Source organism: Kitasatospora nipponensis (genome assembly GCF_039528135.1).
Classification (GTDB): Bacteria; Actinomycetota; Actinomycetes; order Streptomycetales; family Streptomycetaceae; genus Kitasatospora; species Kitasatospora nipponensis.
In genome coordinates, this window is the sequence record NZ_BAAALF010000002.1 from 104312 (window position 1) to 154422 (window position 50111).

Sequence of the window (50111 nt, forward strand, 5' to 3'; positions counted from 1 at the left end):
GGGTGCTGGCGCCCGATGGTGCGCGGCGAGACGCCGACCGCCACGAACGAGACCAGCACCATCACGCCGAACGCCAGCAGCACCGCCTGCCAGGTCTGCTGGATGTTGCGCACGCAGACCACGGTGACCAGGACCGCCGCCGCCATCTCGCTGGCCACCCGGATCAGGGTGGCCAGGTTGAGGTAGCGGATCGGGTCGGAGGCCAGCGTCAGCAGCCGGTCCGCGCCGCGCCGGCCGTTGCGCACGGCCTCCTCGGCGCGGAACCGCGAGACGCGCGAGATGCCCGCCTCCGCGCAGGCCGCCAGCCAGCCGAGCATGACCAGCAGGAAGGCCCCCACCAGGAGGCTCGTACTGTCACCACTCATCGGGGATCAGTGGGTGGTGGGGGCTGGGGAGATCCCCGACAGCCCACGCCCCGACCGCCAGTCGTCGAGGATCCGCTTCTGGAGGGCGAACATGGTCCGCTCCTCCTCCGGCTCCTCGTGGTCGTAGCCGAGCACGTGCAGCACGCCGTGGACGGTGAGCAGTTGCAGCTCCTCGTCCATCGAGTGCTCGGAGGGGGCGGCCAGGCCCTGGGCCTTGGCCACCTCCGGGCAGAGCACGATGTCGCCGAGCAGGCCCTGCGGGAGCTCCTCGCCCTCCTTGCCGGGACGCAACTCGTCCATCGGGAAGGACATCACGTCGGTGGGGCCCGGCAGGTCCATCCACTGGATGTGCAGCTGCTCCATCCCCTCGCTGTCGATGAGGATCACCGACAGTTCGGAGAGCGGGTGGATCCGCATCTGGTCGAGGGCGTAGCGGGCGACGTCGAGGATGGACTCCTCGTCGACGTCCCAACCGGACTCGTTGGCGATGTCGATGGACATGAAGGGGTCTGTGCTCAGCTTTCGGTGCGATGGGACTGTCGGGGGGTACGGCTGCGCGGACCGCGCGGGGCGGCCTTGCGCGGGGTCGCCGGCGGCGCGTCCTCGGCGTTCTCGGCGTCCCAGCGCTCGTAGGCGTCCACGATCCGGCCGACCAGCTTGTGGCGGACCACGTCGGTGCTGGTCAGGATCGAGAAGTGGATGTCCGGCACGCCCTGGAGGATCTCCTGGACGACCTTGAGGCCGCTGCGGGTGCCGCCGGGCAGGTCGATCTGGCTGGTGTCACCGGTGACCACCACCCGCGAGTTGAAGCCGAGGCGGGTCAGGAACATCTTCATCTGCGCGGGCGAGGTGTTCTGCGCCTCGTCCAGGATGATGAAGGCGTCGTTCAGGGTGCGCCCGCGCATGTAGGCGAGCGGGGCGACCTCGATGGTGCCCGCGGCCATCAGCCGGGGGATGGAGTCGGGGTCCATCATGTCGTGCAGCGCGTCGTAGAGCGGGCGCAGGTAGGGGTCGATCTTCTCGTAGAGCGTGCCGGGCAGGAAGCCCAGCCGCTCGCCGGCCTCGACCGCGGGCCGGGTCAGGATGATCCGGTTGACCTCCTTGGCCTGCAGCGCCTGCACGGCCTTGGCCATCGCCAGGTAGGTCTTGCCGGTGCCGGCCGGGCCGATGCCGAAGGTGATGGTGTGCCGGTCGATCGCGTCGACGTAGTTCTTCTGGTTGACCGTCTTGGGGCGGATGGTGCGGCCCCGGTTGGACAGGATGCTCGCGGTGAAGACCGTCGAGGGGCTCTCGGCGCCGCCCGACGGGTCCAGGGCCGCGCTCCTGAGCATGGCGATCGAGCGCTCCACGGCGTCCTCCGTGAGGGGCTGGCCGGTGCGCAGCACCAGCATCATCTCGCTGAACAGCTGCTGGACCACCGCGATGTCCTCGCGGTCGCCGGTGGCGGTCACCTCGTTGCCCCGGACGTGGATGTCGGTCTCGGGGAAGGAGCGCTCGATCACCCGCAGGAGGGAATCGGTGGCGCCGAGCAGGGTGACCATCGGGTGCTTCTCGGGGATCACGATCCGGGCGCTGAAGCCGTCGCCGCCGTCGGCGCGGGTCTGTGCGGTGTCACTCATCGGTTCGCTCATGGGTCGGCGCTGGGGCCTGCCTCATCCCATCCGTGGTCTCGGGGTGCCACTCGGTCGGTGCCGGGGTCACCAGGGTACGCCGCGCAGGTGTTCGCTGTGGTGCGGCCCGATCGATGGTGGGGCAGCCGGGACGGCGGCGCCACCCGTTTTCGCGGCGCTCAGCGCGGCGGGACCGGGATCCGGGCGAGGTCCTCGGCCACCACCAGCTCGCCGTCGAAGTGCGCCCGGGCCTCGGCGAGGTGGCCGGCCAGGTCCGGGTAGCGCTGCGAGAAGTGGGTCAGCACCAGGGTCCGCACGCCGGCCTCGGCGGCCACCTGCGCGGCCTGGGCGGCGGTGAGGTGGCCGTGCTCCTTCGCCAGGTGGGCGTCGGCCGCCAGGAACGTCGCCTCGATGACCAGCAGGTCCACGCCCTCGGCCAGCGCGTGCACGCCCTCGCAGAGCCGGGTGTCCATCACGAAGGCGAACCGCTGCCCGCGCCGCACCTCGCTGACCTCCGCAAGCGTGACGGTGCGCCCCTCGACCTCGACGGCGCCCTCGCGCTGCAGCCGCCCCACCGCCGGACCGCGCAGGCCCAGCGCGGCCAGCCGCTCGGGCAGCAGGCGCCGCCCGTCCGGCTCGGTGAGCCGGTAGCCGAACGCCTCCACCGGGTGCGAGAGCCGCACCGCCTCCAGCGCGAAGGGCGCACCGGGGGCCGGCAGCGGACCGGGCCCGGCCACCGGGTGCGGGTGCAGCTCGGCGCTCTCGTGGAAGGCGGTGGCGTGCCGCAGCCGCTCGAAGAAGACCTGGCCGGAGGCGGGGTAGTAGGCGTGCACCGGGTGCGGGACCCGGTCCAGGTTGATCCGCTGGACCACCCCGGCCAGCCCCAGGCTGTGGTCGCCGTGGAAGTGCGTGACGCAGATCCGGGTCAGGTCGGTGGCCGAGACGCCGGCGTGCAGCATCTGGCGCTGGGTGCCCTCGCCCGGGTCGAAGAGCAGGCCCTCGCCGTCCCAGCGCAGCAGGTAGCCGTTGTGGTTGCGGTGCCGGGTCGGCACCTGGCTGGCCGTGCCGAGGACGACGAGTTCACGCTGGGACACCGGATCAGACCATGCCCTCGCGCAGCGGCCTGCCGCCCAGCACGTGCACGTGCGCGTGGAAGACGGTCTGCCCGGCACCGGCGCCGGTGTTGAAGATCAGCCGGTAGTCGCTCAGGCCCTCCCCGGCGGCCACCGCGGCGGCCTCGGTGAGCAGCTCGGCGGCGACCAGCGGTTCGGCGGCGGCCAGCGCGGCGGCGTTGGGGTGGTGCGCGTGCGGGACCACCAGGATGTGGGTGGGCGCCTGCGGGTGGATGTCGCGGAAGGCGAGCGTGTGCTCGCCCTTGCGGACCACGGTGGCCGGGATCTCGCCCGCCACGATCTTGCAGAACAGGCAGTCCGCCTGCGGCTCGCCGGCCATCAAGCTCTCCTCGTGCTGGTTCCTGGTGATCTGACGCAGCGGCAGCCTAGCCGAGCCGCACGGCCGCGGCGCGGGGGCGGGGGGGGGGGGCGGGGGGGCGCGCGCGTCGGGGAGCCCCCCCCCGCCGACGCGCCGCTCAGAGCTCCGGCAGCGGCGGAGGGGTGCGGGCCGGGGTGCGGGCCAGGCCCTCCAGCGCGATCCGGACCGCCTCGGCCAGCTGCGGGTCCTGACCGGCCGCCCAGTGGTGCGGGGCGAAGGGCACCTCGACGTCCGGGGTGACGCCGCGGTTCTCCACCCCCCAGCCGTAGCCCTCCAGCCAGATCGCGTACTTGGGCTGGGTGACCGCGGTGCCGTCCACCAGGCTGTAGCGGCTGTCGATGCCGATCACCCCGCCCCAGGTGCGGGTGCCGACCACCGGGCCGATGCCCAGCGCCTGGATCGCGGCGTTGACGATGTCGCCGTCCGAGCCCGCGTGCTCGTCGGCCAGCGCCACCACCGGGCCGCGCGGGGCGTCGCCCGGGTAGGGGTCGGCGGTCGCCAGGTCGCGGGCCCGGCCCCAGCCGACGATCCGGCGGGCCAGCTTCTCGACGATCAGCTGCGAGGTGTGGCCGCCGCGGTTCGCCCGCAGGTCCACCAGCAGGCCCTCGCGGGCCATCTCCACCCGCAGGTCGCGGTGGAGCTGGGCCCAGCCGGCGCTGGCCATGTCGGGGATGTGCAGGTACCCCAGCCGGCCGCCCGAGAGCTCGCGGACGGCGGCGCGCCGGCCGGCCACCCAGTCGTGGTAGCGCAGCGCCTGGTCGTCGGCGAGCGGGACGACCACCGGGTGGCGGGTGCTGCCGTCGGCGTGCCGCACGGTCAGCTCGACGGGCTGCCCGGCGGTGCCGGCCAGCAGCGGCGCCGGACCGGTCACCGGGTCGACCGGGCGGCCGTTGACCGCCAGCAGCACATCGCCCGCGCGCATCGCCACGCCGGGGGCGGCCAGCGGCGAGCGGGCCCGCGGGTCGGAGGACTCGCCGGGCAGGATCCGGGCCACCTGCCACTCCTCGCCGGCGCGGACCAGGTCGGCGCCGAGCAGGCCCTGGCGGCGGGCCGCGTCGGTGCCCACGCCGGGCGGGCTGACGTAGGCGTGCGAGGTACCGAGCTCGCCGACCACCTCCCAGAGCAGGTCGACCAGGTCGTCGTGCGAGCCGAGCCGCTCCACCAGCGGGCGGTAGCGGGCCAGCGCGCCGGACCAGTCGAAGCCGCCGAGGTCGGCGCGCCAGTAGTTGTCGCGCATCAGGCGGCCGTTCTCGTCGAACATCTGCCGCCACTCGGCCGCCGGGTCGACGGTGACCCGCACCCGCTCCAGGCCGACCTGGGTCTCGTCCTCCTCGGCCGCCTTGTGGTCGGCCGGCACGATCCGCAGCTCGCCGCCGTCCAGCACCGCCAGCCGGCTGCCGTCGCCGCTCACCGCGAAGGCCTCCAGGCTGTCCACCAGCTGCTCGACCCGCAGCTTGCGCAGGTCGTAACGCTCCAGCACCGGGCCGGGGCGCTCGTCGTCGGGGGCGGCCGCGTCGTCACCGAGCTCGCCGACCACCGGGTAGCGGGTCCAGAGCACGCCGTCCTTGGCCGCCCGCAGCGCGCCGAACCGGCCGCCCTCCACCGGGAACGGGACGATCCGGTCGGCCAGGCCCGCCAGGTCCACCAGGGTGGCGGGCACCACGGCCTCGTCGGCGCCCGCCTTCTCGTCCTCCTTGTCCTCCGCCGGATCCACCGGGCGCCCGGCGCGCAGCGGGCCGAACGGCGAGGGGGTGGTGGCGGCCAGCGTGATCAGGTACGGCCGGCCGCCGGTCGGGAAGCCCAGGTCGAAGGAGTGGGCGTCGTAGACCGGGTCGAAGTTGCGCATCGAGAGGAAGGCCAGGTGCCGGCCGTCCGCGGTGAAGGCCGGCGAGGTGTCGACGAAGCGCTGCGGGGTGGCCTCGGCGACCGTGCCGCCGGCCAGGTCGGCCAGCATGATCTGGCGCAGCGACCAGGGGCCGAGCGTCGGCTGCGACCAGGCCAGCCAGGCCGAGTCGGGGGCGAAGACCAGACCGTCGACCTCGCCGTCGGCGCTGCGGGCCAGCTCGCGCACCGTGCCGTCGGCGAGGGTGAGCAGCAGCACCCGGCCGTCGTGCGCGGCCAGCGCCACCCGCCGGCCGTCCGGCGAGACCTCCAGCGAGAGCACCCGGCCGAGCAGGCCCTGGGCCAGCCGGCGGCGCTCGGTGCCCAGGGCGTCGGGGGCGTACTCCAGCGCGTCGTCCCCCTCGGCGTCGGTGATCCAGAGCGCGCCCTGCGTGCTGCCCTCGCCGCTCGGCGGGACGACCGCGGCCAGCCGGGCGCGGGCGCCCGGGGTCTCGTCCAGCACCCGGGCCGGGCCCTCGCGGTGGGTCAGCCAGTGCACGGTGCCGCGCACCACCACGGCCAGCGCCCGGGCGGTGGCGTCCGGGGCGGCGCTCTCCACCCGACCGGTCGCGGCCACCGGGTGGCGGCGCCGTCCGGTGCGCGGACCGGCCAACCGGATGTCCAGGCGGCGCGGTTCGGCGCCGGCGTGCAGGCCCTCCAGCAGCCACAGGTCACCGGCACCGTGCCAGACGACCCGGCGGCCGTCGGTGCTCGCGCCGCGGGCGTAGAAGCCGGGCGCCCCGGGGTCGGCGGGGTCCGCGGGGGTGTGGCAGCGCAGCGCGGTGCCGTCCGGGCGGCTGGAGTAGAGCCGGCCGGTGCCGTCGTGGTCGCTGAGGAAGGCCAGGTGGCCGCCCTGCCCGTCGCCCGATGGGCGCGGGTCCTCGGCCAGCCACATCGGGGACTCGATGTTGCCGTCCAGCTCCTCGTGCAGCCGGTGGAACTCGCCGCCCGGCGCGCCGACCCAGAGCTTGCCGGCGGTGCCGCCGCGGTACCGCTTCCAGCGGGCCGGCTCCATGCTGTAGGCGGAGAGCAGCAGGGTGCGCTCGCCGTCCGGCTCGAAGGCCAGCGCGCCGACGGGCCCGTACGGCAGCCGGCGCGCCTCGCCGCCGTCCAGCGGGAGTGCGAAGGCCCAGGCCTGACGGATGGTCGGCTGGCCCGCGCTGGTGATCGCGACCGGTTCGCCCTCGCGGGTCCAGCCGCGCAGCAGGGTCCTGGTGGTGGCTCCCCAGTGGGTGAGCCGGCGGGCCTCGCCGCCGTCGACCGGCGCGGTGTAGATCTCCGCGGAACCGTCGCGGGTGGAGGTCCAGGCGATCTGCCGGCCGTCCGGGGAGAAGCGCGGATGGGAGACCGGGACGCGGTCGGCGGTCAGTCGCCAGGCCCGGCCGCCGGCGACCGGGGCGAGCCAGATGTCGTCCTCGGCCACAAAGGCCACCAGCTCGCCGTGGATGTCCGGGTGGCGCAGATAGGCACCGGCGGGGGTGTTCTCAGGTTCCGTCACCGCGCCAGGTTATGCACCGCGCCGGGCCGGGGAGAAGTGCTTTCCGGCGGCTCGGCGGCGTGGCGGGCCGCGGGCCCCGCGGATCGGGGCCGGGGGCCGGGTCGGGGGCCCGGTCGGGGGCGGGTCAGGACCAGCGGGCGGTGGCGCCCGGGGGGGGGGGGGGGGGGGGCCCCCGGGGGGGGGGGGGGGGGGGCGGGGGGGGGGGCGGGGGCGGGGGCGGGCCAGGACCAGCGGGCGATGCGGCCCAGCAGCAGCGCGCCGGCCGCCACACCGGCGGTGGAGGTGCGCAGCACCGAGGGGCCCAGCCGGTAGGGGCGGGCGCCGGCCTCGGCGAAGGCGGCCAGCTCCTCGGGGCTCACCCCGCCCTCCGGGCCCACGACCAGCACCAGCTCGCCGGTGGCCGGCAGCTCGGCGGTGGCCAGCGGCTCGGCGCCCTCCTCGTGCAGCACGGCCGCGAAGGCGGCGGCGGCCAGCAGCGGCGCCAGCTGGCGGGTCGTCATCGGCTCGTGCACCTCGGGGAAGCGCAGCCGGCGGGACTGCTTGCCCGCCTCGCGCGCGGTGGAGCGCCACTTGGCCAGCGCCTTGGCGCCGCGCTCGCCCTTCCACTGAGTGATGCAGCGCGAGGCGGACCAGGGGATCACCGCGTCGACGCCGACCTCGGTCATCGTCTCCACCGCCAGCTCGCCCCGCTCCCCCTTGGGCAGCGCCTGGACCACGGTGATCCACGGCTGCGGGCGGGGCTCGGCGAGCACCACCTCGAGCCGCACGTCCAGCGCCTCCTTGCCGTGCACGGCGGTCACCACCCCGTGGCCGCCGTGGCCCTGACCGTCGGTCAGGGTGACCGCCTCGCCGACCGCCAGGCGCTTCACGGCGACGGCGTGCCGGCCCTCGGGGCCCTCGAGGCGGACGTCGGCGCCGGGTCCGGCGGCGGTCAGCCGGGCGCTGTCGACGACGAAGACGGGTGCGGTCATGGGGATTCCTCGCGCGCGGTGGTGGGAACGTGTGCAGCCCCGGATCGGGGATCCGGGGCTGCACACGGCAGACGGTGGAGCGGGCGGGCGCCCTGCTCGCGACCGGTGGGCGGTGGCCGCCGGTCGCCTCGGGCCGAGCGGGACCGCCCGGGCCGGTCAGCGACCGTTGAAGGCGTCCTTCAGCCGGGAGAAGAGGCCCTGCTGGCCCGGCGCGAAGTGGCCCGACGGCCGCTCCTCGCCGCGCAGCACCGCCAGGCGGCGCAGCAGGTCCTCCATCTCGGGGTCGAGCTTGGTCGGCGTCTGCACCTCGACATGCACTATCAGGTCGCCCCGGCCACCCCCGCGCAGGTGGGTGACGCCCCGTCCGTGCAGTGGGATCGACTGGCCGGACTGGGTGCCGGGCCGGATGTCGACCTCCTCCAGACCGTCCAGCGTCTGCAGCGGCACCTGGGTGCCGAGCGAGGCGGCGGTCATCGGGATGGTGACCGTGCAGTGCAGGTCGTCGCCGCGGCGCTGGAAGGTCGGGTGACTGGTCTCGGCGATCTCCACGTAGAGGTCGCCGGCCGGGCCGCCGCCGGGGCCGACCTCGCCCTCGCCGGCCAGCTGGATCCGGGTGCCGTTGTCGACACCGGCGGGGATCTTGACCGTGAGGGTGCGCCGGGCGCGGACCCGGCCGTCGCCCGCGCACTCGGGGCACGGGGTGGGGACCACGGTGCCGAAGCCCTGGCACTGCGGGCAGGGGCGGGAGGTCATGACCTGGCCCAGGAAGGACCGGGTGACCTGCGAGACCTCGCCCTTGCCGCGACACATGTCACAGGTCTGCGCGGAGGTACCGGGGGCGGCGCCCTCACCGCTGCACGTGGTGCAGGTGACGGCGGTGTCGACCTGGAGTTCCTTGGTGGTGCCGAAGGCGGCCTCCTCCAGGGTGATCTCCAGGCGGATCATGGCGTCCTGGCCGCGCCGGGTGCGCGAGCGCGGGCCGCGCTGACCGGAGGCGGCGCCGAAGAAGGCGTCCATGATGTCGGAGAAGCCGAAGCCCGCCGCGCCCGCGCCGAAGCCGCCCGCGCCGCCGCCGTTCGGCGACAGCGGGTCGCCGCCCAGGTCGTAGACCTGGCGCTTCTGCGGGTCGGAGAGCACCTCGTAGGCGGCGTTGATCTCCTTGAACCGCTCCTGCGTCTTCGGGTCCGGGTTGACGTCCGGGTGCAGTTCACGGGCAAGGCGCCGGAACGCCTTCTTGATCTCGTCCTGCCCCGCATCCCGTCGGACGCCGAGTACCGCGTAGTAGTCCGTGGCCACCAAATGCTCCGCTTGTTCCGCCTCTAGAAGTGCTGCGACTGGGTCCTACTAAATGTAGTAGGTGGTTCTCTTACGACTCGGCCAGGATCTGACCCACGTACCGTGCCACCGCTCGCACTGCTCCCATCGTGCCGGGGTAGTCCATCCTGGTGGGACCGATCACCCCGAGCTTGGCCACGCTCTCGTCGCCCGAACCGTAACCGACCGAGACGACCGAGGTGGAATTCAGGCCCTCGTACTCGTTCTCCCGGCCGATCCGCACGGTCATGCCGGCCTCGGTGGTCTCGCCCAGCAGGCGCAGCAGCACCACCTGCTCCTCCAGCGCCTCGAGCACGGGCTGGATGGTGAGCGGGAAGTCGTGGCCGAAGCGGGTCAGGTTGGCCGTGCCGGCCAGCATGATCCGCTCCTCGTTCTGCTCCACCAGGGACTCGAAGAGCGTGGACAGGACGGTGGTCACCATCGGGCGCTCGGAGGGCTCGAAGGACGAGGGCAGGTCCTCGACCAGGGCCGGTACGTCGGGGAAGCGTCTGCCGCCGGCCTTGGCGTTCAGCCGGGCGCGCAGGTCCGCCAGGGTGGTCTCCCCCACCGGGCCCGGGCAGTCGACCATCCGCTGCTCGACCCGGCCGGTGTTGGTGATCAGCACCAGCATGACCTTGGTGGGCGCGAGGGCGACCAGCTCGACGTGGCGGACCGTGGAGCGGGTCAGCGAGGGGTACTGGACCACCGCGACCTGCCGGGTCAGCTGGGCGAGCAGGCGCACCGTGCGCGCCACCACGTCGTCGAGGTCGACCGCGCCGTCCAGGAAGTGCCGGATCGCCCGGCGCTCGGGGGCGGTCATCGGCTTGACCTCGGCCAGCCGGTCGACGAAGAGCCGGTAGCCCTTGTCGGTCGGGATCCGGCCGGCGCTGGTGTGCGGCTGGTGGATGTAGCCGTCCTCTTCGAGGGTGGCCATGTCGTTGCGCACGGTGGCGGGCGAGACGCCGAGGTTGTGCCGCTCGACCAGGGCCTTGGAGCCGACCGGCTCCTCGGTGCCCACGTAGTCCTGCACGATCGCGCGGAGCACGGCGAGCTTGCGCTCGTCGAGCTGGCGGACGTCCAGCCGGCTCACCTCGCTGCCACCCGCGCGGGCGACGGCGGGGCGGGCCGCGGCGGACCGGGCGGCAGCGGCGGGAGCCGCGGCACCGGGGCCGGACCGGCCGGACTCCGACCGGCTGGAATCCGACCGGTGGGGGTCGGACGCACGGGAATCGGACTCGGCTTCGTCGAACATGGCACGCACCTCCCTCTTCGCGCGTTGTCCTGGTACCAGGTCTTGCGGTGGCTTTCGGCTGGTTTGGCACTCTGCTCGCCAGAGTGCCAAAACCGTACCTGCCAGTGTAAGGCCCGGGCCCGACAGCAGGAACGCCCCGGCCCGGGATGCCGCGAGGATCACGTTCGCGGCCCCCTCGGCTCGGCCGCACCACGACACACCCGGGTGTGCCGCAGTGCGGCAGGGGTGGTGCCTGGGGCCGGGTGAAGTGGCAGCATCGATAGCGACCGCGACTGACGTACCGAGGAGCAGCCATGTCGGCGTCCGGCCCCCACACCCGCTTCGCTCCCGACCGTGGACTCACCGGGCGGATGGTCACCACGATGTTCCTGATCGGGCTGCTCTACGTGGGCTTCACCGGTGTGCTCATCGTGTTGCTGCGCGGAGCCTGGCCGCTGATCGTCCTGCTCTCGGGCGGGCTGTTCGTCGCCCAGTTCTGGTTCAGCGACAAGATCACCGAACGGGCGATGGGCGCCCACGAGGTCACCCCGGAGCAGTACCCGCAGCTGCACGGCACCATTGACCGGCTCTGCGCCCTGGCCGACATGCCCAAGCCGCGGGTCGCGGTGGCGGACAACGACATGCCCAACGCCTTCGCCACCGGCCGCAACCCGCAGAAGTCGGTCGTCTGCGTGACCACCGGGCTGCTGCGCCGCCTGGAGCCGGAGGAGCTGGAGGGCGTGCTGGCGCACGAGCTCTCGCACGTCGCCCACCGGGACGTCGCGGTGATGACGGTGGCCGGCTTCCTCGGGGTGCTGGCCGGCGCGATCACCCGCATCGCCTTCTACAGCGGGATGATGGGCGGCGGCAACCGGAACAACAACAACGACAGCAACGCCGCGATCGCGATGATCATCATCCCGCTGGTCAGCATGGTGGTGTACGCGATCAGCTTCCTGCTGACCCGGGTGCTCTCGCGCTACCGCGAGCTGGCCGCCGACCGCGCCGCCGCGCAGCTCACCGGCCGGCCCAGCGCGCTGGCCTCCGCGCTGACCAAGGTGACCGGGCAGATCGCCGCGATCCCGACCAAGGACCTGCGCCAGGCCCAGCCCTACAACGCCTTCTACTTCGCGCCCGCGATCAGCGCGCGCGAGGCCGCCACCCAGCTGATGTCCACCCACCCCTCGCTGGAGCAGCGGCTGGCGCAGCTGGCCAAGATCTCCGCCGAACTGGGCCGCTGAGCACCTGCTCCCCGGCGCCCGCCGCGGTGCCCCGCACCACCCACCCGCACTGCTCGCACCACCCGCACTGCTGAGGAAGGAACGACTCGTGGGATTCCTGGACGCGCTGCTCGGCCGGAGCAAGCCGGTCCGACCGGACCTCGACCAGCTCTTCGGGGTGCCGTCGGCCGCCCTGACCCTGGAGGCCGCGGCCGGCTTCACCCCGACCGGACTGGGCTCGGTCTGCTTCGCCGCGGTCGAGGGCGGGGCGTTCGGCGAGGTGGAACGCCAGGTGCGGGCGCTGCTGGACGCCGACACGCCGAACGGCGGGGTCCCCGTGGAGGCCAGCCGCGACGACTACGGCTACTCCTGGCTGCTGGCCCGGCACACCCCGCAGGAGCTGCCGGAGCTGGTCAACGACCTGCACGCGGTCAACAGCGAGCTGGAGGCCAACGGCTTCGGCCCGCAGCTGCTCTGCTCCCTGGTCGCCTTCCGCAACGAGGCCGGCCAGTCGCTGGCCCTGGTCTACCTCTACAAGCGCGGGACGTTCTACCCCTTCGCCCCGATGCCCGGGGGCGGGGAGCGCCGCAACAGCCCGCTCGAACTCCAGGTCAAGGCGATGCTCGGCGACGACCTGCGGGTGGAGTCGGACCTGAGCCGCTGGTTCCCGGTCTGGGGCGCGCCCGGCCTGTGACGGCTGACGGCCCGTCGGACCTTCCTATAGTTCCTCCCATGCGCAGCACTCAGTACGGTCCCGACCTCACCCCGCCGTGGAAGCGGCAGCAGCCCGCGCCCGAGGTGGCGGCCGACCGCGACCTGGTGGTCGAGGAGGCCGTCAGCGGCTTCTGCGGCGCCGTCGTGCGCTGCGAGAAGACGGCCGAGGGCCTGACGGTGACCCTGGAGGACCGGTTCGGCAAGCACCGGGTCTTCCCGATGGTCCCGCGTGGCTTCCTGCTGGAGGGCAAGGTCGTCACCCTGGTCCGCCCGGGCAGGAGCGCCTCGGCCCGGGGCCCCGCGCGGACGGCCTCGGGCTCGGTGGCGGTGCCGGGCGCCCGAGCCAGGGTCGCGCGGGAGTCGCGGATCTACGTGGAGGGCCGCCACGACGCCGAGCTCGTCGAGCGGGTCTGGGGCGACGACCTGCGGATCGAGGGCGTCGTGGTGGAGTACCTGGAGGGAATCGACGATCTGCCGGCGATCGTCGACAAGTTCGCCCCCGGCGGCGGCCGCCGCCTCGGCGTGCTGGTGGACCACCTGCTCCCCGGTACCAAGGAGCATCGGATCGCCGCCCAGGTCACCGGTGACGCCGTCCTGGTGGTGGGTCACCCGTTCATCGACATCTGGCAGGCCGTCAAACCGGCCCGTGTGGGGATCCCCGGCTGGCCCGACGTGCCGTACGGGGAGGTATGGAAGGAGGGCATCTGCCGGCGCCTGGGCTGGCCGGTGGACACGCCCGCCGCCTGGAAGCGGATCCTCGCCTCGGTGAACTCCTTTCGGGACCTGGAGCCGACGCTGCTGGGCCGGGTGGAGGAACTGATCGACTTCGTCACCCAGCCGGGGAGCTGACCAGCGCGGGAGTAGCGGTGTCGACCGGGGTCGGGGACTCCTCGGGCACGGACATCCCCATCAGGGCGGGACCGAAGCAGTCCGGGATCGAGTTGACGATCCGGCCCGTCATGACGGCGGCCGGCGGAGCGCCGGGGCCGGAGAACACCTCGCTGAGCAGCAGGAGCGTGGCCCCCGAGGGAATCCGGGTCGGATCGATCCGCACCGTCCCGGGGGCGTCACCGACCCGGTGCTCCGAACTCCAGTACGCGGCCTGCGGCGGCAGCGGGCTGTGGCAGGCCTCGGCCTGCGCCGGGCTCTCCTGCAGGCCGACCACGGGCACGCCGTCCCTGCGCAACTCCTCGACCAGGTCCGGCAGGGCGCCGGCCTTCCAGAGCGCCACCACGAACGTCCCGTCGCTCTCGCGGGTCACCGCGTAGGCCGCGGCGCCGCCGTCCTCGCCGCCCAGCACGGTGGGCAGGACCACCGCCGCCACGGTGACGGCCGCGACGCCCGCGACGGCCAGCGGCACGCGGTGCCGGTAGACCTGGTCGCGGCTGAAGAGCGGCCGGCGCGGCGGAGGGAGCGCGTCGTAGCGCTGGGCGGCGAGCAGGGCGAGCTCCTCCGCGAGGCGCTGCTCGAACTTGCTGGTGGTGTTGCGTGTGGCGTTCACGGGGCACTCTCCATGAGGGGGTCAGGGGTGGTGCGGGCGGCGGCACGCCGAGGGACCGGAAGGGCCGGGGAGGCGGCGGGCCGGGAGCTGGAGGGCCTGCCCCCGGACGGCAGCGCATCGGACGGCAGGGGCCCGGGCCGCAGGGGCCCGGACGGCAGGGGCCCGGACGGCAGGGGCCCGGAGATTGGGGGCCCGGCGGCATCGGCCCGCAGATCGTCGGCGCGCAGCAGCCGGCGGGCGCGGTGCAGGCGGACCCGCACGGTGGCCCGGCTGATGCCCAGGGCCTGGGCCGTCTCGGCCTGGTTCAGTCCGTCGACGGTCATCAGGTCGAGGACGGCGCGCAGCGGCTCGGAGAGCGCCCTGTGCCGCAGCGCCAGGGCGCGGGCGGCGCGCTCGGCGTCGATCCGCTCCTCCAGCGCGGCGAGGTCCTCCTCGTCCAGCAGGCGGCGGCCGCTCAACCGGCTGAGTGCGCCACGCTCACGCGCGCTGCCCCTCGCGTGGCCGGCCAGGACGTGCCGGGCGATGCCGTAGAGCCAGGCGATCGGCACGCCCTTGTCCGGGCGGTACCCGGGGGCGGCCTCCAGGGCGGCGACGAAGACGTCCGCGGTGAGGTCGGCGGCGAGGTTGGGGTCGGTCACCCGGCGGGTGACGAAGCCGAGGACGGCGTCGACGTGCTCGCGGTAGAAGGCGGTGAAGCCCTCGGTGGTGGTCAGCACGGGCGCGGGCCGGGCACGCTCGGGCGGCGGCGGGAAGGGTGGCGTCGGCGGGCCGGCGCCCGCCCACGCGCCGTCCCCTCGGGCGTTCTGCTGGCGGTGTCGCATGCTGGCCTCCTGGTGGCTGGGACGCTGTGCGGTCCCTCATCCACTACTTGGCCGATCGAGCCGAAAGCGTTTCATCGCCCTCCGCCGAACCCCGCGCGCCCGCCCCACCCCGGCCGCCGCCGACCCGCCGGGCCCCCGCCGTCAGTCCACCAGGTCGCGGACCACCGCGTCCGCGAGCAGCCGCCCGCGCAGCGTCAGCGCGGCGCGCCCCGCCGCGTAGGCCTCCGCCCGCAGCAGGCCGTCCGCCAGCGCCCGCTCGGCGGCGCGCAGCCCGGCCGGCCCGAGCAGGTCCAGCGGGCACCCCTCGACCAGCCGCAGCTCCAGCAGGATCCGCTCCACCCGCTGGTCCTCGGCGGGCAGCACCTCACGGCCCAGGGCGGGGGTGCGCCCCTCGGCCAGCGCCTGCGCGTAGGCGGCCGGGTGCTTGGCGTTCCACCACCGCACGCCCCCGACGTGGCTGTGCGCCCCCGGGCCGGCGCCCCACCAGTCGGCGCCGGTCCAGTAGAGCTCGTTGTGCCGGCAGCGCCCGGCCTCGCTGCTCGCCCAGTTGGAGACCTCGTACCAGTGGTAGCCGGCCGCCGTCAGCGCCTGCTCGGCGATCAGGTAGCGGTCGGCGTGCACGTCGTCGTCGACCATCGGCAGTTCGCCGCGCCGGATCCGGGCGGCCAGCCGGGTGCCGTCCTCGACGATCAGCGAGTAGGCCGAGACGTGGTCCGGTCCGGCGCCGATCGCCGCCTCCAGCGAGGCCCGCCAGTCGTCGTCGGACTCCCCCGGGGTGCCGTAGATCAGGTCCAGGTTGACGTGCTCGAAGCCGGCCGCGCGGGCCTCGGCGACGCACGCCTCGGGGCGGCCCGGGGTGTGGTGGCGGTCCAGCACCCGCAGCACGTGCGGGCGGGCGCTCTGCATGCCGAAGGAGATCCGGTTGAAGCCGCCCTCGCGCAGTTCGGCCAGGTAGTGCGGGTCGACCGACTCGGGGTTCGCCTCGGTGGTGACCTCGGCGTCCGGGGCCAGCCCGAACTCCTCGCGGATCGCGGCGAGCATCGCCACCAGGTCGCGGGCCGGCAGCAGGGTCGGGGTGCCGCCACCCAGGAAGACCGTGCGCACCGGCAGCTCGACGGCGCCCAGCACCGAGCGGGCGAGCCGGACCTCGGCGACCAGGTTCTGCGCGTAGGTCTCCTGCGAGGCCACCGCACCCGAAGAACGCAGCTCGGTGGCGGTGTAGGTGTTGAAGTCGCAGTACCCGCAGCGGGTGGCGCAGTAGGGCACGTGCAGGTAGAACCCGAACGGCCGCTCGCCCAGGCCCTTCAGGGCGTGGGCGGGCAGCGAACCGTCGGACGGCACGGGTTCACCGTCGGGAAGTGCGGAGGGCATGGCTCCATTGTCCGGTACCGGCGCGGTCCCCCGCGCCGGTCCCCGGCCCCCGGGTGCTCAGGCCTCGTTGGCGCCCGTGTACATCTCGGCGACGGCGTCCGCGTAGGTCCGCTCGACCACCGGGCGCTTGATCTTCAGGCTCGGGGTCAGCTCGCCGTGCTCGATGTCCAGGTCGCGCGGCAGGATGGTGAACTTCTTGATCGTCTGCCAGCGCTGCAGCTCGACGTTGAGCTTCTTGACGAAGCCCTCCACCAGCTCCCGCACCTCGGGCGAACCGACCACCTCGGCGTAGCTCTTCTTGCCCAGCGACCGCTCGGCCGCCCACGGCATGATCACCGTCTCGTCCAGCGAGATCAACGCCGTGCAGTAGTTGCGCCCGTTGCCGATCACCAGGATGTTGCTGACGAAGGGGCAGATCGCCTTGAACTTGCCCTCGACCTCGCTGGGGGCGACGTACTTGCCGCCGGAGGTCTTGAACATGTCCTTCTTGCGGTCCGTGATCCGGAGGTAGCCGTCCTTGCCCAGCTCGCCGATGTCGCCCGTGTGGAACCAGCCGTCCGGCTCCAGCACCTCGGCGGTCTGCTCGGGAAGCTGGTGGTAGCCGCGCATCACGCCGGGGCCGCGCAGCAGGATCTCGCCGTCCTCGGCGATCCGGACCTCGGTGCCCGGCAGCGGCATGCCGACGGTGCCGACCCGGACGTCCTCGGCGCGGTTGACGGTCGAGCCGGCGCTGGTCTCGGTCAGGCCGTAGCCCTCCAGGATCGGCACGCCGGCGCCCAGGAAGAAGTAGCCGATCTCGGGGGCCAGTGCGGCGCTGCCGGAGACCGAGCCGCGCAGCCGGCCGCCGAAGGCGGCGCGGATCTTGGCGTACACGAGCTTGTCGGCGATCGCGTGCTGCAGGCTCAGGCCCAGCGGCGCGCTGTCGCGGCCGGTGGCGATCCGGTTGGCCTGGGTGGTCTGGGCGTAGGTGCGGGCCACCTTGGCCGCCCAGAGGAAGATCTTGTACTTGGCGCCGCCCTCGGCCCTGGCCCGGCCCGCGATGCCGTTGTAGACCTTCTCGAAGATCCGCGGCGCGGAGGCCATCAGGGTCGGCCGGATGACCGGCAGGTTGTGGATGATCCGGTCGACCCGACCGTCCACCGCCATCACGTGGCCGGTGGCGATCTGCCCCGAGATCAGGGTCTTGCCGAAGACGTGCGAGAGCGGCAGCCACATGAACTGCACGTCCTCGGCCCGCAGCAGGCCGCTCTCCTGCTGCGCCACGCCCTCGTAGGCCCAGCAGTCGTGGACCAGCCGCACGCCCTTGGGGCGGCCGGTGGTGCCGGAGGTGTAGATCAGGGTGGCGAGCTGTTCGCGGTCCAGGGCGTCGACGGCCTGCTGGACGGCGTCCGGGTGCTGCTTGAGGTACGCGGCGCCGCGCTCCTCGAGCTCGGCCAGCGTGACGACCTCCAGCCCCTCGGCCGCCGGCGGCTCGGCGGGTGCGTCGAAGAGGATCACCTGGCCCAGTGCGGGCAGCTGCTCGCGCTGGGCGACCACCTTGGCCAGCTGGGTGGCGTTCTCCGCGAAGACCGCCTTGCTCTCGGAGTTGGCCAGGATGAAGGCCGTCTCGTCCGCGTTGGTGCTCGGGTAGACCGTCGTGGTGGCCGCGCCGGCGCACATGTTGGCCAGGTCCGCCAGGATCCACTCGACCCGGGTCGAGGAGGCGATCGCGACCCGGTCCTCCGAGCCGATCCCCAGCGCCATCAGGCCGGCGGCGAGGTTCTTGACCCGGACCGCGGTCTGCCCCCAGGTGAGCGAGCGCCACTGCTCCGCACCCGGGGCACCGTCGGCCGCGTGCTCGTCGACCGGAACGGGGAACCGGTAGGCCTCGCCGTCAGGGGTGGCCTCTACCCTGCTGAGGAACAGGTGTGCCACCGAGGTGGGACGACCGGCGATCTTGTCGGAGCCGATGACGGACTGCGCTGAACTCAACGAGACCTCCGGGGGAGCCAGGTGGCCGAGGGTGGGGGGAGCGGAATGGGGGGTGGACCGCCCGAGGGTCTTGTTAACCCGTGGGTAACAAGACTGCCGACAGCCTAGGGGTTCGGGGGCGCCGATGTAAGAGGGCACGGTGCTCTGGCACACCAGCGACGCAATAGTGCAAAAGACAGGGCAAGTCCAGCGGTCGGATCACGATAATCCCGTGCGGCGACCGGCGAAAGACCGAGAATGAGGATGCGAATCCTCCCGTCGGAGGGTGCGAATCCTCCTGTCGACAACGAGAGTGTCCGAGTGCTGATCCGACTTCTCAGGTCCCATCTGGGGCCCTACGCCAAACCCGTCTACCTCCTGATCCTGCTCCAGCTCGTGTCCACGATCGCCACGCTCTACCTGCCGACCCTGAACGCCGACATCATCGACAACGGCGTCATCAAGGGGGACACCGGCTACATCATGCGCATCGGCGGTGTGATGATCGCCGTCACGCTCGCCCAGGTGCTCTGCTCGATCGGCGCGGTGTACTTCGGGGCCCGGACCGCCATGGCCGTCGGTCGCGACCTGCGGGCCTCGGTCTTCGATCGGGTGCAGAGCTTCTCGGCCCGTGAGCTGGGCCACTTCGGCGCACCCTCGCTCATCACCCGCACCACCAACGACGTGCAGCAGGTCCAGATGCTGGTCCTGATGACGTTCACGCTCATGGTCGCCGCACCGATCATGTGCGTGGGCGGCATCGTGATGGCCCTCAACCAGGACGTCCCGCTCTCCAGCCTGCTGGTCGTGGTGGTCCCGGCCCTGGGCGCCATCGTCCTGGTGCTGATCCGCAAGCTGCGGCCGCTCTTCCGCACCATGCAGGTGCGGGTCGACGGCGTCAACCGGATCCTGCGCGAGCAGATCTCCGGCATCCGGGTGATCCGGGCCTTCGTCAAGGACGACCACGAGCAGGCCCGCTTCGGCGGGGCCAACGACGACCTCACCGCCGTCTCGCTGCGCACCGCCCGCCTGATGGCGTTCATGTTCCCCAGCGTGATGCTGGTGGTGAACGTCTCCAGCGTGGCCGTGCTCTGGTTCGGCGCCCACCGGATCGACAGCGGCAGCATGCAGATCGGCGCCCTCACCGCGTTCCTCTCCTACCTGCTGCAGATCCTGATGAGCGTCATGATGGCCACCTTCATGTTCATGATGGTGCCGCGCGCCGAGGTCTGCGCCGAGCGCATCGTCGAGGTGCTCGACACCGAGTCGAGCGTCGTGCCGCCGAGCGCGCCGGTCACCGAGCTGCTCTCGCACGGCCACCTCGAACTGCGCGCGGTGGGCTTCCGCTACCCCGGCGCCGAGGCGCCGGTGCTGCGCGGGATCGACCTCACCGCCCGGCCGGGCGAGACCACCGCGGTGATCGGCAGCACCGGCAGCGGCAAGAGCACGCTCCTCGGGCTGATCCCGCGGCTCTTCGACGCCACCGACGGCGAGGTGTGGGTCAACGGTGTCGACGTGCGCCAGGTCGCACCGGCCCTGCTGGCCGAGAAGGTCGGGCTGGTCCCGCAGAAGCCGTACCTCTTCACCGGGACGGTCGCCAGCAACCTGCGCTACGGCCGCCCGGACGCGACCGACGAGGAGCTCTGGGCGGCCCTGGAGACCGCGCAGGCCAGGGACTTCGTGGAGCGCCTGGACGGCGGCCTGCAGGCGGCGATCGCGCAGGGCGGGAGCAACGTCTCCGGCGGCCAGCGCCAGCGGCTCGCGATCGCCCGGGCCCTGGTGCGCCGGCCGGAGATCTACCTCTTCGACGACTCGTTCTCCGCGCTCGACTACGCCACCGACGCCCGGCTGCGGGCCGCGCTGGCCCAGGAGACCGCCGACGCGACGGTGGTGATCGTCGCCCAGCGCGTGAGCACCATCCGGGACGCCGATCGGATCATCGTCCTGGATGAGGGTGCGGTGGTCGGCAGCGGAACGCACCACGAGCTGATGGCCGACAACCCGACGTACCGGGAGATCGTGCTCTCCCAGCTCACCGAGCAGGAGGCGGCGTGACCACCCCGCAGAAGCCCGCCGGCCCGCAGGCCGACGGCAAGGCTCCGGGCCCGCAGCCCGCAGGCAAGATCGCAGGTTCGCAGGAGGCGGCCGCCCGGCGCGGACCGGGCGGCGTCGGCCGCTTCGCGGGCGCCCAGGGCGCCGAGAAGTCGATGGACTTCAAGGGCTCCAGCCGCCGCCTGCTGGGGCTGCTGCGCCCCGAGCGGGCGGCCCTGACCGGCATGATCGCGCTGGGGGTCCTCAGCGTCGGCTGCGCGGTGATAGGACCGAAGATCCTCGGCCGGGCGACCGACCTGATCTTCGCCGGCGTGGTGGGCCACAACATCACCTCGCAGCAGGTCCTGGACAAGATCCTGGCGGGCGGCGGCAAGCAGGCCGACCTGCTGCGCTCGCTGCACTTCACCCCGGGCCAGAGCATCGACTTCGGGGCGATCGGCAGCGTCCTGCTCTGGGTGCTGGGCATCTACGTGGCCTCGGCCGTCTTCGGCATCATCCAGGGCCGGCTCGCCGCCCGGGTGATCAACCGGACCGTCAACCGGCTGCGCGCCGACGTGGACGCCAAGCTCTCCCGGCTGCCGCTCAGCTACTTCGACAAGCAGGCCCGCGGCGAGGTGCTCAGCCGGGTCACCAACGACATCGACAACGTCGGCCAGTCCATGGGTCAGACCATGGGCCAGGTGGTGAACTCGCTGCTCACCATCGTCGGCGTGCTGGCGATGATGTTCTGGATCTCCTGGCTGCTGGCCCTGATCGCGCTGATCTCGGTGCCGCTGTCGGTGGTGGTCGCCGCCCGGGTCGGCAAGCGCGCCCAACCGCAGTTCGTCGCCCAGTGGAAGACCACCGGCAAGCTCAACGCGCACATCGAGGAGATGTACACCGGGCACAGCCTGGTGAAGGTCTTCGGGCGGCAGAAGGAGTCGGCGCAGACCTTCCGCGAGGAGAACGAGGCGCTCTTCGCCTCCAGCTTCAAGGCCCAGTTCATCTCCGGGATCATCCAGCCCGCGATGATGTTCATCGGCAACCTCAACTACGTGCTGGTCGCGGTGGTCGGCGGTCTGCGGGTGGCCAGCGGCGCGCTCTCGATCGGCGACGTGCAGGCCTTCATCCAGTACTCGCGGCAGTTCAGCCAGCCGCTCACCCAGGTGGCCAGCATGGCCAACCTGGTGCAGTCCGGCGTCGCCTCGGCCGAGCGGGTCTTCGAGCTGCTGGACGCCCCGGAGCAGTCCCCCGAGCCGCAGCACCCCGAGCGCCCCGCCGAGCTGCGCGGGCTGGTCGCCTTCGAGGACGTCGCGTTCCGCTACGACCCCGCCAAGCCGCTGATCTCGGACCTGTCGCTGAAGGTCGAGCCCGGCCAGACGGTCGCCATCGTCGGTCCCACCGGCGCGGGCAAGACCACCCTGGTCAACCTGCTGATGCGGTTCTACGACGTCAGCGGCGGGCGGATCACGCTGGACGACGTCGACATCGCGGCGATGTCGCGCGAGGAGCTGCGCTCCGGCATCGGCATGGTGCTGCAGGACACCTGGCTCTTCGGCGGCACGATCGCCGAGAACATCGCCTACGGCTCCTCCGGCGCCACCCGCGAGCAGGTCGTCGAGGCGGCCAGGGCCGCCCACGTCGACCGCTTCGTGCGCACCCTGCCGGAGGGCTACGACACGGTGATCGACGACGAGGGCACCGGTGTCAGCGCCGGCGAGAAGCAGCTGATCACCATCGCCCGGGCCTTCCTGTCGCAGCCGAGCATCCTGGTGCTGGACGAGGCGACCAGCTCGGTGGACACCCGGACCGAGGTGCTCATCCAGCGCGCCATGGCCCGGCTGCGCACCGGCCGCACCAGCTTCGTCATCGCGCACCGCCTCTCCACCATCCGCGACGCCGACGTGATCCTGGTGATGGAGGACGGCGCGATCGTCGAGCAGGGCTCGCACGACGAGCTGATCGCCGCCGAGGGCGCCTACGCCCGTCTCTACCAGGCCCAGTTCGCCCAGGCCGTCGCCGAGATGGACTGATGACGCGCTGATCCGCCCGAGCGGATCGGGCCGGCCGGGCGGGGCCCGGCACAGCGGGGCGGGATGTGACGCAGGACACTGTCACATCCCGTCCCGCTCTCTTGTCCCCTGGGCGAACGCGAAACACCGCACCGGAGGAGAACGAGATGAACGGGCAGCACATCGTGGTCATCGGCGCGGGCTACGCGGGGATCACCGCGGCCACCGGGGCGGGGCGCCGCTGCCGGGTGACCCTGATCGCCCCCGAGGCCCTCTTCGCCCAGCGGATCCGCCAGCACGAGACCGCCGCGGGCCACCGCGAGCACCGGCCGGCGCTCGCCGCGCTGATCCGCGGGCGCAGCGTGACGCACCGTCAGGCCCGGGTCGGCGAGATCGACCTGGCGGGGCGCAAGGTCCTGCTGGAGGACGGCGAGGCCATCGGCTACGACACGCTGGTCTACGCCCTGGGCAGCTCCACCGCATGGCGCGGGGTCCCCGGCGCCGCCGAGTCGGCGTACGGCGTCGAGCGGGCGGCCGAGCTGCGCGGGCGGGTGCGCGGCGCCGAGCGGCCCGGCACGGTGGCCGTCGTCGGCGGCGGGGCCACCGGGATCGAGCTGGCCGCCGAACTCGCCGAGGCGTACCCCGCCTGGCAGGTGCGGCTGGTGGCGGCCGGCCGGGTCGGCGGCTGGTTCTCGGCCAAGGGGCGCTCGCACGTGCTGCGGGAGCTGCGGCGGCTCGGCGTGCAGATCCAGGAGGAGGCCGAGGTGACCGAGGTGACCCGGCAGGGCCTGCTCACCGCCCGCGGCCCGGTCGAGGCCGAGGTGGTCGTCTGGGCCGCCGCGATGGAGCCCAGCCCGCTGGCGGCGCAGGCCGGGCTGGGGGTCGCCGACGACGGCCGGGCCCTGGTGGACGACCGGCTGCGCTCGCTCTCGCACCCCGAGGTGCACGTGGTCGGCGATGCCGCCTCGGCGACCGTGGCCGGCACCGGGACGCTGCGGATGGGCTGCGCCACCGCGCTGCCGATGGGCCGCTACGTCGGCAAGCTGCTGTCCGGCCGCACCAGCGAGCCGTTCGCCTACCGGTACACCCTGCAGTGCCTGAGCCTGGGGCGGCGCAGCGGGCTGGTGCAGCTGGTGCGCGGGGACGACGCGATGCGTCCCACGGCGTACCGCGGCCTGACCGGCCGGCTGGTGAAGGCCGTGATCCTGCGGGGAGTGGCGGCCTCGCTGCGCTGACGGCCGGCGCGGCCGGGCGCGCGTTCGGGCGCGTTCGGGCGGGGAACGCCGTGGGGCCGGTACCGGACTCCTTCGAGTCCGGCACCGGCCCCACCGTGCGGGCGCGCGCTACTTCTTGGCGTCCTTCGGGGCGTCCGCGTCCGTCGACAGCGCGGCGATGAAGGCCTCCTGCGGGACCTCCACGCGGCCGACCATCTTCATCCGCTTCTTGCCCTCCTTCTGCTTCTCCAGCAGCTTGCGCTTGCGCGAGATGTCACCGCCGTAGCACTTGGCGAGAACGTCCTTGCGGATCGCGCGGACCGTCTCGCGGGCGATGACCCGCGAGCCGATGGCCGCCTGGATCGGCACCTCGAACTGCTGGCGCGGGATCAGCTTCTGCAGCTTGCCGGCCATCATGACGCCGTAGTTGTAGGCCTTGTCCTTGTGCACGATGGCGGAGAACGCGTCCACCGCGTCGCCGTGCAGCAGGATGTCGACCTTCACCAGGTCGGCACTCTGCTCGCCGATCGGCTCGTAGTCGAAGGAGCCGTAGCCACGGGTCTTGGACTTCAGCTGGTCGAAGAAGTCGAAGACGATCTCGGCCAGCGGCAGCGTGTAGCGCAGCTCGACGCGGTCCTCGGAGAGGTAGTCCATGCCCTGCAGGTTGCCGCGGCGGTTCTGGCAGAGCTCCATGATCGCGCCGACGAACTCGTTCGGCGCCAGGATGGTGCCGCGCACCACCGGCTCGAAGACCGCGGAGATCTTGCCGGTCGGGAACTCGCTCGGGTTGGTGACGGTGTGCTCGCTGCCGTCCTCCATCTCCACCCGGTAGATCACGTTCGGCGCGGTGGAGATCAGGTCGAGGTTGAACTCGCGCTCCAGGCGCTCCCGGATGATCTCCAGGTGGAGCAGGCCGAGGAAGCCGCAGCGGTAGCCGAAGCCGAGCGCCACCGAGGTCTCCGGCTCGTAGACCAGCGCGGCGTCGTTGAGCCGCAGCTTGTCCAGCGCGTCGCGCAGCAGCGGGTAGTCGCTGCCGTCGAGCGGGTAGAGGCCGGAGAAGACCATCGGACGCGGGTCCTTGTAGCCGCCCAGCGCCTCGGTCGCACCCTTGTGCATCGAGGTGATGGTGTCACCGACCTTGGACTGCCGGACGTCCTTCACCCCGGTGATGATGTAGCCGACCTCGCCGACGCCGAGGCCGTCCGCGACCTTGGGCTCCGGCGAGATGACGCCGATCTCCAGCAGCTCGTGGGTGGCGCCGGTGGACATCATCGCGATGCGCTCGCGCTTGGTGAGCTGGCCGTCGACCACTCGCACGTAGGTGACCACGCCGCGGTAGGAGTCGTAGACCGAGTCGAAGATCATCGCGCGGGCGGGGGCGTCCTTGACGCCGACCGGGGCGGGGATCTTCTCGACCACGTGGTCGAGCAGGTCCTCCACGCCGAGGCCGGTCTTGGCGCTGACCTTGAGCACGTCCTCCGGCTCGCAGCCGATGATGTGCGCGAGCTCGGCCGCGTACTTCTCCGGCTGGGCGGCGGGCAGGTCGATCTTGTTGAGGACCGGGATGATCGTGAGGTCGTTCTCCAGCGCCAGGTACAGGTTGGCGAGGGTCTGCGCCTCGATGCCCTGGGCCGCGTCCACCACCAGGATCGTCCCCTCGCACGCCGCGAGGGAGCGGGACACCTCGTAGGTGAAGTCGACGTGACCGGGGGTGTCGATCATGTTGAGGATGTGGGTCCGACCCTCGCCCTCACCGGACCGCGGCGCCCACGGGAGGCGGACCGCCTGCGACTTGATGGTGATGCCGCGCTCGCGCTCGATGTCCATCCGGTCGAGGTACTGGGCACGCATCTGCCGGGGGTCGACCACGCCGGTGATCTGCAGCATCCGGTCGGCGAGCGTCGACTTGCCGTGGTCGATGTGGGCGATGATGCAGAAGTTGCGGATCAGCGCCGGGTCGGTACGGCTGGGCTCTGGCACGTTCGTAGGGGTCGCGGGCACCTTGGTCCGATTCTCCGTTGGTCCGGGGGCCGGACGCTGTCGTCCGATCGAGGAGCCCCGACCGTGTCTCACCACGCACCAGGGCTCCTACCATCCTCCCACGAGCCCGCACCGCCGTGCCGTCCCACTCTGCGGTCCTGGGGTTCCGCCCCCGCGGGGCGCTCCGTACGATGCCGCGCATGATCTTGGAAAGCGCCCTGCTCGACGTCCTGCCCGGCCAGGAGGACGCCTTCCTCGCCGCCTTCGCCGAGGCCAGGCCGCTGATCGCGGTGCAACGCGGCTTCCGCTCGCTGGAACTGCGGCGCTGCCTGGACGAGGGACGCGGCTCGCGCTTCCTGCTCCAGGTGGAGTGGGAGCGGCTGACCGACCACACCGAGGGGTTCCGGGGCTCGGAGCAGTACCAGCAGTGGCGCGCGCTGCTGCACCACTTCTACGCGCCCTTCCCCGAGGTCGAGCACTACGGCGAACCGCTGCTCGGCGCCTGAGCACCGCGCGGCCGCGCGGCGGGGGCCCGCGACGGGCGGGGGCCGGCCTCGCGGGCGACGCGCGGTTTGGGCCGCGCCTGGCGGCCCTGGTAGCGTAGGGCGCTGCACCCCGCTTCGGCATGCCCTCTCAGCTGGACCGGCGCGACGGTCGCAAACTCCCCCAGCCTCCGGCCGGGGGCACCCCAAGAAACACATTCCAGACAAGACTGAGGCTCCTTCGTGGCGAACATCAAGTCCCAGATCAAGCGCAACAAGACCAACGAGAAGGCGCGCCTGCGCAACAAGGCCGTCAAGTCCTCGCTGAAGACCGCGCTGCGCAAGGCCCGCGAGGCCTCTGCCGCCGGTGACACCGAGAAGGCCACCGTGCTGGCCCGCGAGGCCTCCAAGGCCCTCGACAAGGCCGTCAGCAAGGGTGTCATCCACAAGAACCAGGCCGCCAACAAGAAGTCGGCGATCACCAAGCAGGTTGCCGCCACCCAGGCCTGAGCTCCACCAGCTCTTCGCACCACCCCGTAGTACCCCGGTACTACCTGGCAGTGCCCGCAGGACCAGCCGGATCCGGCAGGAACACACGCGGCACTCGGCCACCCCTCAGGTGTCCCCGGCCCTCTACCCGGAGCCCTGAGGCGCACGGAACTCGTACCGCACGCGGCCTGCGTTCGCCACGCGGGTGCGGTGCACACAGCGTCACCTGAAGTGCCGGCTCATCGGCCTTCTCCTCCTGCCCGTCCGGTGCACACCGGACGGGCAGTACGCGTTTGTGCCCATGGATCTGCGCCGCGCGGGCTGCGGGCGCGGGCTGGAGCGGGGTGATCGGGTGGCGGCGCAGCGACCGGTGCCGGGCGTGTCGATCTCCAGAGGTTCCCTTGAGGTAGCGGGGAGCGTTGGCGTGTCAGTGTGTGCGCACCGACGACACGGGGGTGCGGGATGGACGGCGGAGGACACGGCGGCGGGGACTTCGGTGGTCACCACGGCGGCGGATCCGGTGGCCACCATCACGGGGGCGATCACCAGGGCGGGGACAACCTCGGCTGGATCGACACCAGTGACAGTGGCCGACAGCCCAGCGGGCGCAGCTCCGCGCAGGGACTCGCCGGCCGCCAGGGGTGGCTGGTGGCGGCCGGCCTGGTGGTGGTGCTCTACGCGCTCGCGCTCTGGGTCCGCTGACACCGCGGCTCGTCCCCTGGCCGGGGCGACCTCGGCGCCTGTCGGCCGCTCGGGGAGGGCGCGGGTGCCGCGGCGGCGGACCGGTCGGATATCGTCCCGGGCGGACGGCGTCCCGGCCGTGCTCCGCCCGGGCCCGTCATGCTCCGCCCGACCCGGTCATGCTCCGCCACCCTCTGGGGGACGCCCATGTCGACACCACCGCAGACCGGCTCCGGGTTCGGCGGCTTCGCGCCGCTGCCACCCCGGCAGGAGGCCGGGCAGGGACCGGCGACGGGAGCGGAGACGGGGATGGGGACAGGTACGGGTGCCGGCACGGGTGCGGTGCAGACCGTGGGCCACCCTGCGCGTCACCCGGGCGGACCGGCCACCGAGCCGGGTTCGGGGCCGGGTGGCGGTGCGGCGGGCGGCCGGGGGCGGCGCGTGCTGCGGCGGGTCGGGTGGGGGGTCGTGGGCGCGGTGCTCGCCTCCGCCGTCTGGACCGCCGCCCTGTGGACCGTGCCCTCGATGGTCGGGACGGCGTCCTCGCCACGTTCCCAGGGCCCCTACCGGCCGGTCGACGACCTGTGCGCCACGGCCCGGGTCTCCGCGTTCGGCCGGCTCTACCCGGTGCTGAGCGGGACGCCGTACCACTACACGACCCGCGACCGGGCGCTGGACGACATGTACTGCAGCCAGTACCTCAAGCACGCGGCGGGCGACACCGGGTACGTCACCCTCTACATGGAGGCCCAGCTGCACCACGCGGTCAACGCCGCACCGGAGTTCGAGGCCCAGCGGACCGGCTTCGAGCAGCGGCGGTTCCAGGTCAGCGATGTGCCCGGACTGGGTGAGCAGGCGTTCGTCGCCTACCTGGACGACCAGAGCGGAAGCGACCACGGGCGGCACTACCTGACGCAGACCCTGTACGTCCGCGACGGCGCCCTGACCTACTACCTGAACTGGTCCGGCTCCTACCAGGAGGGCCAGCAGGGCGCGCCGGACCGCGAGGGCATCCGGCAGGCGCTGCTGGCCGACACCCGGGACGCCCTGCGCGCCCTGGGCGGGCGGGGCTGACACGCCGCCAGGGGGTCGTGCGGGTCGGGTGGGACGGTCCGTCAGTAGGCGCGGGCTCCGGCGCGGGCGGCCCGGGCCACCGTGACCACGGCCCGCTCCAGCGCGTACGCCGGATCGTCGGAGCCGCCCTTGACGGCGGCGTCGGCCTGCGCGATCGCGGTCAGCGCGGTGGCCACCGCGTCACCGGTCCAACCGCGCATCTGCTGGCGGACCCGGTCGATCTTCCACGGTGGCATGCCCAGTTCGCGGGCCAGGTCGGCGGGGCGCAGCGAACGGTCCGCGGTGGCCAACCGGCCGATGCTGCGCACCCCGGCGGCCAGCGCGTAGGTGATGCCGGTCGGTGGCTGGCCGACGGCCAGTGCCCAGCGCAGCCGCTCCAGCGCGTCGGCGGCGCGGCCGGTGGCCGCGAGGTCGGCCACCTCGAAGCCGGTCGCCTCGGCCCGGCCGCTGTAGTAACGGGCCACCACCCGCTCGTCGATGGTGCCCTCGACGTCCGAGGTGAGCTGGCTGCAGGCGGCCGCCAGCTCGCGCAGGTCGCCGCCGAGCGAGTCGAGCAGGGCCTGGCACGCCTCGGGGCTCGCGGAGCGGCCGAGCGCCTTGAACTCCCCGCGGACGAAGGCGATCCGCTCGTTCGCCTTGGTGAGCTTGGGGCAGGCCACCTCCCGGCCGCCGGCCTTGCGCCCCGCGTCCAGCAGGCCCTTGCCCTTGGCTCCACCGGCGTGCACGAGCACCACGATCACCTCCTCGATCGGTGACTCGAGGTAGCGCTTGAGCTCCTTCACCGACTCGGCTCCGAGGTCCTGGGCGGCCCGGACCACGATCACCTTGCGCTCGGCGAAGAGCGAGGGCGTGGTGAGCTCGGCGAGACTGCCGGGCTGCAGGGCGCCGGGGGCGAGGTCGCGCACGTCCGTGTCGGGGTCGGCCGCCCGGGCGGCGGCCACGACCTGGGCGACCGCACGGTCGAGCAGCAGCTCCTCCTGGCCGACCGCGAGGGTCAGCGGGGCGAGCAGGTCATCGGGTGCACTCTTCCTGGCCATCGCGTACCAGCATCCCACGGGCCGCCGACAGCATCCCCCGGCGAGCTGTGCCCCCGGGGAGGGGCGGAGCGGTGGGCCGGCGGGCCGTGGCGAGGTGCCCGGTGACGGGGGGCCACGGACGCACCGGCGGGCGGGGAGAATGGGGCGGTGATCGATGACGTGCAGGAGGAAGCCCCCTTGACCAGTGATCGACAGCTGCTGGTGCTGGCCGACCGGGATGCGGCCGAGGCCGTCGCCGAGGAGCTCGCCGAGCGCCGGCCCGAGCTCGGCCCGTTCGAACTCGTCCGCGACGCCCTGGCCGGGGAGGACGACGCCGAGGACGCCCAGTGGCTGGTGGTCGTCGAGGCACCCGTAGCCGGGTGGAGCCCGGCCGTGCTGGCCGAGATCGACACCTTCCTCGCCGACCACGACGGCTGGCGCGAGGACGGCTGACCGCTGCGCGGGACCGTGGGCGGAGCGCGGCCCGCGGCGGCGGCGAGCCGCTGCCGCGGGGCCCGCGCCGAGGTGGGCCCCGGCGCCGGTGGGGGCGGCCGCTCGGACCGCGCCGGGGAGCCGGTCCCGCCTTGGGGCCCACTCCCGGCCTCGGCCTCCGGATCGGGCTCCGGCTCGGTCCCGGCTGCGGACTCGGGCTCCGTGCCTGCCGCCGGCTCCTCGTCGGTGTCCGGGTGGGGGTGGGTGAGGACGCGCAGGTGCGCCGGGTCGTCGCCGAGGACCGCGATGTCACCGGACCGGTCGGTCCGCAGGACGGTGGCACCCAGCGCCCGCAGGTGCTGGACGGTGCGCCCGGCGGGATGCCCGTACGAGTTGCCCGTGCCCACGGAGACGAGGGCCAGCCTCGGCCGCAGGGCGGCGGCCAGCGCCCAGTCCTGGTTGGCCGAGCCGTGATGGGCCACCTTCAGCACGTCGACCGGTCCCGGGTGGACCGAGTCGAGCAGCTCGGCCTGGGCCGGTGCCTCCAGATCGCCGAGCAGGGCCAGCCGCAGTCCGCCGGTGGTCACCAGGAGGGAGACGCTGGCGTTGTTCGCTCCCACCGGCTCGGCGGCGGAAGCGGCGGGCGGCCAGAGCACGTCCCAGGTCAGCGCCGGCCCCGCGGTGCGGTGCTCGCCCGCCGACGCGCGGAGCAACGGGACCCCGGAGGCCGCCGCCCAGCCGCGGACCCTGGCCTCCTCCCCCGGCGGCGAGCCCACGGTGGTGGTCTCGATCGCGCCCACCGCGCGGTGGCGCAGGACCCCCGGCAGGCCCTCGGCGTGGTCCGCGTGAAAGTGCGTCAGGATCACCAGAGCGATCCGGGTGACGCCCAGGTCGCGCAGGCAGCGGTCGGCCGCCGCCGGATCGGGGCCGGCGTCGACGACCACCGCCGTGTCCGGCGCGGCGCTCGGACCGCCGCCCACCGGGAGGACCAGGAGGTCTCCCTGGCCCACCGAGCACATGACGAACCGCCAGCCGGCCGGCGGCCATCCCGTGGCGATCCGGACCAGCAGCGGCGGGCGGAGCAGCACCACCAGCAGGAGCAGGGCGAGCAGGCCGGGCAGCAGGATCCGGAGCCACCGGCGGGCCACTCGTGGCGGGGAGCCTGCGCCGGGTGGCGCGGGCGCCGGGCGGCCGGCGACCGCGGCCCGCCCGTCAGCGGGGCCGGGGACAGCGGGGGCGTCGTCTCGGGCGCCGCACGAGGCAGCGCCGCACGACGCAGCGCCGCACGAGGCAGCGCCGGAGGAGGCAGCGGTGGGGGCGCAGGCGCAGGCTCGGCCTGCGGCGCCGGCGGGGGGCGCCGCGCAGGCAGCGGTGGCTGACGTGCGCGGGAGCGCCCGTGCCGGCAGCAGCAGCGGCGCCGCGAGGCAGGCCGCCACGACGGCGAGCGCCAGCAGGACGGTCCCCGGCCAGCCCGGTGTCCAGGCGATCTCGGCCCCGGGGAGGGCGGCCCCGTGCCGGGCCACCGAGCCGATCCACTGGGCCGGCAGGTCGCCGAGCCCGGCCAGGACGCGGGCACCGGCAGCCGAGACCGGGGCCGCCGCCAGGGCGGCGAAGCCGAGCAACGTGGCCGGGGTGACCGCGAGTTCGGCCAACAGGTTGCAGGGCACGCCGACCAGGCTCAGCCGCGGGGCCAACAGCACCGTGGCGGGCGCGCAGAGGGCCTGCGCGGCCGCGGCAGCGGCCACCCCCGAGGCCAGGTGGTGCGGCCAGCCCCGCTCGCGCAGGGCGGCGGCCCAGCGCTGTCCGAGGGTGAGCAGGCCGGTGGTGGCCAGCACCGAGAAGAGGAACCCGTAGGAGCGGGCCAAGAGCGGGTCGGCCAGCAACAGCACCAGGACTCCCCCGGCCAGCGCCGGTAGGGCGGCGCGCGGCCGGCCCGTCGCCAGGGCCAGCAGGCCGATCACGCCCGTCGCCGCGGCCCGCAGGACGCTCGGCTCGGGCCGGCAGAGCGTCACGAAGGCCAGCGTCAGCACGGCCCCGAGCAGGGCGGCGAGCCGCAGCGGCACTCCGAGCAGGCCCAGCAGCCCGCCGCGCTCGGCCGTCCCGGCCCGCCCCGGGGCACCGAAGAGCACGACCAGCAGGACGGCGAGGTTGGCTCCGCTGACCGAGGTGAGGTGCAGCAGATCGGTGCTGCGGAAGGCCTCCTCCAACGCGTCGGGCATGGCGGAGACGTCACCGACCACCAGCCCGGGCAGCAGCGCCCGGCCGTCCACCGAGAGCCCGGCACAGGCGGCCCGCAGACCGCTCCGCAGGCGGCCCGCGAGGCGCTGGCCCCAGCTCGCCCCGGCGAGCTCGTGCGGTGGTCCGGCCGCCAGCAGGACCCCGCCGGGCCCGGGCCCGCCCCCGGCGGCCGGCAGGACGCGGACGTCGACGGCGATCCGGGTGGACGGGAGCAGGTCCTCCCAGGGCGCCGCCTCGTGGGCCGGGACCAGCACGGTGACAGGTGTGTGGATCCGGGTACCGACCGGGGGCGGCGGTGGCGACGCGCCGGTGAAGGACTCGGGCGGGGCGGGCACGGTGACCCGGTCCGCGGTGGCCTCGACGGACAGCAGGGAACGCCCGGGACCCGAACCCCGCGAGCGGGCGGTGTGGTGGCGCGGGTCGCCGGTGAGGGTGAGCTCGACGCCGACCGGCGAGGCGGCGGGGGCACGGGCGAGTGCCGGCAGTGGTCCTCGATGAAGGTCCGCGGTGTGCAGGACGGTGCAGACCGCCGAGGCCGCCGCGGTCAGCGCGACGGCCGCCACCGTCGCGCCGAGGCCCAGCGGCCGCCGGCGCCCCGCCACCAGCGACGGGAGGGCGGCCAGGGCGGTCAACAGGGCGACGAACAGGATCGCCGACCGGTGGCGGTCGCCCACGCCGAGCAGCACCGCGGCCACGCACCAGGCGGCCAGGGCCGGCAGCATCAGGCGGGCGCCGGTGCCGGGCCGCCGGCCGGTCGTCGGATACGGCTCCTCGGGTCCACCCCCTGGGGAGGCGTGCTCACCGGCGGGGGTGGAGAGGGCAGGCGGCACGGTGGGAACGGGGAGAGCGGGGCGGGGACGGGACATCCGGGCTCCTCTCTCAGAGCGTGAGCATGGGCTTGAGGTCGGCGAACTTGCGGTCACCGATGCCGGAGACGAGCCGGAGCTGGTCGATGGTGCGGAAGCCGGCGTGGGAGGCCCGGTAGGCGAGGATGTGCTGGGCCAGCACCGGACCGATCCCCGGCAGGGCGTCGAGCTGCTCCAGCGTCGCCCGGTTGAGGCTCACCGGTGTTCTGGGAACCGCCGGGCCGGGCGCCGCCGCGCCCGGCGGAGGCGCAGGGGGTGGAACCGGGCCCGGCGAGGCCGAGCCCACCAGGATCTGCTCGCCGTCGGTGAGCACCCGCGCCAGGTTGAGCGCGTCGGTGTCCACGCCGGGCAGCGGCCCACCGGCGGCCCGCAGCGCGTCGGCCACGCGTGAACCGGTCGGCAGCGTCCGCACGCCCGGAGCCTGGACCCGGCCGGCGATGTCGACGACGACCGGCGACGGAGTCGGTTCGGGCGGCGCGGTCGTCTCCGGCAGGTCGGACGGTACCGCCTCGGTGTCGGCCGGAGCGGCCGACTGACGGGCCGTCGGGACGCTCACCGGGACCGCCCGGCCGACGGGGGACGCCGCCGAGACCGCGGGCACGGCCACGGCCTGGGGGCGGGCGAGCCAGAAGTGCTGGACCGCGTAGCCGACGGCGAGCAGCAGGAGCACGGTGAGCCCCAGGACGGCCTTCCGGTCCGCCCAGAGCAGGGACTGCAGGGCCGGCGGCAGGCGCAACCGGCCACGCGTGCGCAGGACGGCGACCGGATCGCCGGCCGAGACCGCGGCTGCCGTTGCCGTGGCCGCCACGCCGACCGTGGCCGCGACGCCGGCAGCCGTCACCTGGAACGGCGCGGCACCGGACGGACCCGGCATGGGCGATCCACCCGGCGGGGCCGGGCCCGCCGGGCGCCCGACCGCGGGTCCGGCACGCCCCGGGCGCCGGGCGGATCGCCCGTACCCGTGCGGCCAGTCGTCCGGAAGCCGGCGAGCGGACGGAGCCTTGACCCGCCGGAGCCGCCGGGCCGGGGCCGCCGTGCCCGGCGCACCGCCGGGGTCAGGCCCGGGGTCGGCCACCGGCACCGTCGGGACCGGCGACCGGTGCAGGTCCGGCAGGACCGCGGCGGTCGCAGCGGTCGCGGCGGTCGCGGCGGTCGCGGCGGTCGCGGCGGTCGCGAAGAGGGTGGAGGCCCGGTGCCGGCCCGGGTCACCGGTACCGCGACGGCGGGCAAGGACGGGGTCGAGCGGGCTCAGCTCTCTCATGCCCACGACGGTACAAACAGCACGCCCGGGTCAGCGGACCCGCGAATTTCCTGTGGACAACTCGGCGAATGTGGACAACTGAGCACTCGTCAGAGTGACATCGATCGACATCAGCGCGGTGATACGACAACCGCCAGCAGGCCCGGACCCACGTGCGCCCCGATCACGGCCCCCACCTCGCCCACGTACAGCTCCCGCAGCCCCGGCACCCGCTCCCGCAGCCGCTCGGCGAGCGGCTCGGCCCGCTCCGCCGCCGCCAGGTGGTGGACCGTGATGTCCACCGGCCCCTCCCCCGCCTGCTCGACCGCGATCTCCTCCAGCCGGGCGATCGCCCGCGAGGCCGTCCGAACCTTCTCCAGCGGCTCGATCCGCCCGCCCGACAGGTGCAGCAGCGGCTTGACCGCGAGCGCGGAGCCGAGCAGCGCGCGGGCCGTCCCGATCCGGCCACCACGCCGCAGGTGCTCCAGGGTGTCGACGTAGAAGAAGCCGCGGGTGCCCTCGGCCCGCCGCTCGGCCGCCGCGACCACCTCGGCCGCGCCGAGCCCCTGCGCGCGGGCCTCGACGGCCGCCAGCACCGCGTACCCGAGCGCCATCCCGACCAGCCGGCTGTCCACCACCCGCACCGGGATGTCGACCTCGGCGGCCGCCAGCCGGGCGGCCTCGCAGGTGCCGGAGAGCTCCGAGGAGATGTGGACGGAGACGATGGCCTCGGCGCCGGCCTCCGCCGCGGCGGTGTAGGCGGCGGCGAAGGTCTCCGGGTTGGGGCGGGAGGTGGTCACCCGGCGCTTGGCGCGCAACGCCTCGGCGACGTCCTTGGGGGAGATCTCCACCCCTTCGGTGAGCACCTCGTCGCCCACCACCACGCTCAGCGGCACCACCGCGATTCGATGCCGGTCCACGGCGTCCTGTGGCAGGTAGGCGGTGGAATCGGTGACGAGCGCGAGCGGGACGGGCATGTGCCGGAGGTTACTCCCCGCAGGCCACGGAGGACAGCCGAGGCCGGAGCGCGAGCCCCGACGGCAACGGCAAACGACGGCAGCAGCAGCGCCGGACCCGCAGCAGCGCGCGAGGCGCGCCCGGGCCTCAGCCCGCCGACGAACCGGGGTTCGGCTTGCGCAGCCGCCCCGCGAGCCGGGTCAGCGGCTCGCCCAGCTTCAGCGCCTCCTCCGCGCTCAGCCGACCCGCCGCGGCGAGCCCGGGCCGGCCCGCACCCGACACGGGGTCACCCACGACCGGGTCACCCACCGCCGCCCCACCCGACGCCCCCGCACCCGCACCCGACGCAGGGTCAGCCGCCCCCGTGTCCCAGTGCCGCAGCGCCCCCGCCTCGCTCGCGCACTCCTCGCTCAGCCGGCTCAGCTCGTCCTGCGCGAACCGGTGCATCCGGTCCTGCGCGGCCCAACGCATCGACTCGGCGGAACTCGTGATGCGCTCGGCCCGCTCCCGCAGTTCGGGCAGCTTCACCGCCAGGCGCGACTGCTCGGGCTCGCGCTCCAGCATCCGCAGCTCGCCGTCCAGCTCCGCGGCGTGCGCGTCGAGACGGCCGAGCAGCTGCAGCGCCTCGGTGAGCTGGCCGTCGGAGGCGACCGCCCCCTGCAGCACCTCGCGCGTCCCCGTGAGCGAGGTGCGCAGGGCGAGGCGGACGGCGGCGATCTCGCCCTGCGCGCCCGGCCTGGTGTACGTCCTGGCCCGCAGCGTGACGTTCTCGACCGCCCGCCGGGCCTGCACCTCGGTCCGCTCGACCTTGGCCGCCAGCGCCCGGCCCGTCCGGAGGATGGCGAGCACCACCAGCGTGACCGCACCGATCCCGAACAGTACGAGCAGGACGCCCAGTGCGCCGATCGCTTCCATGGGGATGCCGCCTTCCGCTGGACCGGGCTCCGTAGGTCTCCACGGTAGCCGCCACCCACCCGCGCGGAGCAGGGGGATGCGGGAATCACGGGGTAATCACCGGGTAATCGCGGCGGAACGGTGCCGAGGATCAGGGGCGGCTCAGGGATGTCCCTGACGCCCACCGCCCGCCGCGCCTGCCTCCCCATCGCGGACCGAAGCTGTCCGCGATGGATGCGAGACTCGCACCATGTTGGAAACCTCCGCCCGCCTGCTCCGCCTGCTCGCGCTGCTGCAGGTCCGCCGCGAGTGGTCCGGGGCCGACCTCGCCGAGCGGCTGCAGGTCGACGTGCGCACGGTCCGACGCGACATGGAGAAGCTGCGCACCCTCGGCTACCCGGTGGACTCGACCCCCGGAGCCGCCGGCGGCTACCGGCTCGCGGCCGGCGCCGAGATGCCCCCGCTGCTGCTGGACGACGAGGAGGCGGTCGCCGTCGCGCTCGGGCTGCGCACGGCGGCGAACGGGACCGTCGCCGGGATCGAGGAGACCTCCGTCCGCGCGCTCGCCAAGCTCCAGCAGGTGATGCCCGCCCGGCTGCGGTCCCGGGTCGAGTCGCTCGCCGGCGCCACCGTGGAGATGCGCAGCCACGGGCCGAGGGTGGACGCCGACGTGCTGAGCACGATCGCCGCCGCCTGCCGCTCGACCGAGCGACTGCGCTTCGAGTACCGCACGCGGGAGGGGAGTTCCGAGCGCCGGGACGTCGAGCCGTACCGCCTGGTGCACTCCGGCGCCCGCTGGTACCTGGTGGCTTTCGACACCGTCCGCCAGGACTGGCGCAACTTCCGGGTCGACCGGCTGGAGTTGCGCCCGCCGCACGGGCCGCGGTTCGCGCCCCGCCCGCTGCCGGCGCAGGACGTCCGCGACTTCGTCTCCTGGGAGGTCGCCATCGGCCAGTACCGCTACCAGGCGCGCTTCACCGTCCGGGCGCCCGCCGCGGTGGTGCGCGAACGGATCGCGCCCACCTCGGGGTTGGTGACCCCACTCGACGAGAACAGTTGCACGTTGCGGGCCGGCTCCAACTCGCTGGACGGCCTGGCGGTCCACATCGGCGTGCTCGACCTCCCGTTCACCGTCCACGAGCCGCCCGAACTGGTCGAGCGCATCGCCCTGTTGGCCCGCCGCCTGCACGAGGCGACCAGCCCCGCGGAGGCGCTCGAACAGCGGGCCGGCCGCCCCGATGACGAGGCGGCCGGCCCGACCGGTCGAGCTTTCTGACGATGCGTCAGCCCGTGACGATGTTCACCAGCTTCGGCGCCCGCGCGATCACCTTGCGCACCGGCGCGTCGCCGATGGCGGCGACCACCGCCGGGTCGGCCAGCGCCAGCGCCTCCAGCTCGGCGTCCGAGATCGAAGGCGCCACCTCCAGGCGGGCCTTGACCTTGCCCTTGATCTGCACCACGCAGGTCACCGCCTCGTCGACCGCGTAGACCGGGTCGGCGACCGGGTAGTCGGCGAAGGCCAGCGAGTCGGTGTGGCCCAGCCGGCGCCACAGCTCCTCGGCGATGTGCGGCGCCAGCGGGGCGACCATCAGCACCAGCTGCTCGGCCACCTCGCGCGGCGTCGAACCGCGCTTGACCAGGTAGTTGTTCAGCTCGATGGCCTTGGCGACCGCGGTGTTGAAGCGCAGCGCGGCCATGTCGCCGCGGATGCCGTCGATCGCCTTGTGCAGCGCCCGCAGGGTCGGCTCGTCGGCCGGCTCCTCGACCACCACCAGCTCGCCGGTCTGCTCGGAGACGACGTTGCGCCACAGCCGCTGCAGGAAGCGGTACGAGCCGACCACGGCCCGCGGGTCCCACGGGCGGGAGACGTCCAGCGGGCCCATCGACATCTCGTACAGGCGCAGCGTGTCAGCGCCGTACTCCTCGCAGATGGTGTCGGGCGCGACCGCGTTCTTCAGCGACTTTCCCATCTTGCCCGCCTCGCGGGTGACCGGCTCGCCCTGCCAGGTGTAGCCGCCGGCGACCTCCTCGACCTCCACGGCGGGGACCGGGAAGCCGCGCTCGTCGCGGTAGACGTCGGCGGTGATCATGCCCTGGTTGAACAGCTTGTGGAACGGCTCGACCGAGGAGACGTGACCCAGGTCGTGCAGCACCTTGTGCCAGAAGCGGGCGTACAGCAGGTGCAGCACCGCGTGCTCGGCGCCGCCGACGTACAGGTCCACACCGCCGGCCGGCTTCTCGGCCGTCGGGCCCATCCAGTACTGCTCGTTGGCCGGGTCGACGACCTTCGCGCCGTTGTCCGGGTCCACGTAGCGCAGCTCGTACCAGCAGGAACCGGCCCAGTTGGGCATGGTGTTGGTCTCGCGGCGGTAGCGCTTGACGCCCTCGCCCAGGTCCAACTCGACGTTCACCCATGCCTCGTTGCGCGACAGCGGGGTCTTCGGGGAGCTGGCGGCGTCGAACGGGTCGTAGGTGTGCGGTGAGTAGTCCTCCACCTCCGGGACCTCGACCGGCAGCATCGACTCGGGCAGCGCGTGCATCACGCCGTCCTCGTCGTAGACGATCGGGAACGGCTCGCCCCAGTACCGCTGGCGGCTGAACAGCCAGTCGCGCAGGCGGAAGTTGACGGTTCCCTCGCCGATCCCGCGCTCGGTCAGCCAGGCGGTGACCCGGGCCTTGGCGTCGACCACCGACAGGCCGTCCAGCGCGATGTCGGCGTTCGCCGAGTTGACGATGACCGAGTCGTAGGTGTCGAAGGCGTCGTCCCAGCCGGCCGGGTCCTGCTCGCGGTTGTCGGTGGGACGCACCACGCAGCGCATCGGCAGCGCGAAGGCGCGGGCGAAGGCGAAGTCGCGGTGGTCGTGGGCGGGCACGGCCATGATCGCGCCGGTGCCGTAACCCATCAGCACGTAGTCGGCGATGAAGACCGGGACGCTCTCGCCGCTGACCGGGTTGGTCGCGTACGCGCCGGTGAAGACGCCGGTCTTGATCTTGGCGTCGACCTGCCGCTCGACGTCCGACTTGGCCGCGGCGGCAGCCCGGTAGCCGGCGACGGCCTCGGCCGGGGTGGCCGCGCCGCCCTTCCAGTCCTCGTGGGTCTCGGCCGGCCAGGCGGCCGGGACGATCGCGTCGACCAGCTCGTGCTCGGGGGCCAGCACCATGTAGGTGGCGCCGAACAGGGTGTCGGGACGGGTGGTGAAGACGGTGATCGCCTGGCCGCCGGCGACCGCGAAGTCGACCCGGGCGCCCTCGGAGCGGCCGATCCAGTTGCGCTGCTGCTGCTTGATCGCCTCCGGCCAGTCCAGCTTGTCCAGGTCGGCGATCAGCCGGTCACCGTAGGCGGTGATCCGCATCATCCACTGGCGCAGCTTGGACTTGAAGACCGGGAAGTTGCCGCGCTCGGAGCGGCCGTCGGCGGTGACCTCCTCGTTGGCCAGCACGGTGCCCAGGCCCGGGCACCAGTTGACCGGTACCTCCTTGCTGTACGCCAGCCGGTACTCGCCCAGCAGCTCCTCGCGCTCCAGGCCGGACAGCTCCGACCAGGCGCGGCCGTCCGGGGTGGGGCGCGAGCCGTCGGCGAACGCGGCGGCCAGCTCGGCGATCGGGCGGGCGGCCTGCACGGCGGGGTCGTACCAGGAGTTGAAGATCTGCAGGAAGATCCACTGGGTCCAGCGGTAGTACTCCGGGTCGATGGTGGAGATCGACCGGCGCGAGTCGTGGCCCAGACCCAGGCGGCGCAGCTGGCCGCGCATGTTGACGATGGCGGCCTCGGTGGAGATCCGCGGGTGCACGCCGGTGGCCACCGCGTGCTGCTCGGCGGGCAGGCCGAACGCGTCGTAGCCCAGCGTGTGCAGGACGTTGTGCCCGGTCATCCGCTGGTAGCGGGCGTAGACGTCGGTGGCGATGTACCCCAGCGGGTGGCCGACGTGCAGGCCCGCACCGGAGGGGTAGGGGAACATGTCCATGATGAAGCTGTGCGGCTTGGCGGTGACCTCACCGGCCGCCGGGTCGACCAGCGAGCCGACCGGGTTGGGGGCGTCGAACGTCCCCTCCTTCTCCCAGGCGTCCTGCCACCGGGACTCGATGTCGGCGGCCAGCGCGGCGGAGTATCGGAACGGCTCGGTGGCGGCCTCGGCAGCGGCAGAGGCTGGGGTCGTCTCGCTCATGGTCTTGTCTGCTCCATCGATGTCAGGTTGCGAAGCGTCAACTGGGCGGTCGCGCCGGGGGCGTGGGGCTCCGGAAACAAAAAAGCCCCTCGACAGGAGGGGACGCCACGCTGACTCCGGCGTGGCCCGCTCGGGCTCAGCCGGTGCTGGTCAGCGCGGCCGGCTAAGGAGCAGGCACACGGTTCGCATGGGGTCAGGGTACCAAACGGCGCGGCCCGGCCTCAGCAGAGCCGGGCACGCCCGGACGGGCCGCGGGCGCACCCGGGGGCCGGCCCGGGGCCGCGACCACGCCCGGCCCGCGGCCCGTCCGGCCCCTCGGCCGGGCCGCGGGTCCCGCGCTCAGCCCTGCTCGGCGAGCCGGGTCCCGCGGACCTCGGCCCAGCGCAGCGAGTCGCGGATGCCGTCGACGAGGGTGAGCCGCGGCTCCCAGTCGAGCAGCCGCTTGGCCCGGTCGCTGCGGGTGTAGGCGCCGGCCACGTCGCCGGGGCGGCTGGCGGCCTCGACCACCTCGACCGGCGGGGTGACCACGCTGTTGAAGGCCGCGATCAGCTCGTTGACCGTGGTGCCGGTCCCGGTGCCGAGGTTGATCACCGAGGAGCGGGCGCCGCCCTCCATCGCGCGGTCGAACCGCTGCAGGGCGGCCACGTGCGCGGCGGCCAGGTCCCAGACGTGCACGTAGTCGCGGATGCCGGAGCCGTCCCGGGTGGGCCAGTCGGTCCCGGTCACCCGGAACGGGACGCCGTCCTCGTGCGCCTCGATCAGCTTGCCGAGCGCGTGGCTGGGCCGGCGCTGCTGCAGGCCGGTGCGCAGCTCGGGGTCGGCGCCGATCGGGTTGAAGTAGCGCAGCGACAGGATCCGGATCGGCCGGGTGGCCGCGATGTCGGCGAACATGCCCTCGCAGACCGCCTTCGTGCGCGCGTACGGGCTCTGCGGGGCGAGCCCGGACTCCTCGTCCACGCTGAAGTCCTCGCCCGGCAGGTAGATCGAGCCGGAGGAGCTGAAGATCATCTTCTGGCAGCCGTTGCGGAGCAGGTGGCCGACGAAGTCCAGGCTCTTGGCCACGTTGGCCTGGTAGTAGCCGACCGGGTTGTCGACCGAGTCGGGGACCACGATCAGCGCGGCGCAGTGCACGACCGCCTCGATCTCCGGGTGCTCGGCGAAGATCCGGTCGACCAGCTCGCCGTCCGCGATGTCGCCCTCGTAGAAGGCGCGGCCCTCGGCGAACTCCCGACGGCCCGTCACCAGGCTGTCCAGGACGACCGGGGTGATGCCCGCTTCCAGGCAGGCCGAGCCGATGGTGCTGCCGATGAAGCCGGCGCCGCCGGAAATCAGTACCTTCATGGGGATATCGACCCTTTCTGTCCGCGGGAGACTTGGCCGCCCCCGCGTCAGGCAGCCTAACCGGGTGCCCCGCAGGTCAGGCCGGCCGCTGGGCGGCGTCGACCTCCCGCAGGGCCGCGTCGATGTCCCGCAGGGCCCGGGCCACCCGCCCGGACTGCATGCCGGCGGCCAGCCGCCGGGCCTGGTCGGCCGTCCGGGCGGCCTGCTCGCGCTCGCCGGTGCGCCGGTAGGAGTCGGCCAGCCGGACCATCAACAGCGCGCGGTCACGGGCCCGTTCGGCGCTCAGCTCGCGCACCGCCCGGATCAGCAGCGGCCGGGCCCGCCCGTGGTCGTCCAGGAAGAGGTAGCCCTCCCCCACCAGCCCGGCCAGCTCGGCCCGGTCGTCCGCACGGACCCCACCACCCGCACCCGCACCGCCCGCGTCCGCACCGACCGCACCACTGTCGCCCGCAGCGTCCCCACCTCCCGCGCCGCCGTCGCCGGCCTCCCCCGCGCCCTGCTGCTCCAGCAGCGCGAAGGCGCGCGTCGAGGCGGCCTCGACGCCCGCCCGGTCCCCCTGCCAGCCGTGCGCCAGCGCGCTGCGGCCCAGCTGGCGGGCCCGCTGGCGCGGGGTGAGCAGGCCGTCGGCCGCCGCGAGCCCGATGTCCAGCAGCGCCACCGGGTCGGCGCCGCGCCCGGCGGTGTGCGCCGAGTGGTGGGTGATCTGGACGACCAGGCTGCCCAGGATGCCCGCCCCCAGCCGCAGGTCACCGGAGAGCTGGGCCGCCCGCAGCGCGGCGACGAAGGCCCGCTGGGCGGCCGCCTCGTGCCCCAGGTCGTCGTTGGCCCGCCCCACCAGGTGGGCCAGCCGCGCCGCCTCGCCGTACAGTCCGCGCCCCAGCCGCTCGTCGAAGGCGTAGCTGCCGAGCTCCAGCAGCTTTCCCGCCATGGCGAGTTCGGCGCGGGCCGGGGCGAGCACCAGGCCGCCGCCGCAGGAACGTTCGAGCCGTCGCTTGCTGTCGTGACCGAGCCGCAGGTCGCTCAGCTGCGAGGGGGCGATCCGCAGCGCGCCCTCCCCGCCGGTGACCGCGGGCGCCGGTTCGGCCCAGTGCGACGCCACCCGGGCCAGCGCGTCGCCGCGGAACAGGTCGGTCAGCCGGACCGGCACGGCGTCGGCGGCGGCCTCGCGCAGGGCCAGCTGCGCGGTGTCGGCGTCCCACGCGTCGGTGAGCAGCAGCGCGGAGAGCACCCGGGCGCCGCGGTGGCTGCCCATCCGCCCCCAGAGCTGCTGGTACGTCACGGCGATGCCCACCGCGCGGCTGAGCACCTCGCAGACCGTCTGGTCGTGCGGCGCCCGCGGCACCATGCCGCGGTCGCGCCACTTGTACGGCGCGGTCTTGCTGATCGCCAGCGCCTGCGGCAGCAGCAGGTTGACCTCGCGAGCCAGTCGCTCGGGGCTCCAGGCGAGCTGGTGCAGTATCCGGGCCAGCTCTTCGTTCCGCTTCCGTTCCAGGTCGGCCATGGCCCGACGGTAGCGCTCCGCCCCCGGGCCGCGCGACGGTCCCCGGGAGACCGCCGACGACTGCCGGGCGACACGCCGAACAGTCACTCCAAGTAGTTGCCCGCCGCCGAACGGTCCAGCGAAATCACCAGGTCAGTGGCGTGACCTCGACGAGGACGTAACTCCAGATGGTCACGCAGCGTAGGACAGTCCGGAAATCCCGATGTGTCCTTTCCCGGAAGCGGTGACCTCTCGTGCAGTCAGCTGCCCTGTTCTCTCCCTCTGGCTCCGCCCCGGCCACAGCGCCGCCGCGACGGTCGCTGGGCCGGCGGATCGGCCGCCGGCGCGGCCTGGTGGCCGCGGCCGTGGTGCTGAACCAGCTGGCCTACGGGTCGGTGTACTCCTGGAGCATCCTCTCCGCGGGACTGCAGTCCCCGACCAGCAGCTTCGCGCTGGGCCGCGACGAGGCGGGCCTGCCATTCGCCGCCGCGCACGCGCTGGTCTTCCTCGGCACCGTGCTCGGCGGACTGCTGATGAGCCGTCGGCCACCGCGCGGCATCGCCCTGCTGGCCGGCGTGCTCTACGCGGGCGGCTTCCTGCTGGCCGGCTGCGCGCAGGGGCGCGGCGACTTCTGGCTGGTGCTGCTCGGCTACGGCGTGATCAGCGGGGTCGGCCTGGGCCTGGGCTACATCGTGCCGACCACCCTGCTGCAGCGCTGGTTCCCCTCGCACCGGGCGCTGGCCGCCGCGATCGCCACCGGTGGGTTCGGCCTGGGCTCGGTGCTCAGCGCGCCGCTGACCCGGCTGCTGGTCACCCACTTCGCCGCCAACCCCGCCCGGGTGCTGCTGGTCCTCGGCGGGCTCTTCCTGGTCACCACGCTGACCGGCGCCGCGTTCTTCCACAACCCGCCGCGGCCGGCGGTGGTGCCGGCCCAGAGCGGCGCCCGCGGCTACCGGCCGGCCCAGGCGCTGCGCACCCGTCAGTGGTACCTGCTGACCCTGGTGCTCTTCTTCAACACCGCCGCCGGGATCAGCATGCTCTCGGTCGTCGCCCCGGCGGCCGGCAGCCTGACGGGCCTGAGCCCGACCGCGGCCGCCGCGCTGACCGGCGCGCTCGGCGTCTTCAACACCGTCGGCCGCCCGCTCTGGGGCTGGCTCTCGGGGCGGACCGGTCTGATGAACGCCTTCGTGCTGATGCTCGCCTCGCAGGGGCTCTGCCTGATCGCGCTCTCCCAGGTGGCCTCGCCCGCGCTCTTCCTGCCGCTGGCGGCGCTGGTCTGCCTCTCCTTCGGCGGCGGCTTCGCCACCATGCCCGCGGCCGCCTCGGAGTTCTTCGGCCTGGCGCACGCGGGCGCGGTCTACGGCCTGATGCTGATCGGCTGGAGCCTGGCCGGGATCGCCGGGCCGCTGCTGGTCTCCCAGCTGGCCGCGCACTCCAGCTACGGGACGGCGTTCCTGGTGCTCGGCGCGATCACCGTGGTGGCGGCCGTCCTGCCGCAGCTGACCCGCGCCCCGAAGGCGCCGCGCCCGTCGGTCTGACCCACCGGCAGCACGGGCGCCCACCGCACCGGCGGCCGGCCCGCACCGAGGGCGCCGGCCGCACCGAGCCCGGAACGCCCAGAGGCCGCCTCCCGATACGGGAGACGGCCTCTGTCACTGTGGAGCTACGGGGAATTGAACCCCGGACCTCTTGCATGCCATGCAAGCGCTCTACCAACTGAGCTACAGCCCCAAGATGCATTTTTTTGCCGCCCCCGGTTTCCCGCGGCGACATGTCTTACTTTACACGGTCTGCAGGGTGCTTCACGAATCCGTTCCCGGCGCCGCCCCGCACGGGCGGCACCGGGATCCCCACGGACCCTCCCGCCGGGCTCAGCCGGCCGACCCCGCGGGCCGGGTCCGGGCCGCGGACAGCGCCGCCAGCGCCGCGCTGGCCGCGAGCAGCGCGCAGGTCACCTCCAGCGCGTGGCCCGAGAGCGCCGCGCGGGCCGGGTAGTCCACCGAGCTGAGGAAGACCGTGCCCAGCAGCGCCACCCCGACCACCTGGCCGAGCTGGATCACGGTCACCAGCGCACCGCTGGCATCGGCCGCGTCCTGCTGGGCGACCCGGCCCAGCGCCCGGGCGAAGACCGGGCTGTAGGCGCAGCCGGAGCACAGGCCCAGCGCGAGCAGCAGCAGCTCGCCGCCGAGCCCGAGCTGGTCGCCGGAGCCCAGCAGCAGACCCAGGGCCAGGTAGCCGGGCACCACCGCCAGCAGCGCGAGCACCGGCAGCGGCGGGTGCAGCCGTGCGGGCAGCCGGTGCCAGTGCAGGCCGGAGAGCCCGAAGCCGACCGCGATCGGGCCGAAGGTCAGACCGGCCCGCAGCGCACTGTCGCCCAGGCCCGCCTGCAGGTGCAGGGCGAAGGCGAACATGAAGCCGGAGAAGCCGAACATGATCAGGAAGATCGTCACCGCGGCCGGCAGCAGCCCGGGTGCGCGCAGCACCCGGCCGTGGATCAACGGCTGGCCGCCACGGGCCGCGATCCGGCGCTCGACCAGCACGAACAGGGCCAGCGCCAGCGCCGAGCCGGCCAGCATCAGCCACCCCCAGAGCGGCCAGTGCAGCTCGTGGCCGAGCACCAGCGGGACCACCAGCAGGCCGATCGCGGCGGCCAGCACCAGCAGGCCCGCGACGTCGAAGCGGCGCTCGCGGTCCACCGACAGCCGCGGCAGCAGCCGGTGGCCGGCCGCCAGCAGGACCAGGCCGATCGGCACGTTGACCAGGAAGACCGGCCGCCAGCCGGAGCCGAAGAGGTCCGCGCTGACCAGCACGCCACCCAGCACCTGCCCGGCCACGCTGCCGCCGGCCAGCACCGCCGTGTAGACGCCCAGCGCGCGGGAGCGGGCGGTGCCGGTGAAGGTGCGCTGGATCAGGCTCATCACCTGAGGCACCATCAGCGCCGCGCCCAGTCCCTGCAGCAGCCGGAAGGCGATCAGGCTCGCGGTGTCCGGGGCCAGGCCGCAGGCCAGCGAGGCGGCGGTGAAGCCGGCCAGGCCGAGTTGGAAGAGCCGGCGGTGGCCGAACCGCGCACCGAGCCGGGCGCCGGTGATCAGCAGCACCGCGTAGGCGATCGTGTAGCCGGCGATGACCAGTTGCAGCGCGGCGCCCGAGGCGTGCAGGTCGACCCGGATGGTGGGGACCGCCACGTTGACGATCGAGACGTCCAGCACGGCCATGAACTGGCCGGTCAGGATGAGCAGCAGGAGCAGCCCGGGGCGCGCGGGCGCGGCGGGGGCTTCGAACGGGCGTGCGGCGGCGGGGGGTTCGGTGGGCGTGGCTGGGCCGGCCGACGACGGCCGGCGGGTCGAGAGGTCCGTCATGTGCCCAGCCTGCGGGCTCGCGGATACTGGTGGTTAGAGCCTGCTGATCCTGGTACCGCGAGCACCCGGCAGCGGCCCGACCGCTCAGTCACGCCAGGGGGATGACCGTGCCACAGACGCCGACCGCTCCACCGACCCACCCCGCTCCACCGACCACCGCGCCCGCCACCGCGCCCACCGCCGCACCCGCCACGACGCCCACCACCGCAGTCGCACCCGCAGCCACCACCGCCCAGGCCCGCCGCACCGAGCTGGCGGCCTTCCTCAAGGCCTGCCGGGCCCGGGTCACCCCGCAGGACGTCGGCCTGCCACCCGGACCGCGCCGCCGCACGCCGGGGCTGCGCCGCGAGGAGGTCGCGCAGCTCGCCGGGGTCGGGGTCACCTGGTACACCTGGCTCGAGCAGGGCCGGCCGATCAACGCGAGCGAGCAGGTGATGACGGCCGTCGCCCGCGCCCTGCTGCTGGACACCGTCGAGCACGGTCACCTGCTGCGGCTGGCCGGCCTTCAGGTCGCCCTCGAACCGCTGCTCTGCCCCACCGTCGACCCGGCGATGCGGGTGATCCTGGACGGCCTGACGCCGATGCCCGCCGCGATCTGCAACAGCCGCTACGACGTGCTGGCCTCCAACCCGGCCTACGACGCGCTCTTCCCGGGCGTCATCCGGGGCAGCGCGCCCGACGGGCGGCGCAACTCAATGTGGTGCGCCTTCACGGTGCCCGACTGCTGCAACCCCTTCCTCAACCGCGAGCAGGAGTTCCCGCGGATGGTCGGGGTGCTGCGGGCGTCCTACGGCCGGCACGTGGGCGAGCCGCTCTGGGAGGCGTACATCCGGGACCTGAGCCGGGCCAGCCCGCGTTTCCGGGAGCTCTGGGACCGCCAGCGGGTGGCACCGGCCACCACCGTGCTCAAGGTCTTCCGGCACGCGGGGGTCGGCGAGATCCGGGTGAACGCCTCGTACCTGACCATGCCGGGCGCCCCCGAGCTCTACATGGTCGTCTACACGCCGCGCACCGCGCGGGACCGCGAACACCTGGAGTGGGTCACCGCGCACCCGCGGGCCGCGGTCACCGACCACGAGCACGACTGACCGGGCACCCCCGGCGTCGGCCGGGAACGTCGAAGGCCGGCACCCCCTGGGGGGGTGCCGGCCTCGACCGTCCTGTGGAGCTACGGGGAATTGAACCCCGGACCTCTTGCATGCCATGCAAGCGCTCTACCAACTGAGCTACAGCCCCGCGACACACGCCGTCCTGACGGACCTCGGGTGCGGAGTGGAGCTACGGGGAATTGAACCCCGGACCTCTTGCATGCCATGCAAGCGCTCTACCAACTGAGCTACAGCCCCGCGACACACGCCGTCCTGACGGACCTCGGGTGCGGAGTGGAGCTACGGGGAATTGAACCCCGGACCTCTTGCATGCCATGCAAGCGCTCTACCAACTGAGCTACAGCCCCGCACTCGGAGGATCTCCCGCCGCCCTCGCGGGCCGCGTTCTTTCCTGCGAACGAGGAAGACTCTAGCTGGTCAGGCCCGGAACTACGAAATCCCGGCCGCGCGGACGAGCGGCCGGCCCGCCGCGTGCGGATCGCCTCCGCACGCGGATCGCCCGCGCGGATCAGGTGTCGTCGCCGATCACCGGCACCGGCAGCGTGCCCGCGTTGTGCTCCAGCAGCCGCCAGCCGCGTGCTCCGCGGCCGAGCACCGACCAGCAGCAGTTGGAGAGCCCGCCGAAGCACTCCCACTGGACGGGGTCCAGGTCGAGCAGCCGGCCGAGCATGGTCCGGATGGTGCCGCCGTGGCTGACCACCACCAGGGTGCCGTTCTCGGGCAGCTTCTCGACGGCCTCCAGCACCACCGGCACGGACCGGTCGGCGACCTCGGAGCTCAGCTCGCCGCCGCCGCGGCGCACCGCCTCACCGCGCCCGAACGCCGCGTAGTCCTCGGGGTACTGCGCGCGGATCTCGTCGTGCGTCAGGCCCTGCCAGGTCCCCGCGTAGGTCTCCCGCAGGCCCTCGTGGTGCTGCACGTCCAGGCCGGTCAACCGGGACAGCTCGGCGGCGGTGTCGGCCGCCCGCTGCAGGTCCGAGGAGATCAGCAGGTCCGGCTGCAGGCCGGCCAGCAGGCGCGAGGCCCGCCGGGCCTGCTCGACGCCGGCCTCGGTCAGCGCGATGTCCGTGCTGCCCTGGAACCGGGACTCCAGGTTCCAGGAGGTCTGGCCGTGCCGCCAGAAGACGATCCGCGGTCCCCCCGCTCGGCTGCTCAGCTGAAGTCCTCGATGAAGCCGACCGCGTTGCCGGCCTCGTCGGAGGCGGCCTCCTCGGGGCGGTTGCGGGTGGCCATGGCGTCCGCCGGCAGCGGCAGCTCGGGGCAGTCCTTCCAGAGCCGGTCCAGGGAGTAGAAGGAGCGCTCCTCGGAGTGCTGGACGTGCACGACGATGTCCAGGTAGTCCAGCAGGATCCAGCGGCCCTCGCGCTCGCCTTCGCGGCGCACCGGCTTGACGTCGAGCTGCTCGCGCAGCTGCTCCTCGATCGCCTCGGCGATGGCCTTCACCTGGCGGTCGTTGGCCGCCGAGGCGATCAGGAACGCGTCGGTGATCGACAGCACGTCGCTGACGTCGAAGGCGATCAGGTTGTGCGCCAGCTTGTCGGCCGCGGCCTGGGCGGCGACGTTGATCAGGTCCTGCGAGTGTTCTGTAGCGGTCACGGTGTTCTTCCGGCTCGGTGACATCGGTTCCCATCCAGGATCTCACGCCACCGGGCGCCCCCCGGCCGGAGTTTCCCGACCCGGGGGCGCCCGGCCCGCACCGCCCGTCCGGCCCGCGCCGCCGCCGTGCCCGCGCCGCTACGGCGCCTTGGGCACCTGGTAGTCCTTGCCCAGCACCAGCACGAGGTCGGCGGTCTGCGCGTCCGTGACCTTCTTCACCACGCCGTCCGGCAGCCCGAGGCTGGCGGCCAGCGACTTCGCGGCGGCCAGCCGGCCGTCGTCGGTGTAGCGGATCTCGGTGGTCGCCTGGGCCGGGCCCTTGCTGGTGGAGACGTAGTTGAGGCCGCTGTTGATCACCTGGACCTGCGCGGCGGTGGCCGCCGCGTCGTTCCCGCTGCCGTCCAGGATGCCGACCCGGGCCGGCGCCCCGGTGGCGGCCGCCAGGTGCACGGTGCTGCCGAGCACGTCCTTGACCAGCGGACCGGCCTTGGCCTCGTCCAGCGTGCCGTCCGCCTTGAGGGGCAGCTCGCTGGTGCCGAAGTGGCCGTCCTTGACCTGCTGGGCGAGTTCGGCGAGCAGACCGGCCAGCGCCTTCTCGGGCAGCGAGGGGTCCAGCACGGCGTTCATCCGGTGCACGTCGTCGGTCGCGTCGGCCAGCGCGGTGGGCATGGTGGCGACCACCGCGCCCAGCACCGCGCCGAACCGCTTGAGCTGGGCCTCGCGGCTCTCGCCGGGCGCCTGGTAGGTGGCGTAGGCCACCGCGGCCTGGCCGGAGAGGGTGCGCTGGCTGCCCTTCTCGACCAGCGCCTTGCCGTCCGGGCCGGTGATCTGCGCGTCGGTGTCGACCTTGACCCCGCCCAACTGGGCGACCAGCAGTTGCAGGTAGGGGGTGTCCAGGCGCCAGGTGCCGGCCACCGGGGCGCCCAGCATGGTGGCCAGCGCGTCGCGGGTGGCGGCCGGGCCGATCGAGTCCATCGACTGGCCCAGCGGGGTGGTCGGCGAGTCACCGGAGGACGGCAACAGCAGGCCGTCCGGCAGCAGCAGGATCGAGCCCTTGCGCCCGGGGGCGTCGTTGACCAGCAGCGCGGTGCTGACCTTGCCCTGCAGGTCGCGCAGGTGGACCACCACCACGCTGCGCGGACCGGCCGCCGCGGCGGCGCTCTGCGAGCTGCCCAGCTTGCCGGTGAAGTAGAGGTAGCCCGTGGTGGCACCGGCCGCCACGACCAGCGCCACGGCCGCCCCGAGCAGCCGGGTGCGCAGCTTGCGGCGGCGCTCGTCGCGCCGCTCGGTGCGCGACTCGGCGAACTTCAGCCAGTCGATGACGTCCTCGGACTCCTCCGCCTCCTCGTCGACGAAGGTGAACTCGCCGGTCTGGTAGGAGTCCTGACCCGCCGAGCGGGCGCCCTTGGCGGCCGGCCGGCTGCCGCCGACCTGCTCCGAGGGCTCGGCGGGCGCGCTCGCCCGGCCGGTCGCGCCGGTGGCGGGCTCGGCCGGGCGGCGGGTCCGCGGCGGTGCG

The 50111-nt window shown here is 73.8% G+C and carries 38 protein-coding genes, 4 tRNA genes and 2 pseudogenes (1 of these 44 cut by a window edge); 14 read left to right on the top strand and 30 right to left on the bottom strand.

What is annotated here, in order from left to right:
- From ABD323_RS01275 to hrcA, 9 genes and pseudogenes are all read right to left on the bottom strand, one after another.
- On the bottom strand, positions 1–365 hold the start of the coding sequence (locus ABD323_RS01275) for a hemolysin family protein (RefSeq protein WP_344437955.1). It extends 967 nt beyond the left edge of the window; only the first 365 of its 1332 coding nucleotides appear in the window; it begins with the start codon at positions 363–365; its stop codon lies off the left edge, out of view.
- Positions 366–371: 6 nt separating this feature from the next.
- Positions 372–866, bottom strand: a complete 495-nt coding sequence (gene ybeY / locus ABD323_RS01280; RefSeq protein ID WP_344437957.1) for an rRNA maturation RNase YbeY — start codon at positions 864–866, stop codon at positions 372–374.
- 14 nt (positions 867–880) lie between these two features.
- Entirely contained in the window at positions 881–1984 is a 1104-nt protein-coding gene (locus ABD323_RS01285; protein ID WP_344437960.1) for a PhoH family protein, read from the bottom strand.
- A 170-nt stretch (positions 1985–2154) separates the two neighbouring features.
- Positions 2155–3069 (bottom strand): ribonuclease Z, encoded by a 915-nt coding sequence (locus tag ABD323_RS01290; RefSeq protein WP_344437962.1) that lies wholly within the window; start codon positions 3067–3069, stop codon positions 2155–2157.
- Between the two features lie 4 nt (positions 3070–3073).
- Positions 3074–3427 (bottom strand): HIT domain-containing protein, encoded by a 354-nt coding sequence (locus tag ABD323_RS01295; RefSeq protein ID WP_344437964.1) that lies wholly within the window; start codon positions 3425–3427, stop codon positions 3074–3076.
- A 136-nt stretch (positions 3428–3563) separates the two neighbouring features.
- A complete protein-coding gene (locus ABD323_RS01300) occupies positions 3564–6845 on the bottom strand; it encodes a S41 family peptidase (protein ID WP_344437966.1) in 3282 nt (1093 codons plus the stop codon).
- Positions 6846–7069: 224 nt separating this feature from the next.
- Positions 7070–7816: pseudogene (locus tag ABD323_RS01305) on the bottom strand (16S rRNA (uracil(1498)-N(3))-methyltransferase); the annotation flags it as partial.
- A gap of 156 nt (positions 7817–7972) precedes the next feature.
- On the bottom strand, positions 7973–9112 hold the full coding sequence (gene dnaJ, locus ABD323_RS01310) for a molecular chaperone DnaJ (RefSeq protein ID WP_344437968.1): 1140 nt from the start codon (positions 9110–9112) through the stop codon (positions 7973–7975).
- A 70-nt stretch (positions 9113–9182) separates the two neighbouring features.
- The gene (gene hrcA, locus ABD323_RS01315; protein ID WP_344438046.1) at positions 9183–10211 is read right to left on the bottom strand and encodes a heat-inducible transcriptional repressor HrcA; all 1029 of its coding nucleotides are present in this window, start codon (positions 10209–10211) and stop codon (positions 9183–9185) included.
- Positions 10212–10675: 464 nt separating this feature from the next.
- Between hrcA and htpX the strand changes: the two genes are divergently transcribed.
- The 3 genes from htpX to ABD323_RS01330 all read left to right on the top strand — a co-directional run bounded on the left by htpX (position 10676) and on the right by ABD323_RS01330 (position 13144).
- Positions 10676–11602: a zinc metalloprotease HtpX gene (htpX, locus tag ABD323_RS01320; RefSeq protein ID WP_344437970.1), complete on the top strand. Its 927-nt coding sequence runs from the start codon at positions 10676–10678 to the stop codon at positions 11600–11602.
- 88 nt (positions 11603–11690) lie between these two features.
- Complete coding sequence (pspAB, locus tag ABD323_RS01325; protein WP_344437972.1) at positions 11691–12275, top strand: PspA-associated protein PspAB; 585 nt, start codon at positions 11691–11693, stop codon at positions 12273–12275.
- A gap of 38 nt (positions 12276–12313) precedes the next feature.
- Positions 12314–13144 carry a DUF3097 domain-containing protein gene (locus ABD323_RS01330; RefSeq protein ID WP_344437974.1) on the top strand — a complete coding sequence of 277 codons (831 nt, stop codon included), beginning with the start codon at positions 12314–12316 and terminating at the stop codon, positions 13142–13144.
- Here ABD323_RS01330 and ABD323_RS01335 read toward each other — a convergent pair.
- The 4 genes from ABD323_RS01335 to ABD323_RS01350 all read right to left on the bottom strand — a co-directional run bounded on the left by ABD323_RS01335 (position 13125) and on the right by ABD323_RS01350 (position 17959).
- A complete protein-coding gene (locus ABD323_RS01335; RefSeq protein WP_344437977.1) occupies positions 13125–13796 on the bottom strand; it encodes a hypothetical protein in 672 nt (223 codons plus the stop codon). The two genes, ABD323_RS01330 and ABD323_RS01335, sit on opposite strands and share 20 nt — an antisense overlap.
- Positions 13793–14617 (bottom strand): RNA polymerase sigma factor, encoded by an 825-nt coding sequence (locus tag ABD323_RS01340; protein WP_344437979.1) that lies wholly within the window; start codon positions 14615–14617, stop codon positions 13793–13795. The genes ABD323_RS01335 and ABD323_RS01340 overlap by 4 nt, the downstream gene beginning before the upstream one ends.
- 141 nt (positions 14618–14758) lie before the next feature.
- Complete coding sequence (gene hemW, locus ABD323_RS01345) at positions 14759–15988, bottom strand: radical SAM family heme chaperone HemW (protein ID WP_344437981.1); 1230 nt, start codon at positions 15986–15988, stop codon at positions 14759–14761.
- Positions 15989–16045: 57 nt separating this feature from the next.
- Positions 16046–17959, bottom strand: a complete 1914-nt coding sequence (locus ABD323_RS01350) for an AMP-dependent synthetase/ligase (protein ID WP_344437983.1) — start codon at positions 17957–17959, stop codon at positions 16046–16048.
- Between the two features lie 300 nt (positions 17960–18259).
- On the opposite strand from ABD323_RS01350, the gene ABD323_RS01355 reads away from it, so the two are divergent.
- The 3 genes from ABD323_RS01355 to ABD323_RS01365 all read left to right on the top strand — a co-directional run bounded on the left by ABD323_RS01355 (position 18260) and on the right by ABD323_RS01365 (position 23216).
- On the top strand, positions 18260–19993 hold the full coding sequence (locus tag ABD323_RS01355; RefSeq protein WP_344437985.1) for an ABC transporter ATP-binding protein: 1734 nt from the start codon (positions 18260–18262) through the stop codon (positions 19991–19993).
- A gap of 152 nt (positions 19994–20145) precedes the next feature.
- A complete protein-coding gene (locus ABD323_RS01360; RefSeq protein WP_344438048.1) occupies positions 20146–22002 on the top strand; it encodes an ABC transporter ATP-binding protein in 1857 nt (618 codons plus the stop codon).
- A gap of 146 nt (positions 22003–22148) precedes the next feature.
- Positions 22149–23216, top strand: coding sequence for an NAD(P)/FAD-dependent oxidoreductase (locus ABD323_RS01365; RefSeq protein ID WP_344437988.1), 1068 nt, complete (start codon positions 22149–22151; stop codon positions 23214–23216).
- 108 nt (positions 23217–23324) lie between these two features.
- Here ABD323_RS01365 and lepA read toward each other — a convergent pair whose 3' ends face one another.
- A complete protein-coding gene (gene lepA / locus ABD323_RS01370) occupies positions 23325–25196 on the bottom strand; it encodes a translation elongation factor 4 (RefSeq protein ID WP_344437991.1) in 1872 nt (623 codons plus the stop codon).
- Between the two features lie 179 nt (positions 25197–25375).
- Between lepA and ABD323_RS01375 the strand changes: the two genes are divergently transcribed.
- From ABD323_RS01375 to ABD323_RS01390, 4 genes are all read left to right on the top strand, one after another.
- Positions 25376–25681: an antibiotic biosynthesis monooxygenase family protein gene (locus ABD323_RS01375; protein ID WP_344437993.1), complete on the top strand. Its 306-nt coding sequence runs from the start codon at positions 25376–25378 to the stop codon at positions 25679–25681.
- Between the two features lie 219 nt (positions 25682–25900).
- Positions 25901–26167 (top strand): 30S ribosomal protein S20, encoded by a 267-nt coding sequence (gene rpsT, locus ABD323_RS01380; protein ID WP_344437995.1) that lies wholly within the window; start codon positions 25901–25903, stop codon positions 26165–26167.
- 441 nt (positions 26168–26608) lie between these two features.
- Positions 26609–26848 (top strand): hypothetical protein, encoded by a 240-nt coding sequence (locus tag ABD323_RS01385; protein WP_344437997.1) that lies wholly within the window; start codon positions 26609–26611, stop codon positions 26846–26848.
- A 186-nt stretch (positions 26849–27034) separates the two neighbouring features.
- Positions 27035–27901, top strand: a complete 867-nt coding sequence (locus ABD323_RS01390; protein WP_344437999.1) for a hypothetical protein — start codon at positions 27035–27037, stop codon at positions 27899–27901.
- Positions 27902–27942: 41 nt separating this feature from the next.
- On the opposite strand, the gene holA is transcribed toward ABD323_RS01390, so the two are convergent.
- A complete protein-coding gene (gene holA, locus ABD323_RS01395; RefSeq protein WP_344438001.1) occupies positions 27943–28938 on the bottom strand; it encodes a DNA polymerase III subunit delta in 996 nt (331 codons plus the stop codon).
- A gap of 195 nt (positions 28939–29133) precedes the next feature.
- Here holA and ABD323_RS01400 point away from each other — a divergent pair, with 195 nt between their 5' ends.
- Positions 29134–29370: a hypothetical protein gene (locus ABD323_RS01400; RefSeq protein ID WP_425555823.1), complete on the top strand. Its 237-nt coding sequence runs from the start codon at positions 29134–29136 to the stop codon at positions 29368–29370.
- 278 nt (positions 29371–29648) lie between these two features.
- Here ABD323_RS01400 and ABD323_RS01405 read toward each other — a convergent pair.
- The 4 genes and pseudogenes from ABD323_RS01405 to ABD323_RS01420 all read right to left on the bottom strand — a co-directional run.
- Positions 29649–32453, bottom strand: a pseudogene (locus tag ABD323_RS01405) (ComEC/Rec2 family competence protein); the annotation flags it as partial.
- A gap of 13 nt (positions 32454–32466) precedes the next feature.
- The gene (locus tag ABD323_RS01410; protein WP_344438003.1) at positions 32467–33714 is read right to left on the bottom strand and encodes a ComEA family DNA-binding protein; all 1248 of its coding nucleotides are present in this window, start codon (positions 33712–33714) and stop codon (positions 32467–32469) included.
- A gap of 110 nt (positions 33715–33824) precedes the next feature.
- The gene (locus tag ABD323_RS01415) at positions 33825–34670 is read right to left on the bottom strand and encodes a DegV family protein (RefSeq protein WP_344438005.1); all 846 of its coding nucleotides are present in this window, start codon (positions 34668–34670) and stop codon (positions 33825–33827) included.
- A gap of 127 nt (positions 34671–34797) precedes the next feature.
- Positions 34798–35565, bottom strand: coding sequence for a hypothetical protein (locus ABD323_RS01420; protein WP_344438008.1), 768 nt, complete (start codon positions 35563–35565; stop codon positions 34798–34800).
- Positions 35566–35794: 229 nt separating this feature from the next.
- Here ABD323_RS01420 and ABD323_RS01425 point away from each other — a divergent pair, with 229 nt between their 5' ends.
- Entirely contained in the window at positions 35795–36820 is a 1026-nt protein-coding gene (locus tag ABD323_RS01425; protein ID WP_344438011.1) for a helix-turn-helix transcriptional regulator, read from the top strand.
- A 7-nt stretch (positions 36821–36827) separates the two neighbouring features.
- Here ABD323_RS01425 and leuS read toward each other — a convergent pair whose 3' ends face one another.
- From leuS to ABD323_RS01440, 3 genes are all read right to left on the bottom strand, one after another.
- A complete protein-coding gene (gene leuS, locus ABD323_RS01430) occupies positions 36828–39710 on the bottom strand; it encodes a leucine--tRNA ligase (RefSeq protein WP_344438013.1) in 2883 nt (960 codons plus the stop codon).
- 339 nt (positions 39711–40049) lie between these two features.
- Positions 40050–41051 carry a UDP-glucose 4-epimerase GalE gene (gene galE, locus ABD323_RS01435; protein WP_344438015.1) on the bottom strand — a complete coding sequence of 334 codons (1002 nt, stop codon included), beginning with the start codon at positions 41049–41051 and terminating at the stop codon, positions 40050–40052.
- A gap of 76 nt (positions 41052–41127) precedes the next feature.
- Complete coding sequence (locus ABD323_RS01440; RefSeq protein WP_344438017.1) at positions 41128–42552, bottom strand: NsdA family TPR-like regulatory protein; 1425 nt, start codon at positions 42550–42552, stop codon at positions 41128–41130.
- Positions 42553–42896: 344 nt separating this feature from the next.
- On the opposite strand from ABD323_RS01440, the gene ABD323_RS01445 reads away from it, so the two are divergent.
- Entirely contained in the window at positions 42897–44069 is a 1173-nt protein-coding gene (locus ABD323_RS01445) for an MFS transporter (protein WP_344438019.1), read from the top strand.
- Between the two features lie 120 nt (positions 44070–44189).
- Here the strand turns inward: ABD323_RS01445 and ABD323_RS01450 are convergent.
- Together ABD323_RS01450 and ABD323_RS01455 are read right to left on the bottom strand one after the other, a co-directional pair.
- Positions 44190–44262, bottom strand: a tRNA-Ala gene (locus tag ABD323_RS01450).
- Between the two features lie 140 nt (positions 44263–44402).
- Positions 44403–45890, bottom strand: coding sequence for an MFS transporter (locus ABD323_RS01455; RefSeq protein ID WP_344438022.1), 1488 nt, complete (start codon positions 45888–45890; stop codon positions 44403–44405).
- Positions 45891–45991: 101 nt separating this feature from the next.
- On the opposite strand from ABD323_RS01455, the gene ABD323_RS01460 reads away from it, so the two are divergent.
- The gene (locus tag ABD323_RS01460; protein WP_344438024.1) at positions 45992–46978 is read left to right on the top strand and encodes a helix-turn-helix transcriptional regulator; all 987 of its coding nucleotides are present in this window, start codon (positions 45992–45994) and stop codon (positions 46976–46978) included.
- Between the two features lie 75 nt (positions 46979–47053).
- On the opposite strand, the gene ABD323_RS01465 is transcribed toward ABD323_RS01460, so the two are convergent.
- From ABD323_RS01465 to ABD323_RS01490, 6 genes are all read right to left on the bottom strand, one after another.
- Positions 47054–47126: transfer RNA gene (locus ABD323_RS01465), tRNA-Ala, on the bottom strand.
- A 37-nt stretch (positions 47127–47163) separates the two neighbouring features.
- Positions 47164–47236 (bottom strand) — tRNA-Ala (locus tag ABD323_RS01470).
- Positions 47237–47273: 37 nt separating this feature from the next.
- Positions 47274–47346: transfer RNA gene (locus ABD323_RS01475), tRNA-Ala, on the bottom strand.
- A 161-nt stretch (positions 47347–47507) separates the two neighbouring features.
- Positions 47508–48155: a histidine phosphatase family protein gene (locus ABD323_RS01480; protein ID WP_344438052.1), complete on the bottom strand. Its 648-nt coding sequence runs from the start codon at positions 48153–48155 to the stop codon at positions 47508–47510.
- On the bottom strand, positions 48152–48595 hold the full coding sequence (gene rsfS, locus ABD323_RS01485; RefSeq protein WP_344438026.1) for a ribosome silencing factor: 444 nt from the start codon (positions 48593–48595) through the stop codon (positions 48152–48154). The genes ABD323_RS01480 and rsfS overlap by 4 nt, the downstream gene beginning before the upstream one ends.
- Positions 48596–48733: 138 nt before the next feature.
- Positions 48734–50111 (bottom strand): LytR C-terminal domain-containing protein (locus tag ABD323_RS01490; protein WP_344438029.1); only part of this gene is annotated, 1378 nt, incomplete at its 5' end.

Coding starts and splice junctions, on each gene's coding strand:
- holA (WP_344438001.1), bottom strand. CDS start 28,938: ATGGCCAGGAAGAGTGCACCCGATGACCTGCTCGCCCCGCTGACCCTC.
- ABD323_RS01340 (WP_344437979.1), bottom strand. CDS start 14,617: ATGCGACACCGCCAGCAGAACGCCCGAGGGGACGGCGCGTGGGCGGGC.
- galE (WP_344438015.1), bottom strand. CDS start 41,051: ATGAAGGTACTGATTTCCGGCGGCGCCGGCTTCATCGGCAGCACCATC.
- ABD323_RS01425 (WP_344438011.1), top strand. CDS start 35,795: ATGTTGGAAACCTCCGCCCGCCTGCTCCGCCTGCTCGCGCTGCTGCAG.
- ABD323_RS01410 (WP_344438003.1), bottom strand. CDS start 33,714: ATGAGAGAGCTGAGCCCGCTCGACCCCGTCCTTGCCCGCCGTCGCGGT.
- ABD323_RS01295 (WP_344437964.1), bottom strand. CDS start 3,427: ATGGCCGGCGAGCCGCAGGCGGACTGCCTGTTCTGCAAGATCGTGGCG.
- ABD323_RS01415 (WP_344438005.1), bottom strand. CDS start 34,670: ATGCCCGTCCCGCTCGCGCTCGTCACCGATTCCACCGCCTACCTGCCA.
- ABD323_RS01385 (WP_344437997.1), top strand. CDS start 26,609: ATGGACGGCGGAGGACACGGCGGCGGGGACTTCGGTGGTCACCACGGC.
- ABD323_RS01285 (WP_344437960.1), bottom strand. CDS start 1,984: ATGAGTGACACCGCACAGACCCGCGCCGACGGCGGCGACGGCTTCAGC.
- ABD323_RS01330 (WP_344437974.1), top strand. CDS start 12,314: ATGCGCAGCACTCAGTACGGTCCCGACCTCACCCCGCCGTGGAAGCGG.
- ABD323_RS01365 (WP_344437988.1), top strand. CDS start 22,149: ATGAACGGGCAGCACATCGTGGTCATCGGCGCGGGCTACGCGGGGATC.
- ABD323_RS01390 (WP_344437999.1), top strand. CDS start 27,035: ATGTCGACACCACCGCAGACCGGCTCCGGGTTCGGCGGCTTCGCGCCG.
- ABD323_RS01360 (WP_344438048.1), top strand. CDS start 20,146: ATGGACTTCAAGGGCTCCAGCCGCCGCCTGCTGGGGCTGCTGCGCCCC.
- ABD323_RS01375 (WP_344437993.1), top strand. CDS start 25,376: ATGATCTTGGAAAGCGCCCTGCTCGACGTCCTGCCCGGCCAGGAGGAC.
- hemW (WP_344437981.1), bottom strand. CDS start 15,988: ATGCCCTCCGCACTTCCCGACGGTGAACCCGTGCCGTCCGACGGTTCG.
- ABD323_RS01440 (WP_344438017.1), bottom strand. CDS start 42,552: ATGGCCGACCTGGAACGGAAGCGGAACGAAGAGCTGGCCCGGATACTG.
- ybeY (WP_344437957.1), bottom strand. CDS start 866: ATGTCCATCGACATCGCCAACGAGTCCGGTTGGGACGTCGACGAGGAG.
- ABD323_RS01460 (WP_344438024.1), top strand. CDS start 45,992: ATGACCGTGCCACAGACGCCGACCGCTCCACCGACCCACCCCGCTCCA.
- htpX (WP_344437970.1), top strand. CDS start 10,676: ATGTCGGCGTCCGGCCCCCACACCCGCTTCGCTCCCGACCGTGGACTC.
- leuS (WP_344438013.1), bottom strand. CDS start 39,710: ATGAGCGAGACGACCCCAGCCTCTGCCGCTGCCGAGGCCGCCACCGAG.
- ABD323_RS01455 (WP_344438022.1), bottom strand. CDS start 45,890: ATGACGGACCTCTCGACCCGCCGGCCGTCGTCGGCCGGCCCAGCCACG.
- ABD323_RS01420 (WP_344438008.1), bottom strand. CDS start 35,565: ATGGAAGCGATCGGCGCACTGGGCGTCCTGCTCGTACTGTTCGGGATC.